55 protein-coding genes (2 of these 55 running past the window's edge) are annotated in these 57671 nt (G+C 66.1%); 19 read left to right on the forward strand and 36 right to left on the reverse strand.

Features of this window, described 5'->3' with window-relative positions; translation table 11 throughout:
- From CEX87_RS10530 to CEX87_RS10550, 5 genes are all read right to left on the reverse strand, one after another.
- Positions 1-12: the start of an NADPH:quinone oxidoreductase family protein gene (locus CEX87_RS10530; protein WP_094287052.1), read on the reverse strand. 951 nt of this gene lie to the left of the window's left edge; only the first 12 of its 963 coding nucleotides appear in the window; it begins with the start codon at positions 10-12; its stop codon lies beyond the left edge, outside the window.
- Positions 13-17: 5 nt separating this feature from the next.
- Positions 18-881 (reverse strand): SDR family NAD(P)-dependent oxidoreductase, encoded by an 864-nt coding sequence (locus CEX87_RS10535; RefSeq protein ID WP_064394638.1) that lies wholly within the window; start codon positions 879-881, stop codon positions 18-20.
- Between the two features lie 72 nt (positions 882-953).
- Complete coding sequence (locus CEX87_RS10540) at positions 954-2354, reverse strand: aldehyde dehydrogenase family protein (RefSeq protein WP_094287053.1); 1401 nt, start codon at positions 2352-2354, stop codon at positions 954-956.
- A gap of 70 nt (positions 2355-2424) precedes the next feature.
- Positions 2425-3360, reverse strand: a complete 936-nt coding sequence (locus tag CEX87_RS10545) for a class I SAM-dependent methyltransferase (RefSeq protein ID WP_094287054.1) — start codon at positions 3358-3360, stop codon at positions 2425-2427.
- Between the two features lie 54 nt (positions 3361-3414).
- Positions 3415-4050 (reverse strand): TetR/AcrR family transcriptional regulator, encoded by a 636-nt coding sequence (locus CEX87_RS10550; protein ID WP_094287099.1) that lies wholly within the window; start codon positions 4048-4050, stop codon positions 3415-3417.
- Positions 4051-4195: 145 nt separating this feature from the next.
- Here CEX87_RS10550 and CEX87_RS10555 point away from each other — a divergent pair, with 145 nt between their 5' ends.
- Together CEX87_RS10555 and CEX87_RS10560 are read left to right on the forward strand one after the other, a co-directional pair.
- The gene (locus CEX87_RS10555; protein WP_094287055.1) at positions 4196-4762 is read left to right on the forward strand and encodes a TetR/AcrR family transcriptional regulator; all 567 of its coding nucleotides are present in this window, start codon (positions 4196-4198) and stop codon (positions 4760-4762) included.
- A gap of 14 nt (positions 4763-4776) precedes the next feature.
- Positions 4777-6945 carry an FUSC family protein gene (locus CEX87_RS10560; protein ID WP_094287056.1) on the forward strand — a complete coding sequence of 723 codons (2169 nt, stop codon included), beginning with the start codon at positions 4777-4779 and terminating at the stop codon, positions 6943-6945.
- Here CEX87_RS10560 and CEX87_RS10565 read toward each other — a convergent pair.
- On the reverse strand, positions 6926-7894 hold the full coding sequence (locus CEX87_RS10565; protein ID WP_094287057.1) for a pirin family protein: 969 nt from the start codon (positions 7892-7894) through the stop codon (positions 6926-6928). The genes CEX87_RS10560 and CEX87_RS10565 overlap by 20 nt on opposite strands.
- Before the next feature lie 90 nt (positions 7895-7984).
- Between CEX87_RS10565 and CEX87_RS10570 the strand changes: the two genes are divergently transcribed.
- Positions 7985-8254: a hypothetical protein gene (locus CEX87_RS10570; protein ID WP_064394644.1), complete on the forward strand. Its 270-nt coding sequence runs from the start codon at positions 7985-7987 to the stop codon at positions 8252-8254.
- 18 nt (positions 8255-8272) lie between these two features.
- On the opposite strand, the gene CEX87_RS10575 is transcribed toward CEX87_RS10570, so the two are convergent.
- The gene (locus tag CEX87_RS10575) at positions 8273-8581 is read right to left on the reverse strand and encodes a hypothetical protein (protein WP_064394645.1); all 309 of its coding nucleotides are present in this window, start codon (positions 8579-8581) and stop codon (positions 8273-8275) included.
- A 284-nt stretch (positions 8582-8865) separates the two neighbouring features.
- Between CEX87_RS10575 and CEX87_RS10580 the strand changes: the two genes are divergently transcribed.
- From CEX87_RS10580 to CEX87_RS10590, 3 genes are all read left to right on the forward strand, one after another.
- Positions 8866-9165, forward strand: coding sequence for a hypothetical protein (locus CEX87_RS10580; RefSeq protein WP_064394646.1), 300 nt, complete (start codon positions 8866-8868; stop codon positions 9163-9165).
- Positions 9166-9269: 104 nt separating this feature from the next.
- The gene (locus CEX87_RS10585; RefSeq protein WP_094287059.1) at positions 9270-10652 is read left to right on the forward strand and encodes an acyl-CoA dehydrogenase family protein; all 1383 of its coding nucleotides are present in this window, start codon (positions 9270-9272) and stop codon (positions 10650-10652) included.
- Between the two features lie 29 nt (positions 10653-10681).
- Positions 10682-11494: a DUF427 domain-containing protein gene (locus CEX87_RS10590; RefSeq protein WP_094287060.1), complete on the forward strand. Its 813-nt coding sequence runs from the start codon at positions 10682-10684 to the stop codon at positions 11492-11494.
- On the opposite strand, the gene eccD is transcribed toward CEX87_RS10590, so the two are convergent.
- The 13 genes from eccD to CEX87_RS10655 form a co-directional block, all read right to left on the reverse strand.
- A complete protein-coding gene (gene eccD / locus CEX87_RS10595) occupies positions 11491-13017 on the reverse strand; it encodes a type VII secretion integral membrane protein EccD (protein ID WP_064424904.1) in 1527 nt (508 codons plus the stop codon). The two genes, CEX87_RS10590 and eccD, sit on opposite strands and share 4 nt — an antisense overlap.
- Positions 13014-14390, reverse strand: a complete 1377-nt coding sequence (locus CEX87_RS10600; protein ID WP_064424903.1) for a MinD/ParA family ATP-binding protein — start codon at positions 14388-14390, stop codon at positions 13014-13016. Before CEX87_RS10600 ends, eccD begins: the two co-directional genes overlap by 4 nt.
- A gap of 91 nt (positions 14391-14481) precedes the next feature.
- Positions 14482-14781, reverse strand: a complete 300-nt coding sequence (locus tag CEX87_RS10605; RefSeq protein WP_064394651.1) for a WXG100 family type VII secretion target — start codon at positions 14779-14781, stop codon at positions 14482-14484.
- A 28-nt stretch (positions 14782-14809) separates the two neighbouring features.
- The gene (locus tag CEX87_RS10610) at positions 14810-15109 is read right to left on the reverse strand and encodes a WXG100 family type VII secretion target (RefSeq protein ID WP_064394652.1); all 300 of its coding nucleotides are present in this window, start codon (positions 15107-15109) and stop codon (positions 14810-14812) included.
- Positions 15110-15194: 85 nt separating this feature from the next.
- Positions 15195-16490 (reverse strand): PPE family protein, encoded by a 1296-nt coding sequence (locus CEX87_RS10615; RefSeq protein WP_064424902.1) that lies wholly within the window; start codon positions 16488-16490, stop codon positions 15195-15197.
- Positions 16491-16540: 50 nt separating this feature from the next.
- Positions 16541-16834: a PE family protein gene (locus CEX87_RS10620; protein WP_064394654.1), complete on the reverse strand. Its 294-nt coding sequence runs from the start codon at positions 16832-16834 to the stop codon at positions 16541-16543.
- Between the two features lie 166 nt (positions 16835-17000).
- On the reverse strand, positions 17001-18758 hold the full coding sequence (gene eccCb, locus CEX87_RS10625) for a type VII secretion protein EccCb (protein ID WP_064417704.1): 1758 nt from the start codon (positions 18756-18758) through the stop codon (positions 17001-17003).
- Positions 18755-20986 carry a type VII secretion protein EccCa gene (gene eccCa / locus CEX87_RS10630; RefSeq protein WP_064394656.1) on the reverse strand — a complete coding sequence of 744 codons (2232 nt, stop codon included), beginning with the start codon at positions 20984-20986 and terminating at the stop codon, positions 18755-18757. The genes eccCb and eccCa overlap by 4 nt, the downstream gene beginning before the upstream one ends.
- On the reverse strand, positions 20983-22455 hold the full coding sequence (gene eccB / locus CEX87_RS10635) for a type VII secretion protein EccB (protein WP_094287061.1): 1473 nt from the start codon (positions 22453-22455) through the stop codon (positions 20983-20985). Before eccB ends, eccCa begins: the two co-directional genes overlap by 4 nt.
- A 2-nt stretch (positions 22456-22457) precedes the next feature.
- Entirely contained in the window at positions 22458-24179 is a 1722-nt protein-coding gene (gene eccA, locus CEX87_RS10640) for a type VII secretion AAA-ATPase EccA (RefSeq protein ID WP_064424964.1), read from the reverse strand.
- Positions 24172-24654: a secretion protein EspD gene (locus tag CEX87_RS10645; RefSeq protein ID WP_094287062.1), complete on the reverse strand. Its 483-nt coding sequence runs from the start codon at positions 24652-24654 to the stop codon at positions 24172-24174. The genes eccA and CEX87_RS10645 overlap by 8 nt, the downstream gene beginning before the upstream one ends.
- Positions 24644-25423: an ESX secretion-associated protein EspG gene (locus tag CEX87_RS10650; RefSeq protein WP_198957203.1), complete on the reverse strand. Its 780-nt coding sequence runs from the start codon at positions 25421-25423 to the stop codon at positions 24644-24646. The genes CEX87_RS10645 and CEX87_RS10650 overlap by 11 nt, the downstream gene beginning before the upstream one ends.
- Before the next feature lie 56 nt (positions 25424-25479).
- Positions 25480-25803: a type VII secretion target gene (locus CEX87_RS10655; protein ID WP_094287064.1), complete on the reverse strand. Its 324-nt coding sequence runs from the start codon at positions 25801-25803 to the stop codon at positions 25480-25482.
- Positions 25804-26315: 512 nt separating this feature from the next.
- Between CEX87_RS10655 and CEX87_RS10660 the strand changes: the two genes are divergently transcribed.
- On the forward strand, positions 26316-27614 hold the full coding sequence (locus tag CEX87_RS10660; protein WP_094287065.1) for a MinD/ParA family ATP-binding protein: 1299 nt from the start codon (positions 26316-26318) through the stop codon (positions 27612-27614).
- A 9-nt stretch (positions 27615-27623) separates the two neighbouring features.
- On the opposite strand, the gene CEX87_RS10665 is transcribed toward CEX87_RS10660, so the two are convergent.
- A complete protein-coding gene (locus tag CEX87_RS10665) occupies positions 27624-28355 on the reverse strand; it encodes a helix-turn-helix domain-containing protein (protein WP_094287066.1) in 732 nt (243 codons plus the stop codon).
- 309 nt (positions 28356-28664) lie between these two features.
- On the opposite strand from CEX87_RS10665, the gene CEX87_RS10670 reads away from it, so the two are divergent.
- Complete coding sequence (locus tag CEX87_RS10670) at positions 28665-28955, forward strand: WhiB family transcriptional regulator (protein WP_094287067.1); 291 nt, start codon at positions 28665-28667, stop codon at positions 28953-28955.
- A 186-nt stretch (positions 28956-29141) separates the two neighbouring features.
- On the opposite strand, the gene CEX87_RS10675 is transcribed toward CEX87_RS10670, so the two are convergent.
- Entirely contained in the window at positions 29142-30710 is a 1569-nt protein-coding gene (locus tag CEX87_RS10675) for an acyl-CoA carboxylase subunit beta (RefSeq protein ID WP_094287068.1), read from the reverse strand.
- 96 nt (positions 30711-30806) lie between these two features.
- Here CEX87_RS10675 and CEX87_RS10680 point away from each other — a divergent pair, with 96 nt between their 5' ends.
- The 4 genes from CEX87_RS10680 to CEX87_RS10695 are packed head-to-tail and all read left to right on the forward strand — an operon-like array spanning position 30807 to position 33375.
- The gene (locus CEX87_RS10680) at positions 30807-31223 is read left to right on the forward strand and encodes an EVE domain-containing protein (RefSeq protein ID WP_094287069.1); all 417 of its coding nucleotides are present in this window, start codon (positions 30807-30809) and stop codon (positions 31221-31223) included.
- Between the two features lie 16 nt (positions 31224-31239).
- Positions 31240-32205 carry a pirin family protein gene (locus CEX87_RS10685; protein ID WP_094287101.1) on the forward strand — a complete coding sequence of 322 codons (966 nt, stop codon included), beginning with the start codon at positions 31240-31242 and terminating at the stop codon, positions 32203-32205.
- Positions 32206-32212: 7 nt separating this feature from the next.
- Positions 32213-32545: a GNAT family N-acetyltransferase gene (locus tag CEX87_RS10690; protein ID WP_094287070.1), complete on the forward strand. Its 333-nt coding sequence runs from the start codon at positions 32213-32215 to the stop codon at positions 32543-32545.
- Between the two features lie 26 nt (positions 32546-32571).
- Positions 32572-33375 (forward strand): acyl-CoA thioesterase domain-containing protein, encoded by an 804-nt coding sequence (locus tag CEX87_RS10695; RefSeq protein WP_094287071.1) that lies wholly within the window; start codon positions 32572-32574, stop codon positions 33373-33375.
- 168 nt (positions 33376-33543) lie between these two features.
- Here the strand turns inward: CEX87_RS10695 and CEX87_RS10700 are convergent, their stop codons facing one another.
- From CEX87_RS10700 to CEX87_RS10715, 4 genes are all read right to left on the reverse strand, one after another.
- On the reverse strand, positions 33544-34500 hold the full coding sequence (locus tag CEX87_RS10700; RefSeq protein WP_064394669.1) for a coiled-coil domain-containing protein: 957 nt from the start codon (positions 34498-34500) through the stop codon (positions 33544-33546).
- A 128-nt stretch (positions 34501-34628) separates the two neighbouring features.
- A complete protein-coding gene (locus tag CEX87_RS10705) occupies positions 34629-35108 on the reverse strand; it encodes a nitroreductase family deazaflavin-dependent oxidoreductase (RefSeq protein WP_064394670.1) in 480 nt (159 codons plus the stop codon).
- Positions 35109-35112: 4 nt separating this feature from the next.
- Positions 35113-35613: a pyridoxamine 5'-phosphate oxidase family protein gene (locus CEX87_RS10710; RefSeq protein WP_064424892.1), complete on the reverse strand. Its 501-nt coding sequence runs from the start codon at positions 35611-35613 to the stop codon at positions 35113-35115.
- A 93-nt stretch (positions 35614-35706) separates the two neighbouring features.
- The gene (locus CEX87_RS10715; RefSeq protein ID WP_064394672.1) at positions 35707-36885 is read right to left on the reverse strand and encodes a DUF7373 family lipoprotein; all 1179 of its coding nucleotides are present in this window, start codon (positions 36883-36885) and stop codon (positions 35707-35709) included.
- Positions 36886-37184: 299 nt separating this feature from the next.
- On the opposite strand from CEX87_RS10715, the gene CEX87_RS10720 reads away from it, so the two are divergent.
- The 5 genes from CEX87_RS10720 to istB all read left to right on the forward strand — a co-directional run bounded on the left by CEX87_RS10720 (position 37185) and on the right by istB (position 40740).
- The gene (locus tag CEX87_RS10720) at positions 37185-37439 is read left to right on the forward strand and encodes a hypothetical protein (RefSeq protein WP_158220763.1); all 255 of its coding nucleotides are present in this window, start codon (positions 37185-37187) and stop codon (positions 37437-37439) included.
- A gap of 12 nt (positions 37440-37451) precedes the next feature.
- A complete protein-coding gene (locus CEX87_RS10725) occupies positions 37452-39110 on the forward strand; it encodes an alpha/beta hydrolase (RefSeq protein ID WP_094287072.1) in 1659 nt (552 codons plus the stop codon).
- A 2-nt stretch (positions 39111-39112) separates the two neighbouring features.
- Positions 39113-39679 carry an LppA family lipoprotein gene (locus CEX87_RS10730; RefSeq protein WP_082694158.1) on the forward strand — a complete coding sequence of 189 codons (567 nt, stop codon included), beginning with the start codon at positions 39113-39115 and terminating at the stop codon, positions 39677-39679.
- Positions 39680-39763: 84 nt separating this feature from the next.
- Positions 39764-39922 (forward strand): hypothetical protein, encoded by a 159-nt coding sequence (locus CEX87_RS26945; RefSeq protein WP_416171900.1) that lies wholly within the window; start codon positions 39764-39766, stop codon positions 39920-39922.
- Complete coding sequence (gene istB, locus CEX87_RS10735; protein ID WP_094287073.1) at positions 39922-40740, forward strand: IS21-like element helper ATPase IstB; 819 nt, start codon at positions 39922-39924, stop codon at positions 40738-40740. Before CEX87_RS26945 ends, istB begins: the two co-directional genes overlap by 1 nt.
- A gap of 155 nt (positions 40741-40895) precedes the next feature.
- Here istB and CEX87_RS27960 read toward each other — a convergent pair whose 3' ends face one another.
- The 5 genes from CEX87_RS27960 to CEX87_RS27210 all read right to left on the reverse strand — a co-directional run bounded on the left by CEX87_RS27960 (position 40896) and on the right by CEX87_RS27210 (position 46353).
- Positions 40896-41213 (reverse strand): abortive infection family protein, encoded by a 318-nt coding sequence (locus tag CEX87_RS27960; RefSeq protein ID WP_158220764.1) that lies wholly within the window; start codon positions 41211-41213, stop codon positions 40896-40898.
- A gap of 35 nt (positions 41214-41248) precedes the next feature.
- On the reverse strand, positions 41249-41830 hold the full coding sequence (locus CEX87_RS10745) for an AbiJ-related protein (protein WP_094287075.1): 582 nt from the start codon (positions 41828-41830) through the stop codon (positions 41249-41251).
- A 511-nt stretch (positions 41831-42341) separates the two neighbouring features.
- Positions 42342-44126 (reverse strand): hypothetical protein, encoded by a 1785-nt coding sequence (locus CEX87_RS10750; protein WP_094287076.1) that lies wholly within the window; start codon positions 44124-44126, stop codon positions 42342-42344.
- Complete coding sequence (locus CEX87_RS10755) at positions 44123-45226, reverse strand: hypothetical protein (protein ID WP_142301081.1); 1104 nt, start codon at positions 45224-45226, stop codon at positions 44123-44125. The genes CEX87_RS10750 and CEX87_RS10755 overlap by 4 nt, the downstream gene beginning before the upstream one ends.
- 953 nt (positions 45227-46179) lie before the next feature.
- Positions 46180-46353: a hypothetical protein gene (locus CEX87_RS27210; RefSeq protein ID WP_158220765.1), complete on the reverse strand. Its 174-nt coding sequence runs from the start codon at positions 46351-46353 to the stop codon at positions 46180-46182.
- A gap of 386 nt (positions 46354-46739) precedes the next feature.
- Here CEX87_RS27210 and CEX87_RS10760 point away from each other — a divergent pair, with 386 nt between their 5' ends.
- Both CEX87_RS10760 and CEX87_RS10765 read left to right on the forward strand, forming a co-directional pair.
- Complete coding sequence (locus tag CEX87_RS10760; protein WP_094287078.1) at positions 46740-47006, forward strand: hypothetical protein; 267 nt, start codon at positions 46740-46742, stop codon at positions 47004-47006.
- 499 nt (positions 47007-47505) lie between these two features.
- Positions 47506-48939 (forward strand): hypothetical protein, encoded by a 1434-nt coding sequence (locus CEX87_RS10765; RefSeq protein ID WP_142301082.1) that lies wholly within the window; start codon positions 47506-47508, stop codon positions 48937-48939.
- A gap of 135 nt (positions 48940-49074) precedes the next feature.
- On the opposite strand, the gene CEX87_RS10770 is transcribed toward CEX87_RS10765, so the two are convergent.
- The 5 genes in view from CEX87_RS10770 to CEX87_RS10790 are tightly spaced (at most 46 nt apart) and all read right to left on the reverse strand, a layout consistent with a single transcriptional unit that may run on beyond the window.
- Positions 49075-52320: a type I restriction endonuclease subunit R gene (locus tag CEX87_RS10770; RefSeq protein ID WP_094287080.1), complete on the reverse strand. Its 3246-nt coding sequence runs from the start codon at positions 52318-52320 to the stop codon at positions 49075-49077.
- Positions 52317-53420, reverse strand: coding sequence for a 5'-nucleotidase (locus tag CEX87_RS10775; RefSeq protein ID WP_094287081.1), 1104 nt, complete (start codon positions 53418-53420; stop codon positions 52317-52319). Before CEX87_RS10775 ends, CEX87_RS10770 begins: the two co-directional genes overlap by 4 nt.
- Positions 53421-54548 carry a restriction endonuclease subunit S gene (locus tag CEX87_RS10780; protein ID WP_142301083.1) on the reverse strand — a complete coding sequence of 376 codons (1128 nt, stop codon included), beginning with the start codon at positions 54546-54548 and terminating at the stop codon, positions 53421-53423. It abuts the gene before it with no gap.
- 46 nt (positions 54549-54594) lie between these two features.
- Positions 54595-56220: a class I SAM-dependent DNA methyltransferase gene (locus CEX87_RS10785; protein ID WP_094287083.1), complete on the reverse strand. Its 1626-nt coding sequence runs from the start codon at positions 56218-56220 to the stop codon at positions 54595-54597.
- 10 nt (positions 56221-56230) lie between these two features.
- Positions 56231-57671, reverse strand: the 3' portion of a protein-coding gene (locus CEX87_RS10790) for a hypothetical protein (protein WP_233151337.1). Its footprint extends 398 nt past the window's final position; only the last 1441 of its 1839 coding nucleotides appear in the window; the start codon falls outside the window, past its right edge — the gene reads right to left on this strand; it ends in the stop codon at positions 56231-56233.

The following is a 57671-nucleotide window of genomic DNA, read 5'->3' on the forward strand; positions in this document are numbered from 1 at the left end:
AAGCGCTTTCATCGAACTCAGCCGAGGCTGAAGGTGGCCCGCTGCGCCGCCGACAGGTCGGTGATCTCGCCCCACTTCGCGGCGATGTCGTCGACGGAAGGAACCTCGGAGAAGGTGAGCCCCTCGTTCTGGAACAGCGCTACCCGTTGGACTTTGCCGCCACCGACGATGAACACCGAAGCGGTGTCGGGCAGTTCCTCGGTCATGAGGTAGGCCACCACGGGCGCAACGTATTCCGGCGTCAGCTTCTCGAAGACCTCCGGTGGCAGGATGTCCTGCGTCATCCGGGTCGCCGCGATCGGGGCGACGGCGTTGGCCTTGATGTTGTACTTCGCGCCCTCCTGGGCCAGCGTGTTGATCAGGCCGACGAGGCCGAGCTTGGCGGCGCCGTAGTTGGCCTGGCCGAAGTTGCCGAACAGACCGCTGGTCGAGGTGGCCACCACGACGCGCCCGAAGCCGTTCTCCCGGAAGTGCGGCCATGCGGCACGGATCACGTTGTAGCCGCCGTACAGGTGCACCTTGAGCACGGCGTCCCAGTTGGCGAACTCCATCTTATGGAATGTGCCGTCGCGCAGGATGCCCGCGTTGGAGACCACACCGTCGACCTTGCCGAACTCGTCGAGCGCGGTCTTGATGATGTTCTCGGCGCCCTCGGGCTCGGCGACCGAGTCGTAGTTGGCCACGGCGCGGCCGCCGGCCTCCTTGATCTCGGCGACGACCTGGTCGGCCATGTTCTGGCCGGCGCCGGTGCCGTCTCGGGCACCACCGAGGTCGTTGACGACGACGCTGGCGCCCTCTTTGGCGAGCGTCAACGCGTATTCGCGTCCGAGTCCGCCTCCGGCCCCGGTGACGACGACGACGCGATCCTGCACTCCTGGCATGGGGTTCCTTTCCACAATCCGCGATTTCGGTGTAGTTGGTTGCGCTGGCCGCCACCAACTACACCCGAATCGCTAAAACAGACGTTTGGCGAGCTTGAGAGCCTTCTCTGTATACGGGGGATAGATGAACGCGCCGACATCGGGTCGGGTCGGCTTGGTCATCACGGTCTTCTTGTGACTGAACTGCTCGAAGCCGTAGCGGCCGTGGTAGGCGCCCATGCCCGAGGGACCGACGCCGCCGAACGGCAGCTTGTTGGTGGCGAAGTGGAACAGCAGGTGGTTGACCACCATCCCGCCGGCCGGCACCTCCTTGATCACCCGTTCCCTGATGCTCTTGGTCTTGGTGAACAGGTAGGCCGCCAGCGGTTTCGGCCGCGAATTGACGAAACTGATTGCATCGTCAAGTGATTGGACAGTCACGACGGGCAGGATCGGGCCGAATATTTCGTCGGTCATCAACGGTTCCGCCGGGTCGGGGTCGACGACGACGGTCGGCTGGATGCTGATCTTCGACGCGTCCGAACCGCCGCCGACGACCACCTCACCCTTGGTCGCGGCCAACGCGTCGGTCAGCCGCCCGAAGTGGCGTTCGTTGACAATGCGTTTACCGCCGGGGTTCTCCGACTCGAACGTCGCCACCGCCTCTTTGATCTTGTCGACCAGCTTGTCGCGTATCTTCGCGTCGGCGAGCACATAGTCAGGCGCGATGCAGATCTGCCCGGAGTTGATCAGCTTCGTCCACGCGATGCGCTTGGCCGCGACATCGATGTCGGCATCGGCGGAGACGATCACCGGGCTCTTCCCGCCGAGTTCGAGCGTGACCGGCGTCAGATGCGGTGCGGCGCGTTCGTAGACCTTGCGGCCGATCTCGGTGCCGCCGGTAAAGCAGATGTGGTCGAAGCCCTGCGCGATGAGCTCCTGGCTGACCGAGCCATCGCCCTCGACCACCGCGATCGCGTCGGAGTCGAGGTAGCGCGGCACCAGTTCGGCCATCAGCGCTGAGGACGCCGGACAGACCTCCGAGGGCTTGAGGACCACGGTGTTGCCCGCCGCGATCGCCCCGATCGCCGGGCCGAGCGTCAGCACGAACGGGAAGTTCCACGCGCCGATGACCAGCACCGTGCCGAACGGTTCGTATTCGACCCAGCCCCGGCCGGGCAGCTGCGACATCTCGAGCAGCCGATAGCGGCGCTTGGTCCACTTCTTGACGTTCTTGGCGGCGTCCTTGGCCTCACCCGCGGTGCTGGCGATGTCGGCCAGCCACGCCTCGAAGCGGTTGCGCCCGAGATCCTGTTCGAGCGCGGCGGCGATGGCCTCCTCGTTCTCGACGGCGAGGCGTTCGATCGCCTTGAGCTGCCGTATGCGCCACTCGATGTCCCTCGTGCGGCCGGTCTTGAAGGTCTCGCGCAGGCGACGCACGATGCTGGGGATGTCTTCGGTGGCTTGTGCCGGAGTGGCGATATCGGTGGTCATGGGGAGTCCTTCCTGACCCGAGGAATGCCCCGATCCTAACCAACCGGTTGGGCCGCCCAGAAGGGCTCTCTCACTCCTTGTACGCGATGACGAACTCGGAGAACCCGTCGTCGTCGGTATACTCCTCGGGCAGCACCCAGCGGTCCAGCCGACGCATCTCCTGTTGGGAGGTCACCGCGGTCGACCGCCACCCGTGCGCGTCGAGCCACTCCGAGACGTCGGCGCGGTCGGGGTCGTTGTACATCAGCTCCGCGACGTCGACGGACTCCTCCATGCCGAGCTGCGCGCGCACCTTCTCGAAACGTTCCCGCATCTGCTCGCGCCGCTCCTCGGCCTGCACCCCGACCGTCTCCACCGAGACGCGGCTACCCGGCGCACTGAGCGCGGTGATCTGCTCGAAGAGCCGGTCCTGGGCGTCGGGGGGCAGGTACATCAGCAGACCCTCGGCCAGCCACGCGGTCGGGGCGTCGGGGTCCAGACCCGCCTCCCGCAGCGCGCGCGGCCAGTCCTGGCGCAGGTCGACGGCCACCGCGACGCGCTTGGCGGTCGGCAACGCGCCTTGCTCTGCCAGCCGGGCGGCCTTGTACTCGAGCACCTTGGGCTGGTCGATCTCGTACACCGACGTCCCCGCCGGCCACTGCAGGCGGTACGCACGCGAGTCCAGCCCCGACGCCAAAATGACGACCTGCCGGATACCGGCCTCGACGGCCTCGGTGAAGTACTTGTCGAAGAAGTGTGTCCGAACCGCCTGGTAATTGCCCATGTGCTCGAAGATCGCGGCGACGTCTTCATCCGCGTCGGCAATCTTGACGCGGGTCTGTGGGTCGAGCATGACGTCCCAGACGCCGCCACCGGCGCCCGCGACCAGAACTTTGGCGTAGGGATCGCGGATCAGCGCGTCGTCGCGTTCGGTCTCGGCGGCTCGGGCGGAGGCCACCATCACCGCGGTGGTGCCCACGCTGGTGGCGATGTCCCAGGTGTCGTCTTCAGTGCGCAGCGAACTCATCGTCCGCCATCGTAGCCGAGAACTTAGCCCAGCTATCGAGCGCGGGGACGATGGTCAGGATTGCAGGCGCCACAGATTGTTGGACATCAGCAGCTCGAATTGGCGCACCACCGCTTTGAGCTCTTCGTGGCTGCCGACGAAGCCGGCGTAGAAGCCCATCCCCCACATCACCGCGACCAGCATCTCGACCAGCGAGTCGACCTCGGTGTCGGTGGTGAGCTCGCCGCGTGCGATCGCGTCGTTGACGGCCCAGGCCACGAACTCGCGGGAGTGCTTGAGCGAGTCGTGCTCCTCGTCGCTGAGCTCCGGATGGCGCTGAGCCTCAAGCACCGACGTCACCAAAAACGCTGCGGCCGAACGATCTTCGGAATCGGCCTGCATCGCCGCCGTGAAGTACGCCGACAACCTGGCGAGCAGTTTGGTTTCGTTTTGCGCGCGCGCTTTCCCGGCGTTAACTATCGCGGCGTTGGTCTGCTGCACGACTTCACGCCATAAAACCTGCTTATTGGCGAAATAGTGGTTGATCGCGGGGCGGGTCAGATCCGCGCGAATGGCGATCGCCTGGAAGGTCGCGGCATCGTATCCGAGTTCGCTGAAAACCTCGCGCGCGGCTCCTATGATGCGCTCACGCGTCTCGGCAGCCTTCGCTGCGGGGGGACGACCCGGACCTCTACTCGCCGTATGCGGCACGGTCAAATTGTGCCACACGTCACTTACCTCTTCAGACGTCCGCTTCGCCAGAGGCTCCGACCAGCCTTTTATCAGCAAATTGCGGACTTTGCGGTCGGAAATTCAACGTAGAGAATCGGCCCGACTTAGAACTAATGTCCACGTAATGGGGAGCGTCGTATCGCGGGACGGTTACTTCGACGTGGGTATCGAGATCCTGTCCGACCTGGGTTACGGCGGTCTGAAGCTCGCGGAGGTCTGTCAACGTCTCGGGGTCACGACCGGCTCGTTCTACCACTACTTCCCGAACTGGCCCGCCTACACCAGGGAACTGCTCGCGCACTGGACACAGGAACGCACCGTGCGGGTGATCGAAGCGGTGCGCGCCGAGCCCAACCCGCGGCGACGCATCGACGCCCTGTTCGAGTCGGCCTTCGACGTGCCCCACAGCGCCGAATCCGCCATTCGCGTGTGGAGTGCGCTGGACCCACACGTGCACGAGGTACAGGTGGCGGTCGACCAGCAGCGCTTCGACATCCTGTACGAGTCGGCCTTCGAGATCCTGCAGCACAAGAGGCAGGCGCAGCTCTTCGCCGAGTGCGCGGTGTACGTGTTCGTCGGTTATGAGCAGACGACGTTGCCGCGCGACCCCGAGGGGTTGCGATGGATCTCCGCGGAGTTGCGCGAGGCCCTCGATGACGGTCGGTTCGCGACGGTTCCCGACGGTGATTAGCGCGGGCATCGGGGTTGTCGCTCACTGAAGCCGTCGCCCCGGTGTGGCGCCACGCGGAGAACCGACTGCGACGGCGCGATCCCGAACTCGACGCGCTTCGCCGTGCGGTCCGGGCGGCGATCGTGCTGCCGATCGCCGCCGCGGTGAGCTTCGCGGTCGGCGGTGGGACCCAGACGCCGATGATCACGATCTTCGGTTCGGTCGCGCTGCTGATCCTGGTCGACTTTCCGGGGAACCGGCCGGCTCGCGCGCTGGCCTACCTCGGGCTCGCCTTCAACGGCGCCGTCCTGATCACGCTCGGCACCCTGGTGGCTCCGCATCCGTGGCTCGCCGTCGCGGCGATGTTCGTCCTCGGGGTGGTGGTCACGTTCTCCGGGGTGCTCAGCGAGATCATCGCCGCCGGGCAGCGCGCCACGCTGATGACCTTCGTGTTGCCCGCGTGCACTCCCCCAGGGCCCATACCCGATCGGCTGCTCGGCTGGTCCATAGCCCTGGTGTTCTGTGTGCCCGCCGCGCTGTTCCTCCTGCCGCCGCGCCACCACGACGAGCTGCGCAGCGGTGCCGCGCGCGTGTGCGACCGGTTGGCCGACTGTCTGCAGGGCACCACCCCGGCCAGGAACGTGACCCGGGCGATGAACCAACTGTGGGAAACGTTCCTGGGTGCCGACTACCGACCCGTCGCGCTCACCGCGGGCAGCCGCGCCCTGGTCCGGGTGGTCGACGACCTCGGTTGGCTGTCGGACCGGATCACCGACGGCACGGGGCAACTCCTCGGCGAGATGAAACACCCGCTGATCCGGGTGCTGCGCGATTCGGCCGCAGTACTGCAGATCTCCGACGTCTCGACCCGCGCCGCCCGCACCGCGGACCTCGACGCGGCGCTCACCGAACTGCGCGAGATCGCCCAGGGGCACTACCGCGAGGACATCCTCGAGATCCTCGCATCGTCGGACGAGGCAGACGCGATCACCGTCGGCCGCCATCTGCTTGCGCGACGCACCTTCTCGGCGACGGTAGGCGTCACCGGCCGAATCATCCGCAACGCCGCCGCCGCCGACGCGCGCCCGGTGTGGGCGAGGGTGCTGGGCCGTGGCTTGCCCAAGACCGGCACCGCCGACTGGGTGATGCCGGAGACAACGGCCGTCGCAGCGATCACCCGCGGATTCCTCGCCACCCGAGCGGTGGTGTGGCGCAACAGCATTCGTACGGGGCTCGGCTTGGCGCTGGCGGTCGCCGTCACTCACCTGTTCCCGCTCGAGCACGGCTTCTGGGTCGTGCTCGGAGCGATGTCGGTGCTGCGCAGCAGCGCGCTGACGACCGGCACGCGGATGTTGCGGGCGGTCGCCGGTACCGCGATCGGATTTCTGTTGGGCGTCGGGCTCATCGAGCTCGTCGGCGTCGATCCCGTGGTCATGTGGATGCTCCTGCCGACGGTGGCCTTCGGGTCCGCCTTCGTTCCGGAGGTCGCGTCCTTCATCGCCGGCCAGGCCGCGTTCACGATGATGGTGCTGATCATCTTCAACCTGATCGCGCCGACGGGGTGGAGCGTCGGGCTGATCCGCGTGGAGGATGTCGTGGTCGGCGCACTCGTCGGGGTGGTGGTGTCGGTCCTGTTGTGGCCGCGGGGGGTGGGTAACCGGTTGGGACGGGCCATCGACGACGCGTTCGCCGTCGGCGCGACATTCCTCAAGGCCGCGGTGCTGAGGGTGACCCGCGGGGCGTCGGAGGAGGCCGCCGATCGGGTGATCGCGCTGAGCCAGCAGGCGCTACGGGCGACGCGGACCGTGGACGACGCAGTGCGACAGTTCCTTTCGGAGAGCAGCGGGCCCACCGATATCCGCGGACCCGCGGTCCGATCGGCGAACCGGGCCATCAGGCTGCGCGCCGCCGCCGAACTGATCGCCGATGTCGTCCCCCCGCCGCACGGAATCTATCCCCGGACAAGGCTGGTGCTCGAAACCCACGCCGAGGCGATCTGCGCGAGGGTCACCAGCGGCGCGGTCGATCCGCCGCCACCACTCAGCGACGACTTCGTGACGGCGCTGCGCGCCGAGGCCACCGACGACGACCTCGCGGTCCCCGCGGCGCTGCCTTTGGTGGCCGTCGCGGCCCATCTCGGGGCACTGAACTTGCTGTACCCCAATGGTGCACCGGCACGGTCGATCAACGGCGGTGAGGCATGAGGGCGTTCGGAGGAATCTGTCCGAACCTGCCCGCCTGGTAGTCCTCGAGCGCCTGAATGAGTTCGGACTTGCTGTTCATCACGAACGGGCCGTACTGGAACACGGGTTCGCGAATCGGGAGGCCGCCGAGGATCAGTACTTCAAGCGCGGGACGGTGAGCGTCCTGGCTCCGGTGTGCTTCCACCTTGATCCGGTCGCCGGGCCCCAGTACCGCAAGCTGGCCCTGGTGGATCGGGTGTGCGACGGGGCCGACCGTACCGCGCCCGGACAGCACGTAGACCAGCGCGTTGAAGTCGCGTCTCCACGGCAGGTGGAGTTGTGCACCGGGTTGAATCGTGGTATGTGCCAACGTGATCGGCGTATGTGTCGCACCAGGGCCGATGTGGCCGTCGACGTCACCGGCGACGATTCGGACCAGCGCGCCGCCGTCGTCGGACGACAACAGCTTGACCTGGCCGCCCTCGATGGCCTGGTATCTCGGCGTCGCGAACTTGTCCTTGCGGGGCAGGTTGACCCACAGCTGGATGCCGTGGAACATGCCGCCACTTTCGACGAGTTCGGCGGGTGGCGTCTCGATGTGCAGAATGCCCGAACCGGCGGTCATCCACTGAGTGGCGCCATCGGTGATCAGCCCGCCGCCACCGTGGGAGTCCTGGTGCGCGAATCGCCCGTCGATCATGTAGGTGACGGTTTCGAACCCGCGGTGCGGATGCCAGTCGGTGCCTCGCGGCTCTCCCGGCTCGTACTCCACCTCGCCCATCTGGTCCATGTGAACGAACGGATCGAGCTCGGCGGCAGAGACTCCGGCGAACGCGCGGACGACAGGGAAACCCTCGCCTTCGAAGCCGCGCGGCCCGGTGGTGATCGACCGCACGGGGCGGTCGGTGTCCGACGGTCCGGCTGTGGTGATACGGGGAAGGGTGAGCGTATCGGCGGTAACTGCAGGCATGCATTGCATAACCGGACTGCAGTCCGATCCATTCCATGCCTGTGGATAACTTATCGCGGGTTGACGCACCCCGCAGCTAGGCTCTCGCACATGCGTTCGAATCAAGTATCCGATGTGCTCACCACGCTGGAGTCGCTGTACCGAGAGCTTGCGGGTCTCCGGCTCGACGGGTTGACGCGCACCGAGCTTTACGCGCTGATCGAACAGCTCGACAAGCTCGACAATCAGGTAGCGGAACTCGAGCAGCGACTGTTCGGCCGCCTGCTTCTCGACCGGAGCGCGACTCCGCGGGATGTGGCCAGGCGCTTGCGTATTTCTGCAGGAGAGGCACAGCGGCGGCTGGGTCAGGCGGCTTCTTAGCCATGAGTGGGAGCGCGGTCAGTCCGCCTTGGGTTTGAGCGTCCATGCGGGAATCCAGTGCGTGACGGGTTTCCGGCGCGCGCCGTAGGCGATTTCGTAGGTCACCAGCCCCCACCAGTAGCCCTGCTCGCACAAACCCCAGCACGTCAGTCGCCCTTCAACGACCGCGTGCATCTGCAGACCGGCCGGGTTGTAGCCGCCGACGGCATGCGGTTCGCGCGGAAAGACCGCAGCCAGATCGACGAGCACGGCGATCGGCGGATCGACACGACGGAAGGCTTGCTGAACGGGCTGGCCGTTGTACCCGATGCCCTTCAGCTCGCCCATCGCTCGATCATACGTTCGAACAGCTGGTTGCTGGACGCGAACCCTCCCGTGACCGCGCGCGTGGCGGCCGGCACCATTGCTCACCGCTCCGGCAGTGGGCCAGATCGGACGTCCGAACATGGGCACTCGGCTGCCCCGCAGCACTATTCCTGCCATCCGGCAATCAATTTCTGCCATCGGAATTAAAGCCTCTGACCACGTGGTTTCCAAGATCAGCTGCAGCTACGAACCGCGACACATGCCACGGCTCGGATACGAAACGAACAAAAGAAGAAGGCTCGAAAATGAAGAAGTTTGGTATCGCTACCGTCGCCGCTAGCGCCCTTGCCGCCGCTCTGATCGGACTGGCCGCACCCGTCCAGGCCGCACCATCCGGACCCGGGAGTGCGCAGCAGACCATCAGCGAGCTGGAATCGCAGGGCTACCACGTGATCGTGAACCGCATCGGTAACGCCCCGCTGGACAAGGCGTCCGTGGTGGCGGTGCGCCCCGGTCAGACCTATACCCAGACCGACAGCCTGGGCGTCGGTGGTGACCGCAACACCCGGGTGATCAACAAGACGATCTATGTAGACGTCAAGTAGCTACCCCGCAACACAGGCCCCCGGATGCACCCCCTGGCATCCGGGGGCCGTCCATTTCAGCGAACAAGTGTTTCGGAATGCGCAGGCGTGGCTAACACACTGTCGTGGCCTTCGACCTGACGCCCACCGAGGCGCAGCACGACCTGGCGCGACGGACCCACGAGTTCGCCGAAGAGGTGGTCCGGCCCGTCGCGCTCGAGTACGATCAACGCCAGGAGTTCCCCTGGCCGGTCCTCGAGGAAGCCGCCACGCGGGGCTTCTACAATCCCCTGTTCTATCGCGACCTCATCGGCGACCCGACCGGGCTTTCCCTGCCGATGTTCATGGAGGAGCTCTTCTGGGGATGCGCCGGCATCGGCCTGGCCGTGGTCATGCCCGCGCTCGCGCTGTCGGCCATCGGCCAGGCCGCCTCGCCCGAACAGATGCTTCAGTGGGCACCCGAATGCTTCGGCACCCCAGGCGATCTCAAGCTGGCGGCGCTGGCGATCTCCGAACCCGAGGGCGGCAGCGACGTCCGCAACCTGCGCACCACGGCCCGGCGCGACGGCAACGACTGGATCATCGACGGCCACAAGATGTGGATCGGCAACGGCGGCATCGCCAACGTGCACGTGGTCAACGCCGTCGTCGACCAGGAACTCGGACACAAGGGCCAAGCGCTCTTCATCGTCCCCGGTGGCACCCCGGGTCTGGAGATGGTCCGCAAGCTCGACAAGCTCGGCTGCCGCGCCTCGCACACCGCGGAGCTGGAGTTCAACGGCGTGCGCGTCCCCGCCGACAACCTGCTCGGCGGCCAAGAGAAACTCGACTACAAGCTGGCCAAAGCCCGCGAAGCCGTCGAAGGCGCCAAGCACTCCGGCTCGGCCACGCTCGGCACCTTCGAACAGACGCGGCCGATGGTCGCCGCCCAAGCCCTCGGAATCGCCCGGGCCGCGCTCGAATACGCCACGGAGTACGCCAATCGGCGAGAAGCGTTCGGCGCCCCCATCATCGACAACCAAGGCATCGCGTTCCCACTCGCCGAACTGGCGACCACGCTCGACGGCGCCCGCCTGCTCACCTGGCGCGCGTCGTGGATGGCCGCCAGCGGCGTCCCGTTCGAACGCGGCGAGGGCTCGATGTCCAAGCTCGCGGCCAGCGAGGTCGCGGTCCGCGCCACCGAACGCGCCATCCAGACAATGGGCGGCTGGGGCTACATCACCGACCATCCCGTCGAGAAGTGGTACCGGGATGCCAAGCTGTACACCATCTTCGAGGGCACCAGCGAGATTCAGCGGGTCGTGATCGCCAATGCGCTCGGCGCCGCCGACGGGAAGCCCCCGCTGCACTTCGACCTCGAACCGAGCGGCGGACCGTTCAACCGCATGTTCGGTCGCGGTACTCCGCTACGCGGTCGGGCCGCCGATGCCGCGCTTTCGGCCAAGGATCGGGTGCCCGCGCCGATAATGCGGTTGGCGATGAACGTGTTGCGCCCGCCTCGCAAATGACTCGCGGATAAGCAGACAAGGGGTGCCCGATGGCCGTTCGGATGGCCGACCTGCTGCGCGGAAACCTCGACGCCCTGCGGTACGAACCGACGCCGAAGCGGATTCGCGTGGCCGTTGCCGGTGAACCGCTCGTCGACACCTGCGACGCCGTGTTGGTGTGGGAACCACGCCGGATCCTGCCGGCGTACGCGGTTCCGGTCGCCGACCTCGCCGGGCAGCTGGTGCCCGCGGGCGCCGAATCCGGCGACGACGACGCGGATCGCCCCGGCGTCGACCGCGCGGTGCTCGATCCCACGGTCCCGTTCGGCACCCACTCCTGTCCCGGCGCCGAGTTCGACGTCATCGCCGGCGAGGAAACGGCACCCGCAGCGGCCTTCCAACCTGAGGACCCCGACCTCGCCGACTACCTGGTTCTGGACTTCGGCGCGTTCGAATGGCGCGAAGAAGACGAGCCGATCGTCAGCCACCCGCACGACCCGTATCACCGCATCGACATCCTCACGAGCAGCCGCCACGTCCGCATTGAATCCGGCGGCCGCCTGCTCGCGGAGTCGAAACGCCCGCTGCTGCTGTTCGAGACGCATCTGCCGGTGCGGTACTACCTGCCGCGCGAGGACGTCGTCGCCGACCTCGACGACAGCGACACCATCTCCCACTGCGCGTACAAGGGGCGGGCGTCGTACTTCTCGGTGCCCGACGGGCCGCGCGACGCCGCGTGGACTTACCGCGATCCCCTGCCCGACGGCGAGCGCGTCCGCGACCACATCTGCTTCTTCGACGAGCGCGTCGACGTCACCGTCGACGGTGAGCGCGGGGAGCGCCCCGTGACGCAGTGGAGCTAGAACCGCAAGTTGCGCAGCAGGTCGTAGACGCCGGCGATCCACAGCAGCATCGGGATCACCGCGGCGATCGCGGCGCCGTCGAGCAGCTCGAGGATCCGCTTCGTCACCGGTGAGATCCGGCGGACGCTCGCCGTGGCACCGACGGCGGTCAATGCGACGACGCCCGCGAGCGCGTAGATCGCAAGGACCAACCAGGCCCTGTCCGGGTACCACAGGCACAGCCGAACCATCACGCCCGTCGGGATGGCGACGGTAGCTGTCAACAGCGCCCAGGCACACCATCTTTCGGCATACAACCGGGACCGGAATCCACAGATCACCGCGGTCAGGCCCGCGACGATCATGCTGTGCACGAAGAAGTGGCCCTGCGTCACGACCGCGATCGCGCCGACCGACAGCACGAGGGCGCCCGCCGTGACGAATCCGATCAACAGCCGCCTGGCCAACTGGCTGCGCTCGTGCAGGCGCGCCGCCGACTCCGGAACAGAGGCGATGATCGCCTGCCAGGTCGGCGTCTCCTCGTCGCTGTGCGATGTCGCGACGGGATCGAGCAGTTCGTCGTTGGACACCGTCTCCCCCGGGGCCGGGATCGGCGGCAACGCGATGCGGGCGACCGCGACGGTCAGTTTGGCGGCATTGGTGACGACGATCAGACCGAACGCGATCGCTCCGGTGGGCACCCAGTGCTGCCATCCGTAGCCGAAGGCCACCGCCGCAGCCGTCGCCGCGATCGACGCGATCGCCAGGAACGACGCCAACTCCGCTCTGCGGCGGGGCCCGCCACGCGTGGCCAACGTCAACAACAACACCACCGCGGAGGCGCCCGCGATCTGCGGTGCGCCCAGCGAGTCGACGCCCCGGGGAAGGGGGACGGCCAGGGCCACCGCACCCGCGAGCGTCGGCAGCGCCGCCGTCAACAGGCTCTCGGCCAGGTCGACGTTGCGGTAGCGGTTGTTGGCCACCGCGCTACCGCCGAGCAGACCCAACCCCAGCACTGCGAGAGCGGCCGCCCACCACCAGTCGTGCCCGGCGCGCGACCACGCCAGCATCGCCATCGCCGTGACGACCACCGACACCAGCGGAATCGACACTCCGACAAACCGGTTCAGAGCCGAGCGGTCGAACTCCGGCGACTCGTCCAGTACGGCGATCGCGTCGATGACATCCTCGACGAGCGGCCGATAGCGTTCGGTGCGGCTGACCGAGACCAACGTCAACAGCGATCCGTCGACGACCCCCGCCTCATCAAGCGACTCGCTGAATCTCAGCGGCGGCGCACCCGGCCTGGCGAAAGCCCACACGCCCTGCGCCTTGAAGTCGAAACCCGCCAGCACATCCTTGGGTGTGTCCTCGAGAAGCTCGGCGAGCACCGAGACGGTCTCGTCGATGTAGGTTTCGATCGGCGCCGCCGCAGGCAAGACCAGATCGGTCATGCGCCGTCCGGTGAGGATGGTGACCCGGGTGGTCGACGGCCGCCCGGGCGTGACGCTCGAGGCGGATGTCGCTGCGGCGGTTGAGGTCACCGACGTTCGAGCCTGTCGAAGTCGTCGGACAGGGCGGCGGCCAGCTCGACGATCCGGCGCCGGAACGTCTTGCCGAGCAGATCCAACTGGATCTCGGTGCCCGCTGCGATGTGCTTGTCGTACGGCAGCACGATGACCCGCCCCGGCGGTACGTGGCGCTCGAACTGCGCGACGAGATCTTCGACGTCGATGTTCGGCTTGCCCGACACGATGTGGTTGATCACCACGCACGAGCGGCTGAGCAGATCCTGATATCCGTTCTGCCGCAACCAGTCCATGGTCATCGCGGCCTGGCGGGCGCCGTCGATCGACGCGCTCGCCACGATGACCAGGCCCGAGACGGTCGACAGCACACCGCGTGCGGCGGGCTGGAACAGTCCGGCTCCGCAGTCGGCGAGCACGAGGTTGTAGTAGCGCGACACGATGTTCGTCACGCCCTTCCAGTCCTCGTCGTTGAACTCGCGCCGGGCTCCGCTGTACTCCTCGCTCGAGAGCACCTCGAGGTTCGCGCCGTTCATGCTCGTGTAGGCGCGAATGTCGTTGTAGCGCTGAAGCTCTTTGTCGGCGAGCAGATCGGCGATGGTGGCCGCGGACTGGCGGCCGGCCCGGTCGGCGAGGTTACCCCCGTCGGGGTCTGCGTCGACGGCCAGGATCCGGTCTCCGCGCACCTTGCTCATGGCAGAGCCGAGCGCGACGGTCACCGCGGTCTTGCCGACACCGCCCTTGAGCCCGAACACACCGATCTGGTACGAGTCCCTGGCATTTCGGCGGATCCGGGTGTGCAGTTCCATCTCGTAGAGCTCGTCCGGTGACAAGCCCAGGTTGATCCGCGTCAGCATGTAGAGCACGTGCCGCCAGCCCCGCTGTGACGGCATCTTCACCGCCGACTTCACCCCGACATGCGACAGCGCGTCGATTGCGCGGTGATTGCCGATGGTGGCCGCCGACGTCTGCGCGGGCGGGGCGCTGGAGAAGGCGCCGTTCTTCTCCGATTCGGCGAAGTGTTGGCTCGGCGCCGGAGCGGGCGCAGGCCGCGGCGCCGGTGCGGGCGCCGAGCGTGGCTGCTCGAAACGTGCGCCGGCCGGTGCACCGCTCATCGGCACCCGCATCATCGAATTCGGTTGCGGCGGCGGTGGTGTCGACCGCGCGGGCGGCATCTGCGTGGTGATCTCGTTCTGCTGCGGCGGCGGCGCCTGTTTGGTCTGTCCGACCGGCACCGTCGGCCCCGTCATCTCGACAGGGACGTGGCCACTGGGCATGGGTGCGGGCGGGCGCGTGGCCGCACTGGTGGTGTCGCGATCCACTGCGTCGTCGTCGGCTGTTTGGACAGCGTCTCCCGCGGAGTGGAAAAGCCGGTCATAGTCTGCCGACATGGGAACCTCTCTATGTAGTCGCTAAGCGAGGACACACACGCGGTGGGCAAGACCCCCCGAAGGATGAAACCTGCCCACCCGCGTGCAGTTCCTATCCGCCGAACGAGCTCTCGATCATCTTGTCGGCCTGGAACATGGTCCCCCCGCTTCCGCCTGCCTCCTGAATGGTGGCGGCGAGTTGCCGGAGGGCGGCGTTGAGCTCGGCCGAAGCGGTGTCCCAGCGCATCTGCACGGCCTGGTAGGCCTCCGAGCTGGTGCCGCCCCAGACTCCGGCGAGAGCGGTGAGAGAGGCCTTGCCCTCCTCGAGCAGACCCTCGGTCCGGCCGACGGCGGTGTTGATCTCGGCCGACGACCCGTCGATCGCCGCGTAGTTGTAAACCTTTTCGCTCATGGTGTGTTCTCCGTTCGTCGGGTTGGGTTCAGAACTGCATCGCGGTCGACAGCGCCGCGGACTGGTCGCTATCCGTCGCGGCGTACTGCGCGCCGGCGGAGTGGATGTTGGCCGAGATGTCGTTGAGCGCCTGGACCTGACGAACGGCGGCTTCGTGGAAGCGCATCAGGGCGGCTTGTGCGGCCGAGCCGGCCTCGCCGATCAGCTGCGCGGACAGGGCGCCTGCCGTGGACTCCACCTGTCCGATGACGGCCTGCAGCTCTCCACCGATCCGTTCGAAGTTGGCTGCCTCCTTGGCGAGGACAGCAACATCGGTATTCATTGCCATGCTGGATACTCTTTCTCTCTTCCTCTGTCCTCACCATCGCTGGCGAGTCTTTCCGGTCGGGTGACCGGGAAGTCGTGGTGGACGATCACCAGTCGTCGTCCTCGTCTTCGCCGAGGTCCTGGGGTAGGACCCGCGGCGCCGTCAATCCGTGCTTGCTTCCCCCGCTGATCGCTCGCTGGCCCATCTGGCCCATCGGTCCGGCGCCGCCTCCCGCGCCGACCGGTGCGAGCCCGGCACCGCCTGCGCCGGCTGCCGCGCCCGGCCCGCCGGACATCGCGGTCGGCTGACCGATCAGGTCGGCCATCAACGGGGTGCGGGCCATCGTCCCGCCCGCACCGGGCAGCGACGCGGCCCGCACGAGGCCCGCGCCAGAGGTCGCCCCGGAGCCACCTGCCAGCGGGTGATTCGACAGCGGGCTGGCCCCGACCAGTCCCACCTGCATCTTCTCGCTGCCCAAGCTGCTGCCGAGCTGGGTGAACAGCGAGGTGACCTGTTGCAACGGCTGAGTCATCTGCTGCACCGGCTGCATCACCATCTGCATGCCCTGCTGCGGCACCTGCGCCAGCGTCGAGCCCAGTTGCGACGCCATCTGCATGCCCATCTGCATGCCCTGCTGGGTCATCTGGTTCGGGCTCGCCGCCCGCTGGGCGAGGTTCTCGGATTTCTGCACCTGCCCCTGGGCCTGCTGGGCCGACATGCCGATCTGTGCTGTCGCGCGTCCTCCCTGCAGGACCGCCGACTCCATCGAGGCCTGCGTGCTCACCTGCGCGATCACGGCGTTGCGCATGGCCGTCATCGGCGCCGACGCCGCGGCGTACCCAGCCGCGACCGCCGTCGCGCCGGTGGCCACACCGGGTATCACGATCGGCTTGGGCGGCATGATCGGTTCGAACAGGAGGTTCACGGCGGTCTCGGCCTGGTAGACGTCCATCGCCCCGGCCGCTTGGTTCCACATGCGGACGAAGTAGTCGAACTCGTTGATCCCGATGGGTACCGTGTTGACGCCCAAGAAATTGGTGGCTTCGAGCACCGCGTGGGTGATGTGGTTCTGCTCGATCTCCGGCAGAGGCGGCGTGGTGGCCATCGCCAGGCTGTAGGAGTTCGCCTGCGCGGTGGCCTGCAACGCTCGCTTCTGGGCCTGCGCGGACACGGTCCGCAGCCACGCCACCATCGGCATCGTCGCGGCCACGACCCGCTCACTGGCCGTACCACTCCACACCGCCGTCAGAGACGCCAGGCTCGCGGCCAACTCGTCGGCCTGCGTTTCCAACGAGATCGCCAACGCCTCCCAGCCCGCGGCGGCCTGCAGCATCGGCGCCGCGCCCGCGCCGGCCATCAGCCGGGCGGTATTGAATTCTGGCGGCATGGCATGCCAGAACATCGTCTAGGTCTTCCCTGGTCCGTCGAGTGAGAGTGTGCGGTGGTCCGCGCTCAGAACGTCGTGGCGTTCGCGCCGTCCACGGCGGTGTAGATCCCGGCGCTTTCGATCACGGCCGCGCCCATCCGGGCCAACTCCTGCTGGGCGAAAGTGTTCATCGCGAGCGTTTCCACGCCCTCGGCCGCGAAAGCGACCGCCGCCTGCGCCGACACCTCATCGGCACCGGCCGGAACCAGTGCGGTGACCGCCGCACCGGCCGTCGTGCCCGCAGCGAGGCCACGGGTGCCGTTAGCCACGACCTGGGTGCCGACTCCGACCGCACCCGGATTGTGCATCAACGGTTCCATCTGTTCGTCTCCTCGTGGGTCATGAATTCAATGCGTATGAACTTGTGCACGCTCGGACGCCGCTGTCCCCCAGCCAGGAACCGTTCCCCGACCTCTTTGCTAAGGCCTCGCCACTGAATTTGCTGGCGTGTCTCGACCAATCTTAACCGCGGCCCAGGGGTGCTCATTACACAACTTCTTCTGGGGGGTCCACATACGCCGCCTGGATGACCTCCTTCCCATCCGGCGAGACCAGAAATCCCTGGCCGGGGGGACGACGCTTGAGCCGGACCTCACTGGAAGGAAACTCCTGTTTCTCCCCCGAGAGGAACAGCGTCGGAGAACCGGCGCCGTACGCGGCGCCCACGAACTTGTCCATGGTGGCGCGGTGCGCCTGGCTCATCTGACAGGTGACGATGATGTGCAGGCCGATGTCGGCGGCCGCGGGCAGCAGCGGAAACAGTGGAGCCATCGGCGGCACCACACCACTGGCGGCCACGATCATGTGCCAGTCGTCGACGAGCAGCACCACATCCGGCCCGCTCCACCAGGATCGGGCACGCAGCTGGGCCGTGGTGAGGTCCGCGGGCGGGAGCCGCCTCTGAAGGTTGATGGCGAACGCCTTGATCGCCTCTTCCAGGCTCGCGTTGTTGCGGTTGATGGCGCCCGCCGCCAGAAGATGTGTCTCCGGAACCGCGTCCAGCAGGCCGGACCGGTAGTCAGCCAGCATGAACCGCACCTGGTCGGGGCTGTTGCGTGCGCAAATCGCTTGCGCGACAGCGTGTGCGATTCGCGTCTTGCCCGACTTGGGCCCACCGAAGATCAACATGTGCGGTGTGGCGTGCATGTGGTTGTAGGCCACGGCCATGTCGGATTCGCGTAGACCCAGCGGCACCGTCCACCGGGTGCGGTAGTCGGCATCCGGGCCGGGCGGGTTGGGGTCCAGGTGGTGCAGGTAGATGCGTTCGGGCAGGACACGCACCTTGGGAGCCTGGTCGGTGTGCCGCGCCGCGATCACCTGGACCGCGTCGGACATCGCGGTGACGAGGTTGTCAGCGCTGTGCACGCCGTCGAGCCGCGGCACTCCGATCATCAAGTGGTGCTTCTCCATCGACACCGCGCGGCCGGGCCGATTGGCCGGGATCTCGCGGGTGATGCGGTCGATCTGCGTCTCATTGACGTCGCCCAGCCGGAACTCGACCTTCGTGCCGAGGTAGTCGCGCACGCGGGCCTTGAGCTCGGTCCAACGCGGCGTCGAGATCACCGTGTGCACACCGAACTGCAGGCCCTGGCCGGCAAGATCCTGCACGACGGGCTCGAGGTCAGCGAACTCCGCGACGAACGCCGGCCATCCGTCGATGACCAGGAACACGTCGCCGAATGGGTCGGCGGCCAGCGGATGATTCGCGTCGTCGCGCATCTCGCGATAGGCGGCCATCGATCCGACGCGGTACTGTTTGAACATCGCCTCGCGTTGCCGCAGAACGCCTTTCATCTCCGCGACGACGCGGTTGACCCGGTCCGGCTCGGAGCGCGTGGCGACACCGCCGACGTGCGGTAGGTCCTCGAGGTACAGCAGGCCGCCGCCGCCGAGGTCGACACAGTAGAACTGGACCTGCCGGGGCGTGTGGGAAGCGGCCGCCGACAGGATCAACGTCTGCAGGAAGGTGGACTTGCCGGTCTGTGGTGCGCCGCCGACGGCGATGTTGCCGCCTGCCGACGACGTGTCGATGCCCCACACCTCCTGGCGGTGCCGGCGCGGTTCGTCCATGATGCCGAGGCCGAAGCGCAGCGGCTGACGCTGCCGGTCGCTGGCGATCAGTTCGTTGACCGGTGTCGGATCGGCCAACGGCGGCAACCACATCCGATAGGCCCGCGTCTCTCCGGTGGTCAGCTGGTCGAGGACCACCTCGCGGAGCACCCGCTGGTCCGGTTCGATGCTCATGAGGTCACCGCCGTCTCCGGAATCGGTGCCGCGGTGAACGGCCGGATTCGCAGCCGGGTCTGACCGTTGGTCTGGGGTCGCGCTTCCCCGTTGTCCTGCCGCGCGGCGGTCGGCACATAGTTCACACCGGTGTAGACGCTGTGGAACTTGACCGGATCCTCCATGCCGACGCGAAGGAAGCCGACACCGCTTTCCTTGTTCGTGATGTACTGCGCCTCAGGGGTTCCGATCACGGCCTTGGATTCGGCGGAACTGGTGGTGCGCAACGCGATCCGGTAGGTCAGGTTCGGCTCGAGCTTGTCGATGCGCACACCGCCGGTGTTCAGTGACTGTGTCGCCAGCAGCAGGTGCACCCGCAGCGAGCGGCCCACCCGGCAGATCCGGTCGAACAACGCGATGAAGTCCGGGTGGTTCTGCAGGAGTTCGGCGAACTCGTCGACCACGACGAAAAGCGTTGGCAGCGGCGGCAGGTCGGCCCCGCGTTCGCGATGCTTCTCGTATTCTGCGACGCCGGACAGCGCGCCCGCCGCGCCAACCTGCATACCGGCCTGCCGCAGGATGGACTGCCTGCGGTCCAGTTCACCGCTGAGTACCTCGCCCATGCGGCTGACCAGTTCGGCTTCCTCTTCCATGTTGGTGACGACGGCGGCGGTGTGGGGCAGCTTCTCCATACCCAGAAACGTCGAGCCACCCTTGAAGTCGGTGAGCAGCAGGTTGACCTGGTCGGGGTGGTGGGTGGCCGCCAGCGAGAGGATCAGGGTCCGGAGAAACTCTGACTTACCCGAACCCGTTGTGCCGATGAGCATTCCGTGCGGGCCCGCGCCGAACTCGGCGCCTTCCTTGATGTCGAGGTGCATGATGTCGCCGGTCTTGAGTTCGTGGCCGAACGGGATGCGCAGCCGGTCGCGGTCGGTGTCGCTGAACATGCGCCACCGCGCCGGGGTCACCTCCTCGATCGTCTGCGCCCCGACCAGTTGATGCCATTCGGTGGCGACCTTCTTGTGCACCCGCACGCTCTTGTCGATGATCGTGCCGGTGATCGACCAACCCGCCAGCTTGCGCGCGATGCGGGCGGCCTGCCCCGGTGTCATCTGGTCGACCGTCGACGTGATGAGCCGGAAGGTCTGGTTGGGCAGCCGATCGTCGGCGGTGCCGTCGTCCGCCACCCGGATCCGGTAGGCCGAGCCACGGTGATTGCCGAGCGTGATGACCGTGACGCCGGCCCGGCCGTCCACCGGGAACCCGGCCTTACCACCGGTCAGATCGAACACGACGACGTACGGTCCGCTGGGCGCCGCGTCCGCGGTGTGGGGGCCGCGCGCAGTCAGGTCGCTCAGGCCGTCGGGGCGGGTGAAGATCATCCGGGTGGGTCCCGCCGCGTCCGTGTCGGTCTGGTGCTGCACATGCGGTAACCACTTGAGCCAGGCCCAGTTCGGGTCCTCGGGGTTATCGATGAGCACCCGCATCTGAAGCAGGTCCGGCGGGTGGAACACCGCGAGGTGACAGATCATGGCGGTGAGCAGCCCCGCCGCGCCGTCCGGGTCACCGCCGATCGCGATGGTCGGAAAGGTACGCAGCTGCAGGAGTTTCGGGCAGTCATGGATGAGCCCGTGGGTGCGCAGGAACTTCGTCACCCACATATGGCTCACCGGTTCCAGGTGCGGTTGCGGTGCGCCCTGCGGACCGGCCAGCTCACCGCCGACCGCCGGCTTCAACAGCCGGTCGACCGCGGGTTCGGTGCCCAGCCCGATCCGGGTCGCGGCGTAGAAGTCGGCGTTGGTCTGCCGGGACCACTGGCGGTTGGTGCCGATGATCGACAACAGGTCGTGCGGGTGTGGCGCGTGGTAGTTGAAGAATGTCACCTGAGCGGCCGCCGACGACGTGACGCGGGTGCGGAGCCCGGCCAGGTAGCGGAGATATTCCTTACGGTCGGCGTTGATCTCGGGGACACGCTTGCCGCCGGGGCCGCCTCCCGCCATGAATCCGACGGTCGCCATGATCATCATCAACGGCATCATCAGCATGTAGGGCGACAGTTGCCGGATACCAGTGAAGATCATGATCGCGATCATGCCGAGCATGCCGCCACCCATCACCCACGGCAGCGCCTTCTGGATGCCCGACGGCGGGATCTCGACTCCGAGGTCTTCCGGCGGTGCGACGTTGATCTCACCGGGCGTCAACCTCGGTCCACGCTTGATGATCGGGGTGAACTTCTTGGTCGTCATCGGCCGCCTCCGGACTGCGCTGCGGCCGGCTCGGCGGCAGAGGTCCCACCGACCCTGCGCGGGTTGGGATCCGGTGGCAAGGTGTCGTGCTCGATGAGCGCCGCCTCTTTCGACAGCACCGGGCCGTCCATCAGAAGTCCGACCACCTGCCACGGCGCGGTCGTCGGACCGGTGAGCCCGAGTGTCTTGCCGGTGTCGGCGTTGGGCAGCCCGTACCGGACGCCCTGCGGATCGATGTAGTAGAGGCTCTCGCCGTACCGCGGATCGGGCGACTGCAACTGGATGTACTGTCCGCCGTCGATGTAAACCGTTGCATCACCCCCGATCTGCTCGATGCCGGTACCCATCGCCGACGGTGCGATCGGCAGGTGCCGTCCCGCGATCACCGTCGTCTTCGGCGCCTGATCCCCCGGCTCGCGCTGCCACGCCCAGCACAACGTCGGGGTGTCCTCGCGCAGCAGGATCTCCAACGGCTTGTCGGGCAGCGGTGAGGCGAAGACATGTTCGGGGATCCGGGCGACCACGCTGGCCTCCACCGACGGCGGCGTGACCAGACCGAACGAGTTGGTCGCGCGCAGCGCGGCGGCGGTGGTGTCGTTGATCCTCGCGACACCGTCGGGCAGCACCACGAAATGCTGTTCGCCGTCCTCGGTCAGCGCCTTGAACACCGAGCCGATGACGAGATTGAGCGGCAGCCCAACCGAATTGGGAGTTCCGAAGGCCGGGATGTCGGGAAGACGCCATGGGCCCGCGTTGGGAAGCGCGTTGAACAACCCCTGCGAAATCGGCGTCGCCCGCGCTGTCACCGGGACTCCGACCGCCGAGGTGACCGCGCGATCGGCGAGATCGATGTCGTGCCTGCCGCTTTCGGTCACCAGCCAGATGTCGTTTTCGTAGGAGACCAACATGCCCTGATCGGGGCGCATCGGCCCGACCGAGGCGTCGGTGACCAGGGGCCGGACGATGATCGACGATTCCAGGTTCGGCGCCACGCTTTCGGGCTTGGTGACGGTGTCACACAGCGTCCACATCGAGTTCGCGCCGCCGACCGGCGTCGCGTAAGGCGCCCCGGGGATTCCGATCGACTGACCCTTCGGCATGCGGTTCAACTCGTCGGACTTGACCGCCACCGGCGTCCCGGCGTTACCGAGCACGAGCCGCGCCGAGGTCAGGTTGTACACCGGCCGCAACTGACCGCTGCCGGGCAGCACCACATAGAGCTGATTGGTGTTGCGATCGACGACAAGTGTGTCGTCGCCGCGCTTTCCGAGCGGTTTGAAGTAGGCCAGCAGCGCCGCACCAAGGCATACCGCCACCGCGATGACCACACCCGCGGAGACGGCGCGGCTGTAGAACTGCAGCGGGTCGTCGAACATCCGGGTGTCGCGGCGCACGATCGCGTGCTCGACGCGTCGCAGCAGGAAGCGCCAACCGCTGACCTGCACCTTGGTGGTGAGCCGAAATCCCATGGCTAATCGCCGATGCTCAGGCGTGCGTGGACCGCGCCGATCGCGGCGGCCATGTCCTCACCGTTGATCTCGCTGAGCTGTTCGTCGCCGAGGCTGTCGATGTCGAGCGAACGGGCCAGCCGCATGTCGCGGTTCTGTTCGCCTGCCTCGACCAGTTGGCGGGCATAGCGGCCGTTGCCTGCGATGTCGAGCGCGGGTTTGCCGTTGAGTGTGCGGCTGCTCAACAGGGTGGCGGCCTCGAGCACCTGCTTGGCGGCCTGCTCGTCCAGCGACGAGTCATTGGCACGGGCAATGACTTCGGCGATCTCGACGATCTCGCCGGGGGTGTAGGAGTCGAACTCGATGCGGGTGGCGAACCGCGACCGCAGGCCGTCGTTCGATTCCAGCAGCCGGTCGATGTCGGCGCTGTAGCCGGCGATGATCACCACCAGCCTGTCGCGGTCGTTCTCCATCCGGGCGAGCAGCGTGTCCAGCGCCTCGGTGCCGAACGGGTCGGCGCGGCCGTCGCGTTCCTGCACCAAGGTATAGGCCTCGTCGATGAACAGCACCCCGCCGAGGGCGCGGTCGATCGTGCGGCTGGTCTTGACCGCCGACTGCCCCTCGTACTCGGCGACGAAGTCCTTGCGGGAGGACTCGACGAGCTTCGGCTCGGTGATGACGCCGAGGCCCGCCAGGATATTGGCGACGACACGGGCGATCGTCGTCTTGCCCGTGCCGGGCGGACCGGCGAAGATCATGTGCTTGGACGTCTGTGCGACCTTCATCCCGCGCGCCGCGCGGATCTTGGCCATCTGCGTCGCCGCACGGTAGGCCTCGATCTGCTCCTTCACCCGCGTCAGCCCGATCTGTCGGTCGAGTTCGGCCTGCGCCTCGGCGAGGAGCCGATCGCGACCGGAGGTGTCGGCCTCGACACTGTTCGGGTCCCACGGATCTTTGCGCGCCGCGATCTGCTCCGCGGTCGTGGTCGTGAGCCGGTATGACGGGTCGCGGAGTGCTTCAACGACTTTCGGAGCGGGATGGGTGGCCTGCAACCACTCCAGCAGGGCGACCGCCGACTCTTCGTTGCCCTGGCTGCGGCGCGTCATCGCCAGGTACCACGCGATGGCCGGGGCGCACGCCTCCCCGGCAGGTGAGGAGTTGGACTCGGTGAGCCGTCGTTCGGCCTCGGTGAAAAGCCCGAGGTTGGCCGCCGCGACGCCGTGCGCCACACCTGCGGCCGCGGCGAGGAACTTGTCCGGCCAGGCGGCGGCGCCGCGGACCTGGTCGATCACATCGGTCCAGCGCTCGGCGGCGGCGTAGATCACGGCCTTGATCCAGGCCACCAGGTGCTCGGCCCCGGCGGCCGGGGCGTCGTCGAGGGCCTCCATCGCGTCGGCGTAGTTGCCGATCGACGCCTCGTTGGCGGCGAAACCCATGGTGATGGCCAGCGGCGAATTCACCGGGTAGGTGATGTCGCCGAACCCCCCGCCGATCGGCACCCGAGCGTTGAGGCTGTTCATCGAGATCTCGGCCGAACCGGCGAGCTGACCGAAGTTGGCGCGGGAGTACCAGGCGCGGAACAGCGTGACCCTGTCGGTGTCACCGCAACGGATGCGGCCCACCCACGCGTCGCAGGCCGATTCGTCGAAAGTGGTGATCTCCGTGAAGATCTCGAATGAGCGCGCGGGTGTGCTGGCCAGCATGCCGACCGCGCTTCCGAACAGGCTGGCGAGATGTTCAGTCATGGCCACCGGCATATCTTGTCGTGAACACGCGGGTGCGCTCGGCGCGGGCTTGTTCCGGGCTGGGAAGGCCGAGATCGCGGGTGAGGAAGTCGCGGGTTGCCGCGTCGTCGTGGCCCTGTTGGCGCATGCCGTCGAGCATGCTGACGTACTGCGTCGACTTCGCGTCTTGGCTGGCGAGCCAGGCGACGACGAGGACCTCTTCGGCGAGCCTGGTCTCTGTGAGCCCACTTGCTTTGGGAGATAGCTTGATTCGACTGATCCGGCCGTCGGGAAAGGCGCTGACGGAGACGGTGCCGGGCGGGTTGGTAACAGTGGCGGCGGGGACCGGCGGTTCGGTGTCGCCGGTTGCACCCGGGCCGTAAACATCCAGTGCGTCGAGTACGGAATCGTCGGAGACCTCGGGTGGGCTGAAATCGAGCGCGGCCATGTCGTCGCGCTCGTCGTCGGGATCATGTTGGGACCGCTCATCCACCATGCGAGGCCTCTGCTGGATCGAGCGTGGCGTGCTCGAACCACGTTCTGGACGGCAGGAATTCGATCAACCCGTCCAGCGCGCGCTGCAGGTTCTCGGTGCTGCCGGGCAGGAAACTGCCGTACAGTTCACCGCTCACCCGTCGGGGAATCGACACGATCCGTCCGTACTTCGAGTCGAGCACGCCCGCGGCGACGTCGGCTTGGGTGAACGTCCCGCCAGGGTGCCGTTCGATCGCGGTGATCTCCGCCCAGCTCTCCGGGTCGGCGATGATGTCGGCGTAGGCGCGCGCTGACGACGGGCCGATTCCGTAGGCCACGATCTCGTTTGCGTCGCGGCATGCGGCGAGTTTGCTCGCCACGCCCGTCAGCGGTTCGACGTCGGCCGGTGTCGCGGTACCCAGCACCGTCATGACCATGGCCGCCAAACCGACCTGGGGGGCCACCCGCTGCAACACGAGCATGTCGCCGTCACGGGCCGCGACGACGTGGCGGTCACCTTTGCGGCAGACCACGAAGCGGATCAGCTTGCCGCCGACGTCGCGCCGCCACCAGCGGGCTTCCAATGTGCGGTCCGCCCGGCTCAACGTGTCGACCATCGCCGCCACCTCGGGGTGCGGGTGGCCGAAGACGTCGAGCACGCCCTGTGCGGTCAGATCGCGAGCGACCTGGTCCCACACGCGGTCGCGCAGTTCGGGCTGGGGGATGTTCTGCCGGATGCCCAAGGCGGTGGGGAATTCCATCAGGCCGACCCGGTCGGCGATGACCAGCATGCCGTCGATGGTGACCTCGACGCCCACGACGTCGTCGATGTGCGTGGCGTCCGTGCTCACGGCTGATCCGTCTGCATCTGGGCCGTTAATTCCGAGGCCGCCGCCTCATCGGTCCTGCCATAGAGGGCGGCCGCGTCGGTCAGTTCGTCGGAGAGGGCGACCGACGATTGCGCGGCCGCGACGCCTGCGTGGTCTCGCGACGTGAGCACGGCATCCAGCGCATCGGCGGTCGGCGCCGCGATCGTCCCGTGGGTGTTCTCGACCCCTGCCTGGATGTCGTCGCTAGCACGGCTCATCGCTCGGGTGTCCGCGGCCGCGCGGTCATGCCGAGCGGCCAGATCGCCGAGGTGAGCGGCGGAGACACGCACATCGTCGGACATCGCCGTTCACCCCTTCCCTTCGTCGTGCGGTGGCGCCCTCTGTCGGCGCCGCGCGTTTGCGCACGGACCTCGAGTCTTTTGCCGCGGACCCCTTCACACGGCCGGGACCGAGTACGCAGGTCTGGTCGCCGCGAGCTAGCGTACCAGCGGTTGAACACCCCCGATGTCACCAATTTTGGGCTCCGCGGCGCCCGCCCATCGTCGCGCACAGGCACTTCCCAGTTAATTTGCAGGATGCCATCTCAGCGGCATAACCGCGCCTATGCCCGCCGTAGCAAACTCTATTGATGCACTTGTCCACTGTCTTAGTGTGCGCAAGCCGCTGACGGCTGCTTCCGCTGGCAAGCATGCCCGCCGACGGTTCCAGCCAGCTGAACGTCGGCTCGCGGCGGCTCACGTCGTCCCCGAGATCTCTCGCTCGGTGTTAGCTGGGAATGCTGGCCGGGGGAAGCTGGGACCGTGGTTGATACTTGAGCCCGGGGACCGATAGACGACATTCGGAGGAGATCGCATTGAGCGACCGCGATGACGCGTTGCGCAAGGAACTCGGCTGGACGAGCCCCGAAGAACCCGAACAGGAGCCGCCACCGCCCTCCGAACCGGAGCCGGTGCAACCGCCGCCACCGGGTTTCCCGGATCCGGACGCACCGCGCGCCAGTTTCCGCGAGCAGCCGACCCGATTCGGCCCACCTCCGGACTCTCTTCACGACACTGGACCGGTACCGGCACCCCGTCCCGATCCGCGGATGTGGGGCCACCCCACCAGGCAACAGCCACCGCCTCGTCCTCCGCAGCAGCCCGGCCCGCCGGCCGGACCGTGGCCGGGTCCCGGACCGCAGGGCCAAGCCGCACCGCCGCAACCGGGCTCCTACGCAGAACGGATCAGGCCCGACGAACTGGTGCCTCCGCGCAGGGCCGCGCCCACCCGCGGTTGGCGGTACGCCTTGTATCGAGCCACCTTCGGACACCTGAACCTCGGGCCGGGGCCGGACGAGGTGCGCCAGGCCGAGTTGGAGGCGAAGATTCGCGGCGCGCTGCGGGGTCACTACAAGATCGGCGTGATGGGCAAGGGCGGGGTCGGTAAGACGACCGTCTCGGCGAGCATCGGCTCCGTATTCGCCGAGATACGGCAGGACGACCGGGTCGTCGCGATCGACGCCGACACCGCGTTCGGCAAGCTGGGCAGCCGCGTCGACCCCAAGGCCCCGGGCTCGTACTGGGAACTGGCCTCCGACCAGCATCTGGAGACCTTCGCCGACGTCCGCAGCCGAGTCGGAAACAACGCCGCCGGGCTGTTCGTGCTCGCCGGTGAAGGCACGCCCGCGCGCCGCCGCGTGCTCGACCCGGCGATCTACCGCGAAGCCACCTCTCGGCTGGACCGCTACTTCACGATCTCGATCATCGACTGCAGTTCGACGATGGACTCCCCGGTCACCCAGGAGGTGCTTCGCGATCTGGACGCCATGGTCGTGGTGTCCTCACCGTGGGTCGACGGCGCGGCCGTGGCAGGCCAGACACTGGACTGGTTGGCCGCGCGGGGGCTGACGCGACTCCTGCAGCGCACGGTGATCGTGCTCAACGACTCCGACGGGCACGCCGACAAGCGCACGCGTTCGATTCTGGCCCAACAGTTTTCGGGTCAGGGTCAAAGAGTCATCGAGGTTCCGTTCGACGGGCATCTTCGACCAGGCGGTGTCATCAACGGGACATCGGAGATGTCTGCCAAGACCCGGCGGCGGTTTCTCGAGATCGCCGCCGCGCTGGCCGAGCACTTCCCCACCAGCGACGACCGCAGCCGCGAACGCTACTGATTCGCCGGCTCAACTGAGCTCGTCGACCAGTGCGGCGATCGCCTCGGCGGCCACCGCGGGAATCTGCTCTCCTGCCTCGGCGTGCGCGATGTCGTCGTCGGAAACCCCTGCCGCCTGGGCGGTTTCGGCGATCGTGAGGTTCGCCCGGCGTCGGGCGGCGTAGAGGCGCTGACCGAGTGTCGCGCCCGCGGATCGCGCCGCGCGCAGCATCAGCTCGTCGTAGCGCGTACGCACCGCGCTCAACGCCTTGATCAACGGCGGAGTCACCCTGCCGATCCGCGCCGCCCGCGCCGCCACTGCCTCCAGCTGACGCAGGTCGGCCAGGATCTTCGCCGCCTTCGCGCCGAACTCGGGATCCTCGGATTCCGGTAGCGCCGCGATGGCCGAGTCGAACGTCCTCGCGGCGGTGATCACCGCCTCGGCGATCAACGGCACCTCGTCGCTGCGCGGCGTCTCCGCGGGCCGCTGCCCCTCGCCGACCGGTTCTCCCCGGCGGAGCCCGGCGATCGTGCCGGGCGGCCACCGCAGCACCTCTTCGAGCTTTGCTCGAGTCCGCTCCCGCGGCCAGCTTCGGCCCTTCTCGAAGGCGATCAGGGCACCGGCGTTGATGATGCCGTCCGCCGCGAGGCTGCGTTGGCTGATGTTGAGTTCGCGACGTCGGGCCGCGGCGGCCGCGCCCGCTCGAACCATGCCGGGATCGAGCGCCTCGGTCGATCCGTCGATCGACTCCGGATTGGTCATGGGCGCGGCGGGTCCTCGATGGCGGGGATGAGAAGTCGCCGTAATCGTATCCCCCGTTATGTTGCGCGCTACGGCTTGGGGCGGCGTGGCGGCTGAGCAATCGTATCGACGCTGCGGTTCCAGCCGGTTGGCGGCGGCCCGCGCTACGTCTTCCCGGTGGCGTCCTCCTGCGTTATCGGCTGGTCAGCGCATCGTATGCGCCCCGCGGCACAGCACGACCGACTTTAACTGTTGCGTCGCTACGGTTTGTGCGCTACGTTTTCGGCATCGCAGCCGACGGGCCGCACACAGCGCAGAGGAGCATCACGAATGAACACGACTGAATGGGACGAGACGCCCGTCGGTGCCTGCACCCGGGATCCGGAGCGGTGGACCACATCGGCCGACGAGCAGGCGAAGGCCATTTGCCGCGCATGCCCCCGCCGCTGGCTCTGCGCCCGGGAGGCCTGCGAGCTACCGCGCGCCGAGGGCCTGTGGGCCGGGATCTTCGTACCCGAGGCGGGACGTGGCCGCACGTTTGCTCTGCGGCAGCTGCGGTCGTTGGCAGAACAGCACGGCCACCCCGTGCGGGCTCGCCGGTACTACGCGGAATCGGCCTGAGGGCGGATCGGCCCGCCGCCGGATCGGGGGGTCGGCGGCGGGTTCGACCGTCAACCGGAATATCTCTGGTGAGCGCGCGGTTGATGGATGCGACGGTGCCGGGCATGCCCCGGGCCCCAATCGCAATCGTCGCTTCGAGCGACCACTCGCCGAGAGGCGCAGGCGGCACCGTCCCCTTCTTCTGCCCTACCAGGTGTCGACGAACCGTCGGCCCTGACCGCGGGGCGCGTGCGCCGTGGCCGCGGTCAGCGCATTGATCACGACGTCGCGGGTTTCGGCCGGGTCGATCACGTCGTCGATCTCGAACAGCGCAGCGGCGTTGAGCGCCTTGGCGTTATCCTGCGCGGCCGCCGTCGCCTGCCGGACCCGTTCCTCACGCTCGTCCTCGTCGGCGATCGCTTCCAGTTCCTTGCGCATTCCCAGCCGGACCGCGCCCTCCAGTCCCATCGGTCCCAGGTGCGCCCCCGGCCACGCCACCGTCAGCGCCGGTTCGTGCAGGCTGCCGCCGGTCATGGCCTGCGCGCCCAGTCCGTAACCCCGCCGCAGGATCACCGCGATCAGCGGCACCTCGAGCGCCGCGCCCGCCACCAGCATCCGCGACGCGCGGCGCACCAGCGCCTCGGACTCGGCCGCCGGACCGACCATGTAGCCCGGGCAGTCGACCAGGGAGAGCACGGGTAGCCCGAACGCATCGCACAACTGCAGGAAGCGGGCCGCCTTGTCGGCGGCGGCGGCCGTGATCGCGCCCGCCATCACCATCGTGTTGTTCGCGATGATCCCGACTGCGCGGCCGCCGATGCGGCCCAGTGCCGTCACCATCTCGGGTGCGAACTTCGTGCGCAGGAACGTCACCGTGCCCTCATCGGCCAGCGTCTCGATGATCGGGGCAACCTGGTAAGCGCGGCGGGCACGCTCGGGAACGACTGTGCGCAAACGTGTTTGGTCCGCGACCGGACCCGGTTCGGTCGGGCCTTGAAAGTAGCCGAGCAGCCGCTTTGTCACCGCGACCGCTTCGGCCTCATCGGCAACGACGACGTCGACCACACCGTTGGGGGACTGCACGCTGATCGGTCCCACCTCGTCGGGCGGCACCTCACCGAGCCCGCCGCCCGCGATCATCGCGGGCCCGCCCATACCGATCGACGTGTTCTCCGTCGCCACGATGAGGTCCGAACATCCGGCGATGACGGCGTTGCCCGCGAAGCAGCGGCCATGGACGACGGCGATGCGCGGCACCACGCCCGACAGCGCCGCCCACAGCTTGAACGCGCGCGCATCGAGAGAGGACACCGCCGGATAGTCGGTGTCGCCCGGCCGCCCGCCGCCGCCCTCGGCGAAGAACACCGTCGGCAGCCGCATCCGCTCAATCAGCTCGAACAACCGGTCCTTCTTGCGGTGCCCCAGCGCGCCCTGCGTGCCGGCCAACACCGTGTAGTCGTAGGACAGCACCGCGCACGCGCTGCGCTCGGGACCGAACAGATCGCCGTTGATCCGCGCCGTCCCGGCGACCAGGCCGTCGGCGGGGGTGCGCGCGATCAGGTCATCGAGATCGCGCCGGCGACGCTGCGCCGCGATCGCGAACCGTCCGTACTCCACGAACGAGCCCGCGTCGACGAGGTCGGCGATGTTCTCCCGAGCGGTCCTGGCGTTCGCCTCGTGTCGCCTGGCGACGGCATCCGGCCGCGACGCGTCCGCGGTGAGTTCGCGACGTCGCAAGAGCTCGGCATGGTCGTCGCGCACCGACTCGTCACCCACGGCGTCCGATGCTAATCACCAGCCGTCGACCCGAGTTATCCACAGGCGCTTCCCGCAGCACCGAGAACTGTCGCCCGCCGCGCTTAGCGTGCCGGTATGACGAACTGGATCAACACAGTGAGCCGGGACCACGTCGAACTCGGCGTCCGCGGCCGCTTCACACAGGCGAATCACGGCAAACCGACGATGCTGCGCAGAATGGCGCGCGGCGATTGGGTCGTCTTCTACTCCCCACGCACCGTCTACCCCGACGGCGCGCCGCTGCAGGCGTTCACCGCGATCGGTCAGATCGCCGACGACGAGCCCTACCTCGACGCGTCACCGGAGGCCGAACGGTGGCGGCGCAACGTCGACTTCCTCGAGTGCACCCAAACCCCGATCCGGCCGCTCATCGAGCACTTGGACTTCATCGAGGACAAGTCGCGGTGGGGATACAAGTTTCGCTTCGGGTTGTTCAAGATCGGCGACGCCGACCTGGAGGTGATCCGTTCGGCGATGACGGGATCGTGTTGAGGCCTACTGTGAGGTGATGAGCAACACCGACCCGTCGCCTGCCGAAGTCACCTGTGCGGCAGTCCCGTTCGCGGGTGTGCTGCATCCGCGGGAGGTGCCGCTGGGTGGGCCGCGGGCGATCCGGGTGCGGCGGACGCTGCCACAGCGGGAGCGATCGCTGATCGGTGCGTGGTGCTTCGCCGACCACTACGGTCCGCACGATGTGCGCGGCGGGACGGGAATGGATGTGCCGCCTCATCCGCACACCGGGCTGCAGACCGTCAGCTGGTTGTTCAGCGGCGAGGTCGAACACCGCGACAGCGGCGGCGTTCACGCGCTGGTGCGGCCCGGCGAGCTCAACCTGATGACGGCCGGAGCGGGTATCTGCCACTCGGAGGTGTCGACGAGCGCCACCACGATCCTGCACGGTGTGCAGCTGTGGGTGGCTCTGCCCGACCAGGCGCGCGACACCGCGCGCGGCTTCGAACACTTCGTCCCTGCGCCGCGCGCAGTCGGGGACGCGACGCTGAGGGTGTTCATCGGCGAGCTCGAGGCCCAGCGCTCCCCCGTCGAGACGTTCACACCGCTGCTCGGCGCACAGGTCGACCTCGACCCCGGGGCGGACGTGACGCTGGAGGTCGATTCGACTTTCGAGCACGGCGTCCTGCTCGATCACGGCGACGTCGCCGTCAACGGCACCGCGCTCGAGGTCGCCGATCTGGCGTTCCAGGCGGCCGGGGCCGAGAGGTTGCATCTGGCCAACCGCGGCAGCGGGCCCGCGCGGCTGGTGCTGCTCGGCGGGCCGCCGTTTCCCGAAGAACTGGTCATGTGGTGGAACTTCGTCGGCCGCAGCCACGACGACATCGCGGCCTACCGCAGGCAGTGGGAGAACGGCGACGAGCGGTTCGGCGCCGTGCAGGGCTACCGCGGCGCCGTGACGCGGCTACCCGCTCCCCCGCTGCCCAAAGCGACATTGCGTCCCCGGCGGAACCCCGGGGTATAGAGACACCATGACGACCGACAAAACCGGCGCGCCCACCGAGGTCACCGCCGAAGCCGACCGCTACACCATCTCCGTCGACGGGAAGGGCGTCGGAATCGCCGAGTTCGCCGACCGAGACGGTCAGCGGGTGTTCACCCACACCGAGGTCGACAGCGACTTCGAGGGCCGCGGCCTGGCGACGATCCTGATCGGCGAGGCGTTGCAGAAGACCCGCGACGACGGGCTGCGCATCGTGCCCGTCTGCAAGATGGTGGCGTCCTACGTCGAGAAGCACGACGAGTTCTCCGACGTCGTCGATCCGGTTTCCGACGACGTCGAGCAGTGGCTGGCGAATCGTTAGGCAGCCCGCCCGCTATCGTCGTCGCGATGGCGACGGCGTTCTTCACCCCGGATGGTGATGCGTTCGTGCCCGCGCCGATGGCGCAGGGACCGTGGGGACAGACGATCAGCGGCAACTACGCCGGCGGTCTGCTCGGGCACGTGCTCGAACGCGATGCCGGCGACCCGGATTTCCAGCCGGCCCGCCTGACCGTCGACCTGTTCCGCCCGGCCGCACTGGCAGCGGTCCGGGTGGAGACCGCCGTCGTCCGGCAGGGCCGCCGCCTCAAACTGGTCGATGCACTGATGACGCAGGGCGACACGACCGTCGCCCGGGCAACCGCGCTGTTCCTTCGCCGCGGAGAGCAACCCGCCGACGAGGTCTGGACGTCGCCGGTCACCATGCCTGCGCCGCCGCCCACACCGGATCCCATCCCCCGCGAACTGTCGACGCTGGTGTGGACCTACGGTCGGGACGAGCGCGAACCCGGACCCGGCGAGGGCTTGGCGAACTGGCAGCACTCGGGTCCGAAACACCTGTGGGTCCGCGACTTTCGGCCGCTGGTCGCGGGCGTGGACCTGACGCCGTTCACCCGCGCCGCAATGGCCGGCGACATGGTCAGCTCGTTGACACACTTCGGGCCGAGCGGCCTGCAGTGGATCAACGCCGACTACACACTGACGCTGTCGCGGCTGCCGAAGGGGCCCTATCTCGGGCTGGCCGCACTGACCCACTTCAGCGACGCCGGAGTGGCGACCGGCACCGCGACCCTCGTCGACGAGTACGGGCCCATCGGTAGCGGCGTGGCCAATGCGCTGGCGAACCCCGGCTTCACGCCGCCCCGTATGTAGCGCGGCGATCCGCGCCTCGCACTAATTTCCGCGTCGACTTCTGCGGCAGGGTCGCGATCGTCGACAATTCACAGCCCGGTCGCAGAATTCGGCAACACCACCGAAAACCCTTGCGACAAGAAACACCCCGCGGTTTCCCGCGGGGTGTTTCCGGTGCCATCCAAAAGGTCAGCTGATGCCGACAACCTCCTGCGCGATATCGGCCAGGCGCGTCTGCGCTGCCGACACCAGCCGCTGGCGGTTCTTGTGCATCTCCTCGTAGGCGATGATCGTGCGGATGTCGGACGGATCGTCGAGATCCTTCACCGCGGCCACCGCGTCGCTGAGGTTGAGATCCTCGTACCCGGCGATCGGCAGCTCGTCGGCGTCGACGACACCGCTCTCGGCGCGCGCCTTGTGCAGCGCATCGGCCGCGTCGTCGGCACCCTCACGGCGGACGACCTTCTCCGCGCTGCGCAGGGCACCGTCACGCGACGCCCCGAGCGCCTTGAGGGTGATCTCGCTGGCGCGCTGGGCACGCTCGCGCAGATCATCGACGGCCGGTCCGGCCGAACGCAGCAGCTCCGCGAGCCGCTCAACCGACTGTGCCGACCACTGCCCCGGCAGGTTCACCAGTTTCACCGCGGTACCCGCAGCAGCCTGCAGCGGGGTGCGCTGCAGCGCGGCCGGGCCACCGAGGGCATCCTCGGCCAGCACCGTGGTCAGCCAGTTCACCGTCGCCGAGTGCGCGGTGATCAGGCGGTCGGCGAGATCCTGCACGGCCGGCTCCTTGGCTGCGACCGCGAGCGCCTTGACGTAGCGGGCACGGTCGAGCAGCTGATCCTCGAGCGCCAGGTCGCCGAGCAGCGCCTCATCGAACGGCTGTGCCTGCTCAGTGAGCGCCTTCACCGCGGCGGCGGCGCGGCCCAGGAACGGGCCGATGGTGTCAGGGAAGCCACCCAGATCGCGAATCGCCTTCTCGATCGCCTCGGCACGGATGCGGCCGTTCTCGGCGTTTTGAGTCAGCTCGCGGCGGACAGCCTCGGTACGGGCCTGCGCGATCCGGGTCTCGGCGACCTGAATCTCGGTGTGCGTCAGGTCAAGAATCGTGCGCAACTGCGCGATCAGTGTGTTCTTGGTAGTCATAGATTTTTCGCCCCTTAAGCGTTGACGGTTTCGGTCGGCGCTGGGGTGCACCTGTCCTGTTGGCTACCCGGCGTGTGGGGGGAGTCGAACGCTGCAGGGGTGTGAGATGGGTCGCAGTCGGCGTGTCGTCAGCGCGGCTGCAGGATGACCACCGGAATTTCGCGGTCGGCCCACGATTGATAGGTATCGAAGTCCGCGTAGGCCTCGACCAGCTTCGGCCACAACCGCGCCTTTTGATCGGGCGTGGCCGTGACGGCGCGCACCGCCCGGCGGTCCGAGCCGATCTCGATGTGGGCCTCGGGGTTGGCCACCAGGTTGCGGTACCACTGCGGATCGGTGTCGCGGCCGCCCTGGGACGCCACGACGATCACGTCCTCGCCGTCGTTGATGTACACCAGCGGGGACACCAGCCGTCTGCCCGATTTACGCCCGATGTGCTCGAGCAGCAGCGTCGGTACCGGCTTCTTGAAACCCGCGCCCACCCGCCACGTCGCGCCGATCTTGCCGCCCGAGCGGCGATACACCCATACGTGGGCCTTGCCCGCGTACTTCATGATCTTCGTGACGACAGGCGAGTTCAGCTGCTTGGGCTTGTTGTTCGGGTCCATGGAATCAACCTAGGTACTGCGCCGTGCTGCCACCCAGCGGCATCTCGGGCATACCGAGCTTGCGGTGGTCCCAGCTGCGGGTGCGCAGCGGCACCACCCGCACGCAGATGCGGTTCTTCATCATCTGGTCGACGAACGGGCGCATGTCGTCGGAATAGGGTCCCGTGTAGCGCTCCCACACGCTGATACCCACGCGCAGAATGGTTTCCGGGTCGTCGACGATCTCGGCCCTGCCGTCGATGGACACGCCGCGCAGCGTGTCGTAGGTGTGGCCGTCCTCGACCATCACGGTGACCGTCGGGTTGCGTCGCAGGTTGACGGCCTTCTGCGACTTGGCCTTCGTCTCGAACCAGATCTCACCGTCGAGCACGGCGTACCACATCGCGACCAGGTGCGGCCGCCCGTCAGGCAGCACGGTCGCCATCGTGGCGGTGCGGCTGCGTTCGATGAATTCGGCGATCTCGTCGTCGGACATGACGATCTTCGCGCGTTCGTTCTTGCCCACGGCCCGATCTTGTCAGGTCGCGGCGGCGACGACCGTCACCGGGATGGAGTTCAGCCGACGAACTCGCGGCGCTGGTGCGTGGCGGTGTACTGGCTAGCTCATCAGCATGATGTACTGCGCGGCCGTCATCTGTTGTGCCGCAAGCAGAGTCGGGGCACTGGTCTCGATGGTGTACTCGTCGGCGGTGGCCAGACAGTAGAAACTGCCCTCGTTCGTGCGCAGGCAGCGGCTGCCGGGCATGTCCGGCACCGGGTTGGCCGGCTTGGCCGTTGCCGACACCTCCTCGGCGAACTCCTCGACCACGTCTGCGGCGCCCGCGACGTCCTCGGCCTCGTAGACGGTCGTGCCCGCCATCGCGACCAGATTCACGCCGGTGTCGGAGAAGAGCTTGGCCGACCGCACGGGATCGGACTGGAAGTGCAGCGCACCCCGCCGTTCGTAGGTCCCGCCCTTGGTGAACGTCGGGTCGCGGCCGTCGAGCGGAAGCGCGCGGGCCAACAGGCCGGTGGGATCGATCGCGATGTCGACCAACTCGCTCGGGTCGGTGGCGCGGAACTTGTCGATCTCCGGCCCCTGCAGGTCCAGGGTCTCGGTCACCAGCCGGGTGGCGGCGTCGATGCCGGCGGTCGCCTGGGCAAGCTGCATCAACACATAGGACCCGTGCGCGGTGAACGACCGCACCGCACCGAATTTCCCGATGTTGCGGTCGGTCCCGGTGTGACTGCTGGCGCGCGCCTCGGGGTGGCCGGGAATCTCGAGCTTCGGCGTCGGCCCGTCGGTGCCCTGCGGCTGCGATACCGCGTCGGCCATGTCGTCGGCCGCGGCCTGGGCAGCGCGATCGTCGCCGAAGCGCAGCACCGCGTTGAGCAGTATCTGCTTGTTCTTCTCGGTCCGCGTCGTGGCGAAGCCGGTGACGAAGTCGTGCCGGGCGGCCGCTGCGGCGACGTTCATCGGGCCGATCATGGCCAGCGCCTCGGCGCGGGGCAGCACCATTGCGCCCAAGCCGAACCATTCCGTCAGCGCCTCGTCGACCTCCCACGGCCCGACGACGTTGTTGGCCAGTCGCTGGCCCTCGAGCACCACGCCGAGCATCGGATCGCCTGCGACGCCGAGCGGATCCCGCGGTGCCGTTGGGTACCGGCCCGGGTCCAACCGGTCGAAATCCAACACGGGCCCACCGGTCGCCCTCACCGCGGATCCCTCGACGGTCGATGTGCACGCCGTGGCGAGCAGCGCGACGACAGAGATGAGCGCAAGGATCGCGTTCCGCATGCCTGGAAAAGTTACCTGCGCCGGGTCGGCCAGAGATTCAGGCGTGCCGATGCCGAGGCGGGACGTCATACAAATGAGACGAGCCAAAGAAATCCTCATCGGCCATCAACCCCCTTCCGGTCGACGTCGTGCGCCATGGATCTGCACCGATTTGCTCGCACATAGCGCGCTCGCGGGCGCGGTAATCTGAGTTAGCTGGTTCGTTCGACGCGTGAGGAGTGTCTGTGTCGAATACGGTCCGGGTCGCTCCCGAAGATCTGATGGTGTCCGCGTCCACGGTGGATGCTCACGCTGATGGCATGTGGCTGACGCACGGCACTGCAACGAGTCGTATCGAGGGCGCGCAGAAGGGCGTGCCCCCTGCGGCGAATGTGGCGCTCAGTGCAGCCGTCGCCAAGTGGCAGGCGGATTCGACCGCCCTTTTTGGCCGCCTCGTCGACCACGGTCATGCGTTACGTGCCGGCGCGGCGGTCTACGAACAGACAGATGGGCAGAACGCGGAGAACCTCAAGGCGGCAGGCGATCAGATGACCGCCCTTGACCTCGGGCTCTGACGGTCAGCTGTCGTGACGGTTTCGATCGCCGACGTTGATCGCTGGGACGCGGGAGATGTCCGCGAGGTGTTCAACGCTGCGCGCAGTCGGGCCGAGGCCACCCTCGAGGCGCGTGATGGCATCGCCACGCTGCCCGCCTTCGGGACGTGGGGCGGTGACGCCGCCGAAGCGGCGAAGAACGCAAACGAAGAACTGCGCAAGGATCTCGATATCCACGGCAACGAAGCGTTAGCGGTCGCGCGGGCGGCCGACCAAGCCGCAGGTGGCATCGAGTCGGTGAAGCACCGGTTGGTCAACCTGCGCGCTGAAGCCTCGCGGCTCGGCATGGAGATCGATCCCCTGACGAACACAGTCGTGCCGGGGCCGAACGCCGGCGATAACCCGATGGAGGTCTTGCTCAAGACCGAGCAACTCCAAGCGGAGCTCACGGCGATCCTGGCCGATGCCCGTCAAGTCGACGACGAACTGGCCCGTGCGATCAGTATGGCCACCGGCGCCGAGCCGATTCCCCACGAGGCCGGGCCACCGGTGGGGCCGGCCGGCCTCACACCGACCCAAGTCACCAGTGACGCCAACGAGCGGCGCCTCAACGCTGAACGAGTGAGCGCCCGAGCCCACGTCGGTCAATTGCAGAGCCGCTACGACCAGTTGGCTGCTCAGGCCTACACGACCGGTGACCACAGCCCGGCCACCATGAGCGAGCTGGAAAATCTCGGCAAGGAGCTGACCGACGCCAAGAGGTACCTCGGTGACCTGGACGCCGTGCATGACGCGCTCGGCAAGGCGCCCGAAACCTATCTGACGATGTTTGACCCGCGAACGGGCACGGGCAAGCCGGTGCTGGCCGCCGTCGCGGTCGGTAATCCGGACACGGCCAAGAACGTGTCGGTGTCGGTGCCCGGCGTCGGCACCACAACCGGCAGCCTGCCCGACATGGTCACCGAGGCAGGCAATCTGCGCGACACAGCCCAGCGCCAGCTCGACCGAGTGGGGACGTCTGGTTCGGTCACGGCAATCGCATGGCTGGGGTACGACGCACCGCCCAACCCCCTCAACACCAAGAGCCCGGCCGACCTCTGGACCACAATGACGGACAACCAAGCCCATGCGGGTGCGGCCGGATTGTCCTCGTATCTGCAAGAGGTCCGGGCCAACAATCCGGATGCACACGTGACGCTGCTCAGCCACTCATACGGCTCGCTGACATCGTCTCTGGCCCTGCAGGACCTACACGCGCAAGGATTGCACCCCGTGGACGATGTCGTCTTTTACGGCTCGCCCGGGCTGGGACTTACCAATCCCGATCAACTAGGCCTCGGCGCCGACAACGCCTATGTGATGCGAGCGCCAGATGATCCGATCACCACGTTTGTCGCTCCGACGGCTCCGCTCCATGGGTGGGGTGCCGACCCCTACGCCGGCATCTTCCCTGAGCTGTCGTCACAGGCGGGCTTCGATGCCAGCGGCGTCTTCCGTGAAGGGGTGCAGAGCCACGCCGACTATCCCCGGGCGGACGATGACGGCGACCTGCGGATGTCCGGCTACAACCTCGCGGCGGTTGTGGCCGGACTACCGGACAGCCAGCTAGTGTTCGCGCCACTACCGCCCGCGGTCCCTCTGATTCCACCGGACGGCCAGGTACCGCTGCCGCGAGCGACACCGGGAGGCTGAACGTGGCGACACGCGTCGTGCGAATCATCGCGCTGACCCTTATCGGATTACTCATCACGGTGGGCTGCGTCGAGCAGTCGAAGGCCGGCCAGGAGGACGGTGGTATGAGCACGTCACCCACGAGCGATCCAGAAGCCGCGCTTCGTTCCAAGCCACCGTTTGAAGCGGCCCAAGAGCAGTACCGAAGGGCGATGCACGACATGGCCGACCGTGTCGCCGCGCTCGTGCCCGGCCTGACGTGGCAAATCAAGGAAGACAGCTGGCGTGGCTGCGGTGGCGCCTACGCCAGCACGTCCGCCGTTCAGGTGTATGTCTACATCGTGTTCGCCGGGCCGGTGCCGGATGACAAGTGGGCGCCCGCGCTGGCGATCATCAAGGATGGGGCCGCGCGCCTCGGCGCATCCGACATGACCACCCTCGTTGACAATCCGGGCGATCGCGACGTCATGTTCGGGAGCACCGACGGCATTGAGATCGAGTTCGGCACCAAGGCCAACACGATCCTGTCCGCGAAATCAGACTGCCGGCTTCGCCAAGCCGACCTTGCGGCCCCGACGCCCGTCGCGTGATCTGCCCTCGAATCGCCGAACCAATTTCGGTGAGGTCGGCAGGCTTACACCCAAGTCGGTGGGTCGCCGCTTTGCATCACACCGTTGGGGTTGGTCTCTGATCCGGCGCATGTGGCGGCTGCGGCGGTGTTGCGTGAGCAGTACCGCACCCGGCCCACGGCCGGCCGCCACCTCGAGGTCGATGTTGAGGTGGCCGACCTGAGCGCCTATGACACGGTCTTCGGGACCGGGGAGGTGGCCTGATGCCCACCACCAAACGCACGGCGCCGGCTCCTGGTGAGGCGGACAAGCTGATCGCCCACCAGGCCCGGCTGTTGAAGGCGCCGCGGATCGCGGCGCACTACCAGCGGCTGGCCGAGCAGGGCCGGGCCGCGAACTGGTCGTTGGAGGACTACCTCGGGGCGGTGTTGGCCGTGGAGTCCAATGCCCGCGCTGAATCTGGTGCCCGCCAACGCGTCCGATATGCAGGATTCCCGGCAATCAAGACGATCACCGATTTCGACTTCACCGCTCAACCAGCAGTCGACCGCGCTCAGATCGCGGGCTTAGAGGCCGGGGGCTGGCCTGCTGAAGCCCGCAACATCGTGCTGCTCGGGCCTCCAGGCACCGGCAAGACCCATCTGGCGACCGCGCTGGCGATCGCTGCCGCCCACGCCGGGCACCGGGTCGCATTCGCCCCGGCCACTGGCTGGATCACCCGGCTGGCAGAAGCGCATCGCACCAACCGCCTCGCTGCCGAACTGCGCAAGATATCCCGCTACGGGCTGATCGTCATCGACGAAGTCGGATACATCCCGTTCGACACCGAAGCGGCCAACCTGTTCTTCCAACTGGTCTCCACCCGCTACGAGAAATCCTCGATCGTCCTGACCTCTAACCTGCCGTTCTCCAGGTGGGGGCAGGTTTTCGGAGAAGCCACGATCGCCTCACCCATGATCGACCGGATCGTGCACCACGCCGACGTCATCGCTCTCAAAGGCGCCAGCTACCGCATCAAACACACCGCGATCGACACACTGCCCTCCGTCGAAGCCGACCGTGAGGCAGACTCAACCCCGTAAACCTGCTCACTTTTCAACCGCAGCAGGCTGCTCAGGATTCAACCGGAGCTGACATTTGCCTGCGGTCAAACTCCCGGCTTCCTGGTTGCTCGCCTATCAGAACAATGTGCGGGGGTGTGGTTCTCCAGCCCGCTCGCCCTCATCGATCCGCCCTATCACCTTGGCGTTAGTCTTCCCGAGGCGACTCGCGCTTGCCACGTGTCCAGTACAAACTCTGCGACAGTCACTGTTGCGTTCAGCGCCAATCGCGCGTGCCTCGTCAGCGCCACGCTGCGTTTCGACTGCCCGTGGCCTATTCCTAGCTCGTTGCGCAACTCGGCCAACGACTGAATTGTAGTGACCAAAGTCCGCAAGATCTGCTGCGCAGACTCGCTACCCTTCGCGCTCTCAGGAACCGAATCCGATTTCAGCTCAAGCAGATCGGCAACGTGCCGGTAGAGCTGAGGGATGTCTTCCCGCTGCCCGTACGCCACGCCTGAGCGATCAAGAATGATCCTGAAGAGGCTCTCTACCAAATTCTCGACGACGAAATCGCCGCGGCCGGATCCGAGGCCAGGCTGTCACGAATGCGGACAAGATGCTCTTCGAGCACCTCCGGATCGGTCAGAAGCTCACGTTCACGGAGCCGAAGTTCAGGGGTTGTGCCATGAAACGACTCCCGGCGACGCCATCCGTAGACGGCATGGCCACTGATCCAGTCAGCCGGGTAGAGCTCGTAGCCGTCCCGCGCCAGTGCTTCGTTGAATGACTTGAGGAGTTCGGCAGCTTCCTCTTCATCAGGTCTGACGACCGGGTGCAGCGTCTCCGCGAGGAATCGCAGGACGAGTTCATCATCGCCGTATTGCAACCCGAAGCGGCTGTCGGTGAATATCCAGTCGTCCGGCCAGTCTTGAGGGTTGTTGACGCGATGCTGCCAAATGTCACCGGCGGCGGACTTATATCTCGAATCCGTGCTTGGCATCGAATCCAAGTCATAGATTCGCGCCAAGAAGTCCGGTTCTTCCAACCTTCCCTCCCACAACACCTTCGACAGGCTGATGGTGTCGAAGACCTTGCGGCGCGTGACATGGGTGATGAGCTTCTTCGCCACGCCCCTACAACCCCTTTGAAGCCTCGGCCCGACCCTGGTCGATCAGGCGCGCTTCACCGATTATGGGGATCTGCGCGACAACACCCCGGATTTGATAGGAAGTCGCACCCCGGCGGCGCACACCCACCAAACGCAAAGGTCACGAACCATTTCTGGTTCGTGACCTCATGCGTCGCAGTTCGTAGAACCGCTCTTGCTTGTGGGCGGTTCAGTTGTGCTGGTCAGTATGGGTTTCTGCGGTCGCTTCCACTGGGTTTTACGGGTTTGTCCACAGCCTTTTCGATGCGCAGAGGCCGATCTGGCTGTGGCGTCGTGATGGCTGGTGAGCCTCGCGTCGGCCTGCGGGATCGGCTGCTTGTCGGAAGCTGAAGAACGCGGGCCAACGTTGCGTTGCCGGTCCTGCCCGAACTTGCTGTATCGCGGCCGAAATTTCCACAACCTTTTTCGCGTCGAACACACCAATAACGGGCTGACCGAAGGAGCCAGTCCGCCTACCTGCGAGAAGGGTTTGTCAGCTGCGTCGGGGCGTCGGTGTGGGTGGGTGTCCGAGGTCGGCGGCAAGTTGGCGCAGCCGGATGTCGATGGCTTCGGTGCGCCCCATCTTGGGGTCGTGGTTCTGTTGGGCGCGGATGTTGACGGTCGCGGCGGCCAACGCGATGGCGATCTTGATCATCGGCGTCCTGCGCGGCCCTGTGGTCAGTGAGTCCAGGCCGGCGACGTGGCGAGACTTGAGTTGGCTGAATCGTTGTTCGGTGAGTGATCGGGCGGCTTCGAAGTAGAGGGTGTGCTCCCATGAGCCGGGGACAAGGTCCCACTGGGCCATCTTGAGCTGGCCGTCGGTGAGGTAGACGGTGATGCTGGAGTTACTACAGCACGCCATGGCGTCAGCCGGCCAGTCTGGTTCGGCCATCGGCAGTCCGCTGACCTCGGTATGCATCGATTCGGGTTTGTGCGGGCACATGACTGTCCCCAGAGCTGCAGGGCAGACCTGCCGGATCTTGACCCGCTTCGGTGGCGTGGCGGCAAGTGCTGGCCGACCGAAGCGGCAGTCAGTCATTACAGGCCTTGAGTGCAGCCCCATCAGGAAGGGATAGATGGCTTGCAAGCGGCGATCGTGGGCTCCGAAATTGTCTTGTGCAAGCAGTTCTTCGGTGCTGGGAGTGCGGTGGCCGGTGATCCGTTTGATCACCGCGGGACAGTAGAACGCGCCGGCGTACTGCAGGGGTCCGGGTTCGGGTCCGTCGGGAGCGCCCGGCGGTGAGGCGCTCGGGTATTCGACTGTCCAGTGTTTCGGGTATCGCACCACCGGTGAGAAGCCTTGTTTGAGCATGAGTTCGGCGAATCCGCTCTTGGGGTTGTAACCCATGTCGGCGGTGAGCAGCGGTCGCCGAGATCGGCCGCTCCTACCTTCGCGGCGGCCATCGACACCGTTGCGGCGAGCGTGGGTCAACGCGGTCGCTAGGCCCTCGACGCTGCCGCTGGTCGGGGCGTGGACGTCCATGCCGACGAACAGGGCGGGCTGGGCGTGCAGGGCGTCGCGGCGCGCGACCCGGGACACGAAGGTGGCTCCGATGCCGAATCCGCTGGATTTGATCTCTCCTGGGATGCCGGGTTGTTTGATTTGGCCGCGTTTGTCGCGGGCCCAGTACCGCGCTACCGAGGATGCGCCGCGGTAGCGCTCTGGACGGGTGCCCAGCATGCCGTCGGGTGTTGCGGTGTTGATGATTGTTTCGTCGACGACGACGTCGCCGTGGCAGTCGGGTGGGGCAACGGTCCTGATCGACCCGTAGAGCAGATCGTTGATCACTGCGGTCAGTCGTTGATTGGCCGCGGCGCTGCGGGCATGGTCCTCGGGGCTGCGGGCGTGGAGGCGGGCGGTGTATTCGGCGTTGGTCATCCGCCGGGCGGGCAGATCTGTGTCAGGGTCCAGGGGTTGCATGCGCAAGCTCCAGAACCGGTGGAAGCGTTTGTACTCGGTGTCTGCCATGGTGCTGATGGCGGTGCAGTCTTGTCCTGCCATGCCGACCGCGGCGAGCTGATTGGCGCTGAATTCGCCGAGGGTGTCCATGGTGCCCCGCAGACTGTACGGGCGCCCGATGATGAATCGCACAAGCAGCGCGACGAGCACCCCGGTCACGGTGTAGGTAATCCCTACGGGCTTGCGGCCGCCCGGCTGTGCGGTGTGGCGGTAATAGTCTTCGATGCTCTGTGCTGCACCGGATTTCACGATCGTCTCCAGCGCAGTGGCGAATACATCGTCGGCGATCGTGGACAGCTGCTGTCGGTTCCGGATCATCGCCGTACCTCGTCGAGGATGGTGATGGCGTGGCGCAGCTTGTATTGGGTCACCAGGCTGCGTTCATCGACGAGGATCCGCAGTTCGCACAGGTCGGCGAGTTGTTGCAGCAGTACTGCCGGGATGCGTTCGGCCAGATCCAGCACCCACCGATTCCGCAGCGCAACCGGATCGATGGTGGGGTGGCCGTGGTTGCGCAGTTGCTCACCGACCCGGTTGACGATGTTGCGCTCAGCGGCAACGGCGTGTGGGGCCAAGATGAGGCGGTCGCCGAGGCCTGCCGCAAGTCCCACGAGCCGGGCACCGATCTCGCGGTCCCAGACCGGCACCTGCCGCACACCTCCGCCAAGATTCGGCAACGCCACAACTGCGACTGCACGACCGTCGACGGTGGTGGTCGTGATCGCGGTGCCGCGCAGGCTCCGGAAGTCCGCCGGCCGGGCGCCTGCACCGTAGCTGAGGTCCAGCAGTGCTTGCGTCCGTTGTGATAGGCGTGCCGGCAGCCGCGGTATCAGCGTCCGCAGGCGCGCGATCTCGGCATGGCTGGCCACCGGGTGACGCGGCCGCGCAAGCGCATTCGTACCGATCCTGGGTGGGAACTGCTGTGGATGTAGACGACGGCCCGTCCGGTACAGGATGTAGCGGCGCTGGTCAGCGGATCGCTTGCTGGCGGTGGCAGTGGCGGCCAGGTGTTCGTCGACGTTGGCCCTGGTAAACGCCCGTACCGGGTCGACCACATCGCCGAACGCCGCCCACACCAGGAAACGAGCCACGTGGCCGACATCTTTGCGGTCTTGTTCGGCGCTGGTGAACGGCACCTGACACCGCAGGGTCGCGGCCGCCGTGATCGCTGCGCGCGCGACCTCCGGATCGTCGGCACCGACGGTCTGGCGCAGCAGTGTGGCCAGCCGGTCATGCTCCGACGGTGGCAGCGCGGGAAGCTCCCTCACCGCGGATTGAGCGACGAGCATTGTTGTCTTCGCCGCTGACTCCGCGGCGGGACCGTGAGCAGCCGCCTGAGGGCTGACCGGTGGGCTGGCCGCGATGGTCATCTTCTTGAACCGCGCCATCAGCGGGCCGTGCTCGCCCCGATTGACCAACAGTCGCAAGCTGGTCGGCCTTCACGGTTTCGGTTGGGCGTCTTCGCGCCCAGCAACCTCGGCCCCAGGATTCGGTCGAGGCAATCCGGCGTGGACGGTTGACAGGTTTGTTCGTGCACGGTGGAATACACCTATCCCTCCTTGAGGGGTCTAGAGCCGAGAGACTCTTGATGAACGCCGAAGCTGGGTTGCCCCCCAGCTTTTGGCATTTCTGGGCTCGGCAAAGCCGAGCAAGGTGAATGTTCGCGTTTCGGCGCGAGAACCGTTTAAGAGCTACCTATTCGGGCGTCCTTCCCTTGATTGCGGTCGTCGTGAAGCGGCCCCGCCTACGTCCTGTCTGCCGATGCCGGCGAGTCCGCGCCAGAGCACTGCGTGGAACTGGTATCTGTTTGGTGAGGCAGTGCCCCGGCAAGAAGACGCTCCCCCGTTTGGGATAACGTCAGACTTTGGGCATCGGCATAGTCATAGATTCGGGCAGCCAGCTCCGGGGTTAAGCTGAACTCCACGCGCACACGCTCGCGGCGTTTCATCACCGGTCGAGCCATCGCAAACCACCTCTGCCGTGGGGTCCGGATCACTCCGGAGAAGGCCGAAAGATCTCGTGGCGCGAATATAGCCGAACATTGGCTACACCCGTTTCTGGCAATATCGATCTGCACTGTAATCCGTTGCTTCTCAAGAGCTTTGGGTTCTATATCGGCATGCGGATTTCGGGGGCCGATATAGGTAAACACGTTGTGCGAAAGCATATTTCGTGTAGATTCTGCGGACGATCCGATCGTGCGCGCTGCACGGAATCTCTACCCCAACAGAAAGAAAGCGCCGCTCGGCGTGTCGTCGGCGCACGCGACGATCGCGATGTGCTCGGATGGCATCGCGACCGAATGAGTGGCTGTCGTCGCGTCACCGACTGGCAGGACGAAGCACTCTGGCGAACGACACGTCAGCTAGTGCTACCGCCAGGCGCCTTCCATAATCGCCGGATCAACGACATCGGCTGCAGCCGTCGCCGCCCTATCGAGATCCTCAACAGTCAGCCCATAAATGTATCCAGCATCCACGTCTGAACGCTGACGCAGGTCGTCGTCTGATAGCTCGGAGACCCGCTCGGCCGATGGATCTGTCATCTGAACGCCCTCACGAAACCGACGGTGCTGCGGCGCGCAGGCCGGCTTATCAAGGAGTTGCCACTACCACGGCAACGAGCTTGCACAATGCTCGCCTTCGAGCAACGATGCCCTGTGATAGTCCCCGTCGGCACCGCGAACGGGTGGGCTGGCCGTAGGAGGGCAACCAGCAATGAAATTCCAAGACCGCGGTAGCGCCTACCTCGATCGAATGCTGGCCGATCCCAAGCGCGCTGAACGCGTCGCCCGGATCCGCCAACAGATGCACGCTGACGATTGCGCTTATCGAGCTGATCAGGAAGCAATGCAGGACTAGTGGCACCTCGCCGCAGGCGCGGGGTAGGGCGGAGCGGGTCTGCTTAGGTACCGCGGAGCATGCCGCTCAGGTGGGCGAATTCTGGGCCTATCGCGTCCGACGTATCGAGGAGGTCGTGCAGGTCGACGTCCTGAAGCTGGGGACACAGCGGCCATCACGGGTGCTGGTCCGATGGGTCGATGAGACCTTCGAGGGTTGTCAGGAGTGGGTGCCGCCGGCGCGGCTGAAGGTCCGTTGGGATGGTGTTGATGCGTTCCGGGCGTACGGCCAGATGGGACACGATGCTTTGGAGACCGGTCCGTCCACCGGGCCGCTGAGGAGGTCTTCGACGCCGTGATGCCTATGCGGTGGGATTTGGGCGGAAGTCCCCGAAGGGCTGTCGGCAAAGAACGAAGCCACGGATCCGGATCCCCGCCAATGGCGCCGGGCGGCGTCGTGTCTGCGCGTGTGGGCGTGTCTAACGGTTTGAGTATCCAAACCGCGCCGGATGTGAGATCGTTCTGTTATAGGTGCGTGTGACTGATGGGACTAGAGTGACTGATGCGATTTTGGTGAATCGCAGATGTGACTGCTAGCGCGTAGCGGGGTACCTACCAGGGCATATGGGTAGAGGATTTACACTCGTCGTATCCAGGGGGCTTCGGATGAAGGACAACAGCCAGAAATGACCCAACCAGCTAGCAATCCCGCAGAGAGCAGGCTGCGTGAACGGCTTGAGAAGCACGGGAGCCGCGGAATCGTGAAGGTTACATCCGCCGAGGGTGCTGCCGTCTCGCGGGAGACTGCGTCGAAGCTGGTTCCCGCTAGTTAGGACGGCTAGTCGGGGGACCGGGGCGGTGGATCTACCAGGTGACCTCCCGCAGTGGCCTGCGTGTAAGCCGCTGGGAAAATACTTCCACAGCCTGCTCTCAGATCCGGGCTGGGTGCGACGACGGGTCGAGACCGTCGAAGTAATCAATACGGTGCGCTTCGAACGTGCGGTCTCACTGGATATCGATGTCGATGACCTTGCGAAGCGGGCGACCGATTCCGGTGTTTCCGATGTCACGAATCTCTACGTTCCCATCGCTTCCTTCAAGAAACGGCTGCTGATCGATTTTGACGTCGTGGACCAAGATGGCCAAACGATGTCTCTGGTGACCAGTGACGAAGACAGCCATGCTGCGCTCGCGATGCTCTTGGCAACCGCGGAAGGCAGTGGCATAGACGCGTCGAGGCTGAGTTCCGGCGCGCTGCAGAAACTTCACGACATTGTTCGTCATCCGGCCTCGACCGAAGACGCGGCAGTGATTGCGCGCGCGAGCCGCTCGCCAGGTCGGCTGGAGGTACCGGGTTGGCAACTCAAGCCGGGCTACAACGTCACCGACGCCGACATCAAATTCTGGCGGGAGACCTTATTCGCCGATGCCGGCTTCGTAAGCCGGATCGCTGAGTTCACCACGCAGTACATGCCGATAATCAGCGTCAGACGTGACCGAACGCCGACCATCGTGAAGTACCGGACCATCGAGAGCGAGCCAGCCGCGGACTTCGATAAGTGGACCATGGCTGAGCGTTTGGGTTGGAACGAGATCTACATCGGGATCGAGACGCCCAGTATCGGCCGTGCGCAGCGCGAGCATGTTCGCATTTCCTCCCCCGGCGGCGTCTTCGCGGTGAGCGTCGATGTCGCGGTGGCGGAAACGCTCGACTCCGGCCCACTCACGCCACAGCCATCAGGAAGCGAGTTCACAGGCCGCGTCACGCCGGAACGCGCCTTGGTCTATACGTCTGGACGGCAGAGTTCGGATCTGCACCAGGTAATCGTCGGGATTCGACCAACCATTACAGGGTTTAGGACGCCAGCGTTGATTGGCACGCTGCTAAGCGCCCTAGTTCTGGTCGGCGGGGCGGTTGGGCAGTGGACCGGGAACGTTCTAGGCAAAATCGTCGATCACAGCACAGATCCGGCGGTTGCCATCCTGATTGTCATCCCCTCACTGATTGCGGCCTACGTCGTCAGGGAGGGCGAACATGAGGTCAGATCGAAGCTTCTGTCTGTACCTCGGGCCGTCGTGATGTTGACGTCAGGGCTCACATTCGTTGCCGCTGCTGCCACTATTGCGCAGTTCAGCGGGCACATTCTGGCGATTGTTTGGATCGCGTGTGGGGCGGTATGCATCATCGCATTGCTCTACCTCTGGGCCGTATGCGCACGAATAGACAACCACCACAAACGAATCGTCGCTACGAGCAATTCGCAGAGTAGTCAACCTATCTACAAGCTCTGATTGCCGAAGTAGGACTTTCCCCTCGCCCTCGGGCAGTACCGACCTCTCGTGCGTCAACTCAATCGGCGCTCCTCGGCGTGAAAATGGAGCATCCACCGCAGAATCACGATCGGCTTGCGGTCAGCTCAAGGGTGCTCACCCTTCCGACACGCCTCGACCCTGGGAATGTGTTGATGCCGAGCCGGGCGACTGCCTTGAAGCCAATGCCGCCGCTTCCGCGTAACCCGGCGCCAGCGCCTCCATCTGCTCGATCACCAACTTGATCGCCGCCGGCTGCTTGTCTGGCGGGTACTTGTACTTCACCAGCAGTCGCTTGATCGACGAGCGCAGCTTGGCCCGAACGTCATCGCGCACGGTCCAGTCGGTCTTGGTGTCGCGCTGCATGACGCCAACGAGCTCGCGGGCGATCTGCGCCAGCACGTCCTCACCTTGCAGTTCGACGGCGGAGTCGTTCTGCGCGACGGCGTCGTAGAACGCCAGTTCGTCATGCGATAACGGCGGACTGAAGTGCGCCCCCCGATTCCCTTCGGCGGCAACCTCTTTGGCCATCTCAATCAACTCGGCGATCACCTCGGCCGAGGTGAGCTGCTGGTTGGTGTACCGCCGCATCAGGTTGGTGAGACGTTCGGAGAACGCCCTCTGCCGTACCACGTTGCTCTTGGTGGCACGTACCGCTTCTTCGGTGATCACGGCGCGCAGCGCCTCGATCGCCAGGTGCGGGTTGCCCGCGGCGGCGGCCTTGGTCTCGAACTCCGGAGTGAGATCGGACAGCGAGGGCTTCGGCAGCCCCGCCGCGTCGTAGATGTCGACGATGCCGTCGGAGGCCGTGGAGTCATACACCAGTGATTCGAGCATCCGCCGGATCGCCTCCGGTACCGGCTTTCCGGAGGCCTGCCGGTCATTGGCGTCGAACTTGGCCATCCACACCCGGACCTCTTCGTAAAATTTGGCGGTCGGGCGCAGTGCATCGAGCGTCTGGCTGCCGGCGCACAGCGACCAGGCCCGCGAGAGCTGATTGGCCAGGGTGCGGAACCGGTCTCCGAGCGTCGCCTCCCCCTCGGGGACCTGGTTTCCGGCGGTTGCCGGTGAGCGCAGGTAATTTGTCAGCCCCACGGCGGCCTTCATCCAGCCATGCGGCTGAGCCACTTTGGATCGCCAGTCGTATTCGCTGCACAGCGCGTCCAGCTGGGCGATCAGCGTCTCGGTCAGCGCGACAGCCTCGTCGATGTTCTTGCCGACGGGCTTCTCTTTCCGATCGGTCTGGGTGTACTCGGCCAGCGCCTTGTTCAGGTTCTCGACCAGTGGCGCGTAGGCGACCAGCAGACCGTTGGGCTTCTCCCGGAAGGTGCGGTTCACGCGGGCCAGCGTCTGCATGAGCAGCGCGCCCTTCAGGGGGCGGTCGAGGTAGAGGGTGTGCAACGGTGGCGCGTCGAACCCGGTCAGCAGCATGTCCTTGACGAGCACGATCTGCAGTTCGTCATCGGGATCGCGCAGTCGCTGTTGGATGGTCTTGTTCTGTGCGTCGCGGCGAACGTGCTTGCCCACCAGGCCCTGGTCCTTGGCGCTTCCCGAGTAGACGACCTTGATGACACCCTTGTCGACGGCGTCGTCGTGCCATTCGGGTTTGAGTTTGATGATCTCTTCGTAGAGTTGGGCACAGATCTCACGGGTGGCGCCGACGATGAATGCCTTGCCCGGGCAGGAGATGAATTTCCGCATCTCGGCCGAGCGGGCTTCCCAGTGCTCCACGATGTCGCGTGCCAGTACCGCGAGCCGATCGGGTGCGCCGTACACGGCGTTGATGACGGCCACCGACTTCTCGATCTGATCACGCTCGACGTCGTCGAGTCCGGAGGTCACCTCATCGGCCGCCTTATCGAGATCGTCCTCGGTGACGCCCGCGGCGAGAGAGACCTTGATCAGCCGGGGCTCGAAATACACCGGCACCGTGGCTTTGTCGTTGACGGCGCGAGTCAGGTCGTAGACGTCGATGTCGGGGCCGAACACCTCGCGGGTGTCACGGTCGGCGTCGGCGATCGGGGTGCCGGTGAAGGCGATGTATACCGCGTTGGGCAACGCGTCGCGGATGTGCCGGGCGTAGCCGTCGAGGTCGTCGTAGTGGCTGCGGTGCGCTTCGTCGACGACGACGATGAGGTTGCGGCGGTCAGTCAGCAGCGGATGGTCGGCGCCGGCTTCGCGTTCGGCCTTGGATAGGCCGAACTTCTGCAGCGTGGTGAAGTAGATCCCTCCCGTGGAACGGTTCGACAGTTCATCGCGCAGCTGGGCCCGACTGGTGACCTTGATCGGCGATTCGCCCAGAAGCCTTGAGCGGTCGAAGGTTGCATAGAGTTGGCCATCGAGGTCTTTGCGGTCGGTGACGACGATGACGGTGGGGTTCTTGAGCTTGGGTTGTTGGGCCACCAGGTGGGTGTAGAGCTCCATCTCCATGGATTTGCCGGAACCCTGCGTGTGCCAGACAACACCGGCCTTGCCGTTGCTTTCGGCGGCCACCACCGTCGAGCCGACCGCCTTGGTGACGGCAAAGTACTGGTGCGGCTTGGCGATCCGTTTGATCAGACCGTCTGCGCCGGCGTCGAATGCGGTGAAGTTTCGGACCAGCTGAAGGAATCGTTCGGGGTTGAACAGGCCGTCGATCAAGTACTCGAGTTCGGTACCCAGGTGCACGTCGTCAACCGGTTCGCCGAAGGTCACCGGCTTGCCGTCGTCGTCGACGTTCCATGGGGCGTAGTGCTCCAGCGGGGTGAACGGGGTGCCGTAGCGCGCGGTGATGCCGTCACTGATGACGTTGAGCACCGCGAACCGGAAGGCCATCGGAAACTCGCGCAGGTAGGTGGCGAATTGCGCGTGCGCGCCGGGCAGGTCGGCGTATTTGGAGCCGGCTTGCTTGAGTTCGAAGAACGCGATCGGCATCCCGTTGAGATAGAGCACGATGTCGAAACGGCGGTCGTACTCGGCGGAGCGGACGGTGACCTGCTGCACGGCCAGGAGTTCGTTCTCCTCAGGCCGGTGGCTGATCAGCCGAATCGTCGGGTTCTGTTCGATGCCATCGGAATCCACATAGCTGATGCCCCGGTAGCCGCTGACCAGGTATTGGTGCAGCCGGTAGTTCTCGGCGATGGCGTCCTGGGATGACGGCTGCAGGATCGCCGCACGGGCTTGTTCGAGGTATTCGCCGGGCACCTCGGGGTTGAGTTCGCGCATCTTGGTCAGCAGTCGCTCGGGCAGCACCAGCTCGTCCCAGCTGGTGCGACCGTTCTCGATGCCCGGTGCGATGACGGAACCGTTGAGCGGCAACCACTCTTGCTGCGCAAGCGTCTCCAGTGCGACGGATTCCCATTCGGCTTCGCTGAATTCGCTCATTGGTGTCCCTCTGCTGGGTTGGGATCGGCGGCGAGTTCGGCCCCGAGTTCGGCGATGGTCGGCAGGCTGGATTCGAGGTCGTCGGGCAGTTCTTCGGTGATGGCCACCATCTGGAGGTCGACTAGCGGAGGAAACGCGATGTCGGCTGTCGGCACCACGTCGTCAGCCGAGTCCTGCACATTGGCAACGCCATAGGGAATGTGGACCCCAGCGATGTGTTCAAGCGCGCTATCGAGATGTTGCTGCTGATCGTCGAAGAAAATATGCGGTCCGAGAACCTCGAGCACCCTCGACTTCTCGATACCTCCGAGAAAGAACGCGTCGTTGACGTTCACTCCCCAATCGCGCATCGAGTGAACTGCACGTTCGTGGGCCGGAGCATTTCGTGCCGTGATCAACGAGATGCGCAACCGAGGTACATACGACGGGTCAGCCGCCCGCCGCTCGTCCTCAAGAGTTTGGATGCGGTTCAGATCAGCGAGAAGCGGCTTCAGTAGTCCAGGTGCGAGCGGGACGTGGCTCTTGACGTCCTCATGCTCGAGGTAGTCCGCGATTAAATCCGCTTCCCGGTAGACCCGCTCGGACTCGTCGCTTGCTAGAACCCCATCGAAGTCAAACGCCACGCGAAGCGACGGATCAGCATCGTCGTACGTCGCCGTCGATGGCAGCACATGGCCTGCAGGGAGATCCCGCTTGATTGCCGCATCGACATCGTCGCGATCGGCGGTTAGGAACAGAGACATTTCGAATGCCTCGATGTATCCGTAGGGCGCCTGGCCCTGTGTGAATACCGATCGAGTAATCGGCAGCCCGTGCTTCCTGACCGAGCGCATAACCCGCAGTCCGGTCATCGGATCGTTGTGCGACAGGATGATCACCTCGACCAACGGATTGCCCGGCCGTAGGTCGTTGAGGTTCAAGAGTCGCCGAATGAAGGGGAAAGCGACTCCCGGTACGAGTGTCTGGTCGATCCGCTCGTCCTGATACGTCCGGTACTTGTCCTCTCCATGCTCGCGAAAGTAGGCGTCCGATTCCGTGAGATCGAACAGCGCGCTCGACGCGACGCCGACCACCAACTTGTCACTCAGTTCGTACGGCATCTACGTGGAGTCTCCAACGATCTGCTCAGCAGCCTTCACTGTGACCCTTCCGGACATGAGCAGCGGAAGAAGCTCGTCGCGAGTGGCTGCCAGCCGTAGATTCTCGACCTCAGCCGCGAGGGCAACTGACCACAAGGAACTCATAGTCGCATCGATACGTTCAACAGACTCCCGTCTCGCAATCGGTACAGGCTCGTCGAGATGCCGCCGTTGGATGTGACCCATGGTGGTGGCCTTATCGCTCGCAATAGCTTTGAACTCAGCGAGCTTTGAACGTATCGCTTGGTTCACCAACCACATTGGATAGTCGGGCTTCGGAATCACCTTGAAGATGTGCTGATTCACGATTGCCTCCGGCCGGTACCACCGCGCAACGGTCAGCGATCCAGACCAGGCAAAGAGCAAGTCCCCGGGGCGAACCAAATGCTCCTCAGGAACCTCGATATCGTTGTACACCGTCGAGGAACCGATTCCTGAATTAAGTTCCGCGATCCGCACCACGACGCGACCGGTGCCGGTCGCACCTTTCGTGAAGGCTCGGCCATTCACGAAGTTTGCGAGTTGAGACAGCGGCACTAGCTGTCCACCAAATGTGGCCTCATTCCATACTGATCTGGCCAGCGTATCTGCGCTCTCCAACACCCGTTCGTTCGCCGCAATCTTCTCGTCGAGTGCACCCAGTACTTCCGCAATCGCTCGCTGCACAGGTATCGACGGAAGGCTCACAACGACGCGCAGCTGGTCTCGGAGACTGAAGTAAGGCGCCATGTCGGTACCAAACGCTAACTGCCGAAGCTGCGTCGAAAACTCCCTACTACGTGCCCAGTAGTACAAGTATCCGCTGTCAATCTGAGCACGGTCTACAACGCGCCAATAGCTAAGATGGGGCGAGTAGACAAAGCGGGGAGCATTGTCAGGAACTCGGCCCACCCGGCCGATGCTGTTCCCCTTAGTTGTAATGACCAAGTCACCAGCTGCACCGAGCTTGCCATCGACGCGGGCATCTTGGTCAAATGCGTCCAGTCCTGCCCAGCTAAACCCGTTGTCCGACAAAGCTCCCGCCCTCAAGAACAACGGTCCGCCACCGCGCAACTCCTCGACCTTTGCCCTGTAGCCGTCTCCGATCACTAGCGCTCCGTCAGCCACTAGTGCGCCCGTCGTGCGGGGTAGCCATTCACCCACCGATCCGCTCCAACTGCTCCCGAACCACCTTCTCCAACCGCGCCGACTCGTCAAACGCTGCAAGCAGTTCCGTTTTCAATCGCGCGATCTTCTCGTCGATCGGCTCGCCGTCGTCCACGGCCGCCGCGGAACCCACGTAGCGCCCCGGCGTTAGTGCATAGCCGGCGGCCTTGATATCGGCCAGCGTCGCCGACTTGCAGAAGCCCGGAATATCCTCGTAAACAACACCCTTCGATGCCGCCGACGCCGAGCCGCGCCAGGCATGATATTTGTCGCCGATCTCAACGATCTCCTTGTCGGACAGTGCCCGCTCTGCTCGGTCCACCATGTCGCCCATTCCACGAGCATCGATGAACAACACCTGTCCGGATCGGTCGATCGAGCCCTGCTTACCGGCGGTCTTGTCCTTGGCGAAGAACCACACGCACACCGGGATTCCGGTGCTGCGGAACAGCTGGGTGGGCAGCGCGATCATGCACGACACCAGATCGGCTTCCACGATCTGGGCCCGAATATCGCCCTCGCCGTTGGAGTTCGACGACATCGACCCATTGGCCATCACCACGCCGGCCTTGCCGCCCGGCGCCAGCTTGTACAGGATGTGCTGGATCCAGGCGTAGTTGGCGTTGTTGGCCGGCGGCACACCGAAGCGCCAGCGGGCATCCTCCTCGTTGCGGGCCCAGTCCTTGATATTGAACGGCGGATTGGCCAGCACGTAATCCATCTGGACATCGGGATGTTGATCCCGGGCGAAGGTATCACCCCAGCGTGCACCCAAGCCCTTGTTGTCGATGCCGTGGATGGCCAGGTTCATCTTGGCCATCCGCCAGGTCTCCTCGATGGACTCCTGACCGTAGATGGCAATCTCTTTCGGGTCACCATCGTGCTCATAGATGAACTTCTCGGTCTGCACGAACATGCCGCCCGATCCGCAGCACGGGTCATACACCCGCCCGCGCGAGGGCTCCAGCACCTCGACGATCACCTTCACCACGCTCGGCGGGGTGAAGAACTCACCGCCCCGCTTTCCCTCTGCGCGGGCGAAGTTGCCGAGGAAGTACTCGTAAACCTCGCCCATCAGGTCGCGCGCTCGGCCGTCGCCCTGGCGGCTGAACCGGGCGCTGTTGAACAGGTCGATCAGTTCACCCAACCGGCGCTGATCGATGTTGTCCTTGTTGTACAGCCGCGGCAATGTGCCCTGCAATGTCGGGTTGGCCTTCATCACGGCGTCCATGGCCTCGTCGATCAACTGCCCGATGTTCTTAGCGGGTTCACCACCGGAGGCCGGCAAGCCTTTGGCGTTCTCGGCCAGGAACTTCCACCGCGCACCCGGCGGCACGACGAACACCCCGTACCCCTGATACTCCTCGGGGTCCTCGATCAACTCCTCGATCTGGTCAGCATCCAGACCGTCGGCCTCCAACTCCGTCCGGATCGCCTCCCGACGCTCGTCATAGGCATCCGAGACATACTTCAGGAACACCAGACCCAGGATCACGTCCTTGTACTGGCTCGCGGATAACGATCCACGTAGTTTGTCGGCGGCCTTCCACAAGGTGTCCTTGAGCTCCTTCATAGTCGAAGGAGCCTGTGGCTCAGCATTTTTCCTCGGTGGCACCGGTGGCCTTTCAGTGGTCCGCCGCGGCGACGCCGGGCGTGGTGGGTTGCGCGTCGAGGGTCAGGGCGCCCGCGGCGACCCCGTCGATCAGCGCCGTCTTCAGTTCTCTGGCCGCATCGAGTCGGCGGCGAGTCTCGGCCTCGAACTGTTCGATATCGCCGAGCGCTGCCTCCAACCGCGCGGCTTCGTCCGCGGCCATCTCCGGGACCGTCCAGGTCGGCCATTCCGAGCCTGCGGTGGCGGTTTCGTTGATGACGGCGGCAAGAACCCGCGGACCGAAGTCCGCCGTGCGGCCCAGGCGCAGGATGCGAGCAGGTGCGTTCACCATCGCACCACCCAGCGCATCCACCCACGCCTGCGGTTGCGGACTCTCCACGAAGACGACGTCCCCGGGCTCGGTCCGCGTCGAACGTGGGTAAAGCTGTTCAGCATCAACCGGATCCAAAGCAATCCGATCATTGGCGGGCAGAACACGAACAGTTCCCCCAAGTGTGGCGTGCGCGAGGTCAATTCGGTTACCGCGTTTGAGGGCCAGCTTGCCCTCGTCGCGCAGCTCACCCAAAGACCGGTACCGCAGCTTCAGCCTGCCGGGAGAGGGTTCGACCAGCACATCGACCGGGCGCACTGGCGAGGTGGTCGTCAACGTCGCGGCATGCACCCGCTCCACGTGGCTGCCCCTGTCCGCTGAACTCAGCCGCACTGCCCGGGTGCCTCGTGGGACAAATGGTCCGCCAGCCAATACCCCGGCACGGTCGATCCGGCGGGCGTAACGGAAAGCCCGCAGGTCTGTCTGCGCGAGCCCGGCAGCGATATCGGCGGCGAAGTCGCCGAGGTTTGGCTCAGACACCGCAGCCAGGTCGGTGACACAAGGCTGCTGCTCATCGGCACCACCCAGACACACCCAGAATGCCAGGTTCTGCCGATGCGCCTCCCGCCAGAATCCACGCGGAAGCCGCACGGCAGCAACAACATTGCCGACACGAAGCACATCGGCTCGCCGGCGCTGCAGTTCCCCCGCCAACGTGTCCGCCAGTGCCGCCGCCGGCCCGACGAAAATGCCGATTCGGCCCGGCTCCAGTCCGAGAACCAGATCGTCGGCACAGTCGAGCGTCTGCCCTGCGTCGAGTCCCACAGCTGACACGAAGTTCAGCACGCCGCTCCCGGATCTCCCCACGGCAGTGCCAGCGATCACCGCCCGGCGCCGCACCGCCCGGCTATCGGAAACCACGGCAAGCCCGGATTCGGCAGCCACCGACAAGGACATCCGGCTCCCGTCGGTGCGCAACGTTATTTCCTCGGCACCGAGGAAAACCGAGCATTCGGTCACCACCCGGGCCAGGAGCGTGACGGCGTCGGCGGTCAGTTCACGTAGCGCGAGTTCCCGCTGCAGCCGGCCACGCTCGATCCGCATCAGCGCGTCGGGCAGACCGAAGGAAGCTTCGACAAGGTCG

The organism is Mycobacterium lehmannii (assembly GCF_002245535.1).
GTDB classification, from domain to species: domain Bacteria; phylum Actinomycetota; class Actinomycetes; order Mycobacteriales; family Mycobacteriaceae; genus Mycobacterium; species Mycobacterium lehmannii.

Coding starts and splice junctions, on each gene's coding strand:
- CEX87_RS10535 (WP_064394638.1), bottom strand. CDS start 881: ATGCCAGGAGTGCAGGATCGCGTCGTCGTCGTCACCGGGGCCGGAGGC.
- CEX87_RS10540 (WP_094287053.1), bottom strand. CDS start 2,354: ATGACCACCGATATCGCCACTCCGGCACAAGCCACCGAAGACATCCCC.
- CEX87_RS10545 (WP_094287054.1), bottom strand. CDS start 3,360: ATGAGTTCGCTGCGCACTGAAGACGACACCTGGGACATCGCCACCAGC.
- CEX87_RS10555 (WP_094287055.1), top strand. CDS start 4,196: ATGGGGAGCGTCGTATCGCGGGACGGTTACTTCGACGTGGGTATCGAG.
- CEX87_RS10565 (WP_094287057.1), bottom strand. CDS start 7,894: ATGCCTGCAGTTACCGCCGATACGCTCACCCTTCCCCGTATCACCACA.
- CEX87_RS10570 (WP_064394644.1), top strand. CDS start 7,985: ATGCGTTCGAATCAAGTATCCGATGTGCTCACCACGCTGGAGTCGCTG.
- CEX87_RS10575 (WP_064394645.1), bottom strand. CDS start 8,581: ATGGGCGAGCTGAAGGGCATCGGGTACAACGGCCAGCCCGTTCAGCAA.
- CEX87_RS10580 (WP_064394646.1), top strand. CDS start 8,866: ATGAAGAAGTTTGGTATCGCTACCGTCGCCGCTAGCGCCCTTGCCGCC.
- CEX87_RS10590 (WP_094287060.1), top strand. CDS start 10,682: ATGGCCGTTCGGATGGCCGACCTGCTGCGCGGAAACCTCGACGCCCTG.
- CEX87_RS10600 (WP_064424903.1), bottom strand. CDS start 14,390: ATGTCGGCAGACTATGACCGGCTTTTCCACTCCGCGGGAGACGCTGTC.
- CEX87_RS10605 (WP_064394651.1), bottom strand. CDS start 14,781: ATGAGCGAAAAGGTTTACAACTACGCGGCGATCGACGGGTCGTCGGCC.
- CEX87_RS10610 (WP_064394652.1), bottom strand. CDS start 15,109: ATGGCAATGAATACCGATGTTGCTGTCCTCGCCAAGGAGGCAGCCAAC.
- CEX87_RS10615 (WP_064424902.1), bottom strand. CDS start 16,490: ATGTTCTGGCATGCCATGCCGCCAGAATTCAATACCGCCCGGCTGATG.
- CEX87_RS10620 (WP_064394654.1), bottom strand. CDS start 16,834: ATGGAACCGTTGATGCACAATCCGGGTGCGGTCGGAGTCGGCACCCAG.
- eccCb (WP_064417704.1), bottom strand. CDS start 18,758: ATGAGCATCGAACCGGACCAGCGGGTGCTCCGCGAGGTGGTCCTCGAC.
- eccCa (WP_064394656.1), bottom strand. CDS start 20,986: ATGACGACCAAGAAGTTCACCCCGATCATCAAGCGTGGACCGAGGTTG.
- eccB (WP_094287061.1), bottom strand. CDS start 22,455: ATGGGATTTCGGCTCACCACCAAGGTGCAGGTCAGCGGTTGGCGCTTC.
- eccA (WP_064424964.1), bottom strand. CDS start 24,179: ATGACTGAACATCTCGCCAGCCTGTTCGGAAGCGCGGTCGGCATGCTG.
- CEX87_RS10645 (WP_094287062.1), bottom strand. CDS start 24,654: ATGGTGGATGAGCGGTCCCAACATGATCCCGACGACGAGCGCGACGAC.
- CEX87_RS10650 (WP_198957203.1), bottom strand. CDS start 25,423: ATGCTGGTCATCGCCGACCGGGTCGGCCTGATGGAATTCCCCACCGCC.
- CEX87_RS10655 (WP_094287064.1), bottom strand. CDS start 25,803: ATGTCCGACGATGTGCGTGTCTCCGCCGCTCACCTCGGCGATCTGGCC.
- CEX87_RS10665 (WP_094287066.1), bottom strand. CDS start 28,355: ATGACCAATCCGGAGTCGATCGACGGATCGACCGAGGCGCTCGATCCC.
- CEX87_RS10670 (WP_094287067.1), top strand. CDS start 28,665: ATGAACACGACTGAATGGGACGAGACGCCCGTCGGTGCCTGCACCCGG.
- CEX87_RS10680 (WP_094287069.1), top strand. CDS start 30,807: ATGACGAACTGGATCAACACAGTGAGCCGGGACCACGTCGAACTCGGC.
- CEX87_RS10685 (WP_094287101.1), top strand. CDS start 31,240: ATGAGCAACACCGACCCGTCGCCTGCCGAAGTCACCTGTGCGGCAGTC.
- CEX87_RS10690 (WP_094287070.1), top strand. CDS start 32,213: ATGACGACCGACAAAACCGGCGCGCCCACCGAGGTCACCGCCGAAGCC.
- CEX87_RS10695 (WP_094287071.1), top strand. CDS start 32,572: ATGGCGACGGCGTTCTTCACCCCGGATGGTGATGCGTTCGTGCCCGCG.
- CEX87_RS10700 (WP_064394669.1), bottom strand. CDS start 34,500: ATGACTACCAAGAACACACTGATCGCGCAGTTGCGCACGATTCTTGAC.
- CEX87_RS10705 (WP_064394670.1), bottom strand. CDS start 35,108: ATGGACCCGAACAACAAGCCCAAGCAGCTGAACTCGCCTGTCGTCACG.
- CEX87_RS10715 (WP_064394672.1), bottom strand. CDS start 36,885: ATGCGGAACGCGATCCTTGCGCTCATCTCTGTCGTCGCGCTGCTCGCC.
- CEX87_RS10720 (WP_158220763.1), top strand. CDS start 37,185: ATGTGGCTGACGCACGGCACTGCAACGAGTCGTATCGAGGGCGCGCAG.
- istB (WP_094287073.1), top strand. CDS start 39,922: ATGCCCACCACCAAACGCACGGCGCCGGCTCCTGGTGAGGCGGACAAG.
- CEX87_RS10750 (WP_094287076.1), bottom strand. CDS start 44,126: ATGATCCGGAACCGACAGCAGCTGTCCACGATCGCCGACGATGTATTC.
- CEX87_RS27210 (WP_158220765.1), bottom strand. CDS start 46,353: ATGACAGATCCATCGGCCGAGCGGGTCTCCGAGCTATCAGACGACGAC.
- CEX87_RS10770 (WP_094287080.1), bottom strand. CDS start 52,320: ATGAGCGAATTCAGCGAAGCCGAATGGGAATCCGTCGCACTGGAGACG.
- CEX87_RS10775 (WP_094287081.1), bottom strand. CDS start 53,420: ATGCCGTACGAACTGAGTGACAAGTTGGTGGTCGGCGTCGCGTCGAGC.